Genomic DNA, 50,701 nt, shown 5'->3' on the forward strand with positions numbered 1-50,701 from the left:
GGGGATGCGGTTCAACTGGTCATAGATGAACAGCTTCAGCAGCACCGCGGGATGATCGCCGGGACGGCCCGTCCGCGCTGGCGCGAAACGCGCGAACCCGAGGCCTTGCAAGTCCAGTTCGTTGACGAAGAGGTCGACAACCCTGACCATGCTGTCCGCGTCGATCCGGTCGTCCAACCGATGGGGAAACAGGGAAGCCTGATCGCGCTCGTGTCCTCGATGAACCCTGCCATCTCGACCTCCCAAAACCACGGCAAAGTCTGACACAGAAGAGAGTTCCCACACTCCCGCGGCCACAGACTGCCGGTCGGCCTCGACCCATGTTGCGCGAACGCATTCCCCGAAGCGGTCACTCGACTGATGCCGCAGCGGAATCTTTTCCAAGGCTGTGGCGATATTGCTTTCACTCTGCCACTTCGTAGGTCCAGACGCGAAAGGATTTCAGGACATGGGGGCCGAATGAATTGATCAGGGGAACGTCGGTTGCGTCACGCCCCCGCGCCACCACGATCCGGCCGATCCGCGGCTTGTTGTTGCGGGGATCGAAAGTGTGCCACGCCCCATCAAGCCAGACTTCCATCCATGCACTGAAATCCATCGGATCGACCACCGGCACACCGATATCGCCCAGATGTCCGTTGACGTAGCGGGCGGGAATATTCAGGCACCTGCAAAACGTCACCGCAAGATGCGCAAAATCGCGGCACACGCCGATGCGCTCCTGCCAGGCCTCGAATGCCGTCCGTGTGGCGCGGGCCTGCATATAGTCAAACTGGATATGTCCGTTCACATAGTCGCAGATCGCCTGAACCCGACCCCAGCCGGGTGCGACTGCACCGAAGAGATCCCAGGCCGTCTGGCTGAGCCGGTCCGTTTCGCAATAGCGGCTGCCCATCAGGTAGACGAGGCAATGGTCAGGAAGATCGATCACCGGAACCTCCCGCGCTTCGGGCAGGACACGGTCAGGCAGACCGCTGTCGGCGATGGTTGCATCGCCCCAGATCGTCAGATCCCCGGCGGGCGCGGTCAGCCTGCGACAGCGGTTCCCATAGAGGTCGAGATAGGTCGAATTCGCCAGCCCGGCAGGGGTCGTGAAAAAGGTCTCGGGCGTGCGCAGATCTGCCGCGCGATCTTCGTGCACTGCGAGAAGGCAGACCAACGGCGTGGGCTGTGGGCAGGTGAGTGCGATTTCGTAGCCATAGCGTATCAGCATCGGGCCTCCGATTTATGAGCCTGTAACGAGATCCGGGCCCTGGGCAGAGGGAACGGAGGGATGGGATATGAAGTTGCGAGAGGACGTCCCCCACGCCCGGAAACACTATGCCGACTGTAGAGGCGACTGTGGTGACTGCGCCTTCGGAACTATGGTCGCGATCACGGGCAGGTTCCAACGAGGTTGTGCGTCGGCGGCGCGGCGGTCAAGAATATTCGTGAATCCTTCGATCGGCGGGGTCGGCAATTGGAGCTTGCATGTCGAAATCCGATGCTGACGACACCTACATGCACCCTATCGTGGAGAAAAAGTCCCGTCTCACGGCGCTGCTTGCTTCCAGGATTCGCCATCCTGACCCGGCGCCAGGTCAGGATTTCCGACTTTGTTCCGCAGCATAGCTATCCGCCTCTGGTTGCGGGCGCGAATCCGCGCGATAATGCATGGATATCCAGCAGGCTGCTCCCGTACAGATGGCTGGAAGTGCGGCTGCTCGTGGAGCCTTGCCCATCCCGATCCGCAGAATGCTTTTGGGCAGAGGGTGGAGCGCCACTGCGCATATTCATCCAGCAGACGACGTATTTTCCGATCGAGAACTGCACCCGCTTCGAGATGATGGCAATTTCGTTCTCCATTGCGGCTTCTGCGGCGATATGACCATGCTACATCCTCGGCTCCGGAAACTGCGGCGAGGAGGGCGAAGCAGGTGGTTCGCCGACAGCGCATCGCAGGTGGCAATGCATTGTTGGTTGAAACCCCACCTATGCCCGCTAACCGGAAGGGGCCTGAACAGACCGCTGACGTAATGGCCTTTTTCCAGGGCCGGAGAACTCTCCCTCACATTGTCGGAGAGAAGATGTATAGGCACAGATGACAGATCAAACAGGTCGGCCCAGTTCCGTGCCTCCCCGCAATGCGCGCGCCTGGCTCAGCGCCCTCGCGCGCTACCGCGAACCGACGATGGCGCGCAGCCTCTTTGAGTTGGCGGTAACGCTGGTGCCGTTCGTCGCGCTTTGGGTGCTGGCTTGGGCGGCGCTTTCAGTGAGTGCCTGGCTGGCGCTGGCCCTGGCGCTTCTGAACGGTGCGTTCCTCGTCAGGATCTTCGTGATTCAGCATGACTGCGGGCATGGCTCGTTTCTGTTGAACAGAAATGCACAGGACTGGCTCGGTCGCAGCCTTGGCGTTCTGACCCTGACACCCTATGCCGTTTGGAAGCGCACCCACTCGATCCATCACGCGCATCATGGTGACCTTGATCACCGCGGAATCGGTGATGTGCTGACCCTGACCACAGGAGAATACCGGGCCCGCCCGGCTTTCGGCCGCCTCATGTATCGTATGTATCGCCATCCGATTGTGCTGTTCCTGCTGGGGCCCAGCTACCTGTTCATGCTGCAAAACCGGCTGCCGTTCGGCTTGATGAAATCGGGCTGGCGATACTGGACCTCGGCCATGGGCACCAATGCGATGATCGCAATCGCACTGGCCCTGATGATATGGTTCGGCGGCCTGATGCCGGTTCTGATGATCTTCCTGCCCACCTCTATCGTGGCGGCGACAATCGGGGTCTGGCTGTTCTACGTTCAGCACCAGTTCGAAGAGACCCACTGGTCCCGCGGAGAGCACTGGCAACTCCATCATGCGGCGCTCGAGGGCAGTTCACATTATGTGCTGCCGCAACCGCTGCGCTGGCTGTCCGGCAATATCGGCATCCACCACGTCCATCACCTGTATTCCCGGATTCCATTCTACCGGCTGCCAGAGGTCCTCCGGGATCACCGCGAATTGGCCGAGGCTCAACGCCTCACCATCAGCGAGAGCATTGCCGCGATTCGGCTGCATCTCTGGGACGAGGCTGAGGGCAGGCTGGTGTCCTTTGCCGAGGTTCGAGCGAAGTCCGGGCTGAGGCCATGACCTGCGACGAGGCCAATATCCAGTCGCCGTCCGTAGTGAACAGGGACTGAATGCGCAGCACCAATCCCGGGCCAGCGGGTGCATATCGTAGCTTACGCGGCCTGACGGCGGGAAAGGGCAATGAGATCTTCAGGAACGAAGCCCGCAGTGCGGGCCGCGGCGATGAACGCGCGCCGCGCGGTTCCGACCGATCCTATGCAGTGCATGGCCGCATCAACATGACGAAGCGCCCGTTCGCGAGCGTCATCCGACACTGGCCACTTTCTGGCCAGCCAGTATTTTGCCTGCTCTATGGTATTGATTTTTTGGACGTCGCCATCTGGCGACATGACAAAGGACAGGGGTTCCCCCCAGTGGATTTCTATCAAGTCAACTCTTTCAGGGAGAAGAGAACCGGCACATTCGCAATATGCGAACGGTTCAGGGAGACGAGCGGGTCCGGACTGCGCCGATCCCACCCGTGGCGTCAGGGCGCCTGGGCTCAGGCGAGCGTGAGGTTCGTCGCCGATTCACGGCCATTGCGGTCGCGCTCGATGTCGAACGAGACGGCCTGACCGTCATCAAGGCCGCGCAGTCCGGCGCGCTCCAGGGCGGTCGCATGAACGAAGACGTCCTTGGACCCCCCTTCGGGAGCGATGAAGCCGAAGCCTTTGGTGGAGTTGAACCATTTCACGGTGCCATTGGCCATCGTGATATTCCTTTTCAAGATGCTGCCCACACAACGTAGCAGCCCGGCAAAGCTGAAGATCGAATGCTGAGCCGAAAGGAACAGGTCCGAAAAAAACATATGCTCGTTACATATAGGGCAAGGAGCATGAAATTGCGAGGGGTATTTGGGCAGCCCCGACAATTAACCCCAGCCCACCGCGCAGGCAGGGCAGTTTTGCCGACCGCGTCAGCCGCCGGGCTCTTCCTTCAGGCGCTTTTCCGGGCCTGCGTCAGCGCCCGCATTCTCTTCGGCCGTCGGCTTGGACGCCGACTTTCTTCCCCAGACGGGTTTCCGGTATGATCGTGGCGCCGCTTTCTGGCTGAGAAATTCGGCCAGGTTGAAAGGCTCTTTAGGCGTGGAGTATCCCATATATCTTCTCCTGATTTGCGAAGCAAAGCGGCGGAGCGGGCTCCGCCGCCTTACCTTCCCGGCTACTCTTTCTTGATGGGTGCGGACGAGCTGCATCTTAGCGTCGCCTTGTCCCACCAATTCACACGGGAACCTTGGCCGCCATGGCGAGGCGGTTTTCTATTCCTGGATCAGCTTGTGCAGCCGAACATAAGGCAGCATCGCACCGCCACCGGAGGACTCGATCTCCATGGCTTTTTCCTCTCGTGCTGAACAAAAGTTCGGCTCTATATTTTTGCTGACGTTGCCGACGGAGCCCGCAGGTATTGCTGCGCAGTATCTGTTCGATTTGTGCATCAAATTCTCCTTCATTTTAAGTGCGCGACTTGCTTCTGGCGACGCCCGAACAAGCAATGGCCGCGTGTCAGCGGCGCGACTTACTCTTCGGCGGAGGGTTCGCAGACAGATCCTCCTCTTTTGCCAAACGAGCCGCACGAAGTGACAGAGTCAATTCATGGCGTTTTCGGGTTTCCGCTTCGACAATATCTCGTGCGGCAACGGTGGTGCGGTCCATGATGCTTTCTCTCGGCGATGAGCGAAGGACCTCTTGCTTCTTTTTCATGTCAGCCAAATCAATCTCCACCTCATGCCATTTCTGCAGATCAGACCAGAAATAACCGCACCGGCAGAAGCCGATGTTAAAATAAAAGAAATCCACAGAGATTTCTCGCCAAGGAGATAAATCACATACTCGCCCGGCCTCTAATCCAGGAAAATTCTGATTTTGTTGATTTAAGTGGAAATCCCAGAAAATCAAGACATGACGAAAATTTAATCCTTACATCTAGCCATGAACCGCTCTAACTGCATGATATAATGCGAACTTGTGGGCTGCCCTTCGCGTCAGCCGTAGTGCTTCTCACTTGAAGGGATTGCTATTAAGGTCCTTTTCCATCATTCTCATGCCAGAGGTTGATCTGGCGTCGAGGAAGCTCCGCTACGCGCCGCTGTCTTGATATCCAATAATTGCCGACGCTTCGCCATCAAGTGAATGCGATGGCTGGTTCGTCCCCCTTCAGCATCTTCGCATCCCGCGAGGACTGAGTGTTCACGTCCGCACTTCGCGGTCGATAAATCAAAGGATAATTTTATGGCCAAGGGAAACAAACGCGGAAATCGTGAGCCGAAGAAACCGAAACAGGTCAGGATCGCCCCGGTTGCGGCGCCTTTATTCGAAAAAGGAACACTCGCGCCCGCGGCGATGCCGAAGAAGAGAAAGGGTTGAACGATCGCCTCGGGGCGGCGTTCAGACGTATTCCTGCCGGAATGGCGAATTCCTGGCAGATGGCGGCCAGCAATATTGTGCTGGGTCATCCTTGGGCGGATACGGCACCTGTTCGTGCGGAACTCTTCAGCGCCGAGCGGCTTGAGCAGCACGCGATCTCTCTGGCGTCTGCGCAGCCGGTGGCTGTCAGGACGAAAAGGGTCCGGAGATTGCGCCGTCGGCTGGACGACAATGCAAGGGTGTTGCTTGCGGCGTGGCGCGCCAGCGCCAGCGAAGTGGCGGCCGGGCGCGAAGTGGTGCCCGCCGCGACCTGGCTTCTGGACAATTACCACCTCGTTGAGGCGCAGATACGCGAAGTGCGCACCGATCTGCCTGATGGATACTATCGTCTTTTGCCAAAACTCGCAGATGGACCATTCGCAGGCTACCCACGCGTCTTTGGCCTGACATGGGCATACGTGGCCCATAGCGACAGCCATTTCGATCAGGACACCCTGCGCCGTTACCTCACCGCCTATCAAACGGTGCAGCCGCTGACGATCGGGGAGCTCTGGGCCGTAGCCATCACCCTGCGCATCGTTCTGATCGAGAACCTGCGCCGCCTGGCGGATCAGATGACGATGGGTCGTGCCGACCGGCTGGACGCTGACGGCCTTGCCGATCGCATCTGCGCCCCGGGCGCGGCGCATTCGGCCCTGTTGCCAGAGGTGGAACGTCGGGCAAGGGAACCTCTGTCCGAGGTTTTTGCCGCCCAGCTTGCCCGTCGGCTGCGGGACCGCGATCCGCGCACCAATCCCGCGCCAGGCTGGCTTGAGGAGAGACTGGCGGCCCAGGATACGACCATCGACACTGTCGTCCGTCACGCACAGGAGCGACAAGGTGCCTCGAATGTCACTCTGCGCAATGTCATCACCGCGATGCGCAGAATTTCTGCGACCGACTGGTCCGATCTGTTTGAAAGCGTGAGCTTGGTTGAGGCAGACCTGCGCGCCTATCCGGGCTATGCAGCCATGGATTTTCCCAGCCGCAATCTTTACCGTAGCGGGGTAGAGGATCTCGCGCGCGGCGCGGCGCTAAGCGAGGGAGACGTCGTCGCTTTGGCATGCGGGCGGGCATCGGCAGCGCCTGCGGGGACGATGCAGGCGGATCCGGGCTGGTCGTTGATCGCGGCAGGGAGACCGGCCTTTGAACAAGAGATCGGCTTTCGTCCCCCTGTCCGCCTGCGGGTTCACAGATGGGGCATCGCGGCGGGCTTGGGTGGCTATCTTGGCGCAATTGCGGTTCTGACGCTGGCGTTGCTGTCGCTTTGCGGGATGTCGATCGCGGGCGGAGTTGTGGGCACGCTCTGGCTTCTGGCCATGATGTTGCCGGCCAGCGGTGTTGCGGTGATGTTGGTTGACCGTTTCGTGGGCGCAGGTGTCGGGGCAACCTTGTTGCCGGGCCTCGACCTGCGGGCAGGTGTATCCTCTGAATTTCGCACTGTTGTCGCGGTGCCGGTGCTGGTCTCCGGTGAAGAGGATCTTCGCGCGCAGATCGAGGCGCTGGAGGTTCATCATCTTTCCGGTGCGGGTGGTGATCTGACCTTCATGCTTCTGACGGACAATGTCGACGCCACGCAGGAGGTCATGCCCGGTGATGCGGCACTGCTGGCCCAGGCCGCCGCAGGCATTGCAGAGCTGAACCGCCGCCATCCGCCTGGCCCGGCCGGCCCGCGTTTCCTGCATCTGCACCGCTCCCGGCAGTTCAATGCCTCCGAGGGCGTCTGGATGGGGTGGGAACGCAAACGCGGCAAGCTGCACGAACTGAACCGCCTGCTGCGTGGTGCAACGGATACCGGGTTCCGCGATGCTGATGGACGAGTGCCCGTCGTTCCTGCCCGCGTGCGCTATGTCATCACGCTGGATGCCGATACGCGGATGCCGCGCGACACTGCGGCGCGCCTGATCGGCAAGATTGCTCACCCGCTGAACCGCCCGGCATTCGAACCGGGCTCAGGCCGTGTGACCAGCGGCTATGGTATTCTGCAACCGCGTATCACCCCATCGCTGGAGCCAGGCTCGCCTGCGACGCTCTACCAACAGGCGACCGCCGGGCCTGGCGGGATGGATCCCTATGCATCGGCGGCCTCGGATCTGTGGCAGGATCTGTTCGGCGAAGGGTCCTTCACCGGCAAGGGCATTTATGACATCGACGCCTTCGAGGCGGCGATGAAGGGGCGGGTTCCCGACAATACCCTGCTGAGCCATGACCTGCTTGAGGGCATTTTCGCCCGCGCGGGTCTGGCCTCGGATGTGGAACTGGTCGAGACCTTTCCCGGCCGTTTTGACGTTGCCGCCCGTCGCCAGCATCGCTGGACAAGGGGTGACTGGCAGCTCCTGCGCTGGCTCTTCGCGCCCGGGGTGCCGGTGCTGGGCCGGGTCAAGATGGCCGATACGCTGCGCCGCTCGCTGATCGCACCCTCGATGCTTGCCGCCCTGACACTGGGGTGGTTGCTGCCGGGGGGTGCTGCGCTGAGCGCAACGCTGCTGCTCATGGTCGCGCTGGCAGTGCCGGTGGTCTGGCCGGCGATCCTCGGGCTGATCCCGCGCCGGTCCGGGCTGGATCTTTCCAGGCAACTGCGCCAGTCGGCGGGCGATCTGGTCCTCGCCGGTCTGCGGGTCGGGCTGGCGGTGACCTTCCTGGCCGATACCGCCTGGCGGATGATGGATGCAGTGTTTCGCACCCTCTGGCGGACCTGTTTCTCGCACCGTCATCTGCTGGGATGGACCACGGCGGCACAGGCCTCGCGCCGGACACGCGCCGGGTTGTGGGATATGTCACGCTTCATGGCGGGCGGGATGGTCCTGGGTGTTTTTCTGGTGGCGGGCGCCGTGACGCTGGCCCCGGCTTCAGCCGCACTGGCGCTGCCTTTCGCCGCCCTGTGGCTCTGTGCGCCGTTCATCGCACTGCGGATCAGCCGTCCATTCATCCGCGCGCATCAGGACACCCTCTCTCCCGATGCTGCGCGTGAGCTGCGAGTGATCGCCCGTGCGACCTGGCGCTACTTTGAGACCTTCGTGGCCGCGGGACACAGCCATCTGCCACCGGACAACCATCAGGAAACCCCGGTGCCGCTGACTGCCGCCCGCACCTCGCCCACGAATATGGGCCTCTATCTGCTGTCCTGCGTGGCCGCCCGGAACTTCGGCTGGATCGGAACTGTCGAGGCGACAGAGAGATTGGAGGCGACTCTTGCCACGATGCAGGCACTGCCGAAGCATCGGGGGCACTTCTACAACTGGTATGGGACGGCGGATGGTCGGGTGCTCAACCCGGCCTATGTCTCATCGGTCGACAGCGGAAATCTGGCGGGGCATCTGATCGCTCTGGCAAACGCTTGCGAAAGCTGGGCAAGGGACGAAGGCTGGCCGGACAGCAACACGCAACGCGCGGGCCTTCTCGATACACTTCAACTTGCGCGGCAGTCACGAAGTGGCGGCGGAGTGCCAATGAGCGGCCTCCTGGACGGGTTGGAGGCCGCAATCCTCATGCCCGGGGAAAGCGTTGCCTGGCCGGCCATCCTTCGTCTCGCCATAAAGGCTAAAGGGGCATTGGCGAACGAACCGTTGGCCGATGATCTTGACGGCTGGTTGCAGGCCCTGAGCGATCAATGCGCGCGCAATGCCCACCCCTATGATCCCGCCGCGCTGCCGCCGCGCCTGCAGGCATTGGCAGCGCAGGCACGTGCCATGGCTCTGGCGATGGATTTCGCCTTCCTGTTCGATGCGGACCGCAAACTTCTGTCGATCGGCTGGTCGCGCGACGACAATGTCCTCGACGAGAGTTGCTATGATCTTCTGGCTTCCGAGGCGCGGCTGGCCAGTCTCTTCGCCATTGCCAAGGGTGATGTGCCGGTGCGCCACTGGTTCCGCCTGGGTCGCTCGGCGACGCCCGCGCGCGGCGGATCGGTTCTGGTATCATGGTCCGGCTCGATGTTCGAATATCTGATGCCGTCACTGGTGATGGAGGAGCCTGCGGGCAGCCTGCTTGATCAAACCAACCGGCAGGTGGTGGCGGGGCAGCGCGCCTATGCACACCGGCGTGGGGTCCCCTGGGGCATTTCGGAATCCGGCTTCAACGCCCGTGATCTGGACATGAACTACCAGTATTCCACCTTCGGTATCCCGGGAATGGGGCTTAAGCGCGGCCTTGCGACTGACCTCGTCGTGGCACCCTATGCGACCGGGCTTGCCGCGATGTTCGCCCCGGTCGAGGCGCGCCGAAACTACGCTGCGCTGGAGGCGGCCGGGGGCCGTGGTCGCTACGGATTTTATGAGGCGCTGGATTTCACGCCATCGCGGCTACCCGAAGGCGAAACAGTTGCTGTGGTGCGCAGCTATATGGCGCATCATCAGGGTATGACCATCGTCGCCATCGCGAATGTTCTGCAGTCTGGCCGCATGCGGGCGCATTTCCATGCCGAGCCGATGATCCGCGCGACCGAGCTTGTCTTGCAGGAACGCATCCCGCGCGACATTCCGGCCGTGAAGCCGCTTCCCGAAGCCGTTGCGGTGCCCGACAGCCCGAGCGCGCTGGATATGCAGCGCATGGCGCTGATCGAAGGCGCCCCACAAGGTCCGCCGGTCAGCCACATCCTGTCGAACGGCAATTATGCGGTAATGCTGACCGCAACAGGTGGCGGCTACAGCCGCTGGGGCGATATCGCCCTGACCCGATGGCAGGCGGATGCGACACGCGACACCGGCGGCACACAGATCTGGCTGCGCGATCCGCAAAACGGTCGGCTGCATTCCGTCGCGGGCGGGGGCGGCGACGACCAGCGTCAGGTGCAGTTCTTCGAGGATCGCGCCGGGTTCTCAAGCGGGCGCGGCACACTGTCCACGGTGATGGATGTGCTTGTTTCGGGCGAGGATGACGCCGAAGTGCGCCTTGTTTCGATCAGTTCCACGTCTCGCCGTCCGCGCGAGGTGGAACTGACGTCCTATGCCGAACTGGCCCTGACCACACCGGCGGCGGATGAGGCCCATCCCGCATTCGCCAAAATGTTCGTGCAGACGGAATACCTGCCGGAATTCGGCGCGATCATCGCGACCCGCAGGCCGCGATCCCCCGATGGGACCCCGGTCTGGGCGGCGCATTTTCTGGTGGTGGAGGGCGAGCTCTCCGCTGCGATGGAATTCGAAACCGACCGCGCAGCCTTCATCGGGCGCGACAATGACCTGCCCTCGGCGCAGGCTCTGGCGGCAGGGAACAGGCTGAGGGGCGGGGTTGGAACCGTGCTCGATCCGGTCTTCGCGCTGCGTCAGCGGGTCAGGGTCCCGGCAGGCGGCACCGTGAAGCTCGCGTTCTGGACCGTGGCCGCACCGACACGGGCCGATCTGCTGGACCTGATCGACCGTCACCATGACCGCAACGCCTTCGACCGCGCCAAGACGCTGGCCTGGACCCAGGCACAGGTTCAGTTGCGCCATCTCGCGATCACACCGGTGCAGGCCACCGGGTTCCAGCGCCTCATCGCACCGATCCTGTATCCGGACGGGCGATTCCGCGCCCGGGCCGACCAGATCGCGCAGGGGGCGGGCAGGCAGTCGGCGTTGTGGCCGATGGGGATCTCGGGCGATCTGCCCATTGTGCTCTTGCGCATCGACGATGCCGCCGACATGGCGCAGGTGCATGAGATGCTGCTAGCGCAGGAGTATTGGCGCGGCAAGCGGCTTGCAGTGGATCTGGTGATCCTGAACGTGCATCCGGCGTCCTACGTGCAGGGCCTGCAATCCGGGATCGAGGCGGCGCTGCGCGGCAGCCGCGCCCCTGATGCGGGCAGCGGGCAAGGGAAAACCCATGCGCTGCGCGCCGATCTGATCCCGGCCGAGGCGCGTGCGCTTCTGATGGCCGTTGCGCGCGTGGTGCTGGTCGCACGGCGCGGGGTGCTGGCGGAACAGATCGCGGTCATCCTGTCGGGAGCGGTCGCGGGCAACAGGATGACCGCAGCAGAACCCACCCGCGCCACAGGTGCGCCGCGTGTCGGGGTTTACCCGACGCAGGATCTGGAGTTCTTCAACGGCATTGGCGGCTTTGCCAAAGGCGGACGCGAATATGTGACCGTCCTTGAAGATGGCAAAACCACACCCGCTCCATGGATCAATGTCATCGCCAATGACGGGTTTGGCTTCCACGTCTCTGCCACCGGCAGCACCAGCACCTGGGCCGAGAACAGCCGGGAGAACCGGCTGACGCCCTGGTCGAACGATCCGGTGTCCGATCCGACCGGCGAGGCTTTCTATATCCGCGACGAGGCGACGGGGGAGGTGTTCTCCCCCACCGCCCGGCCCCTGCACCGACCGGGGCGCCACATCGCCCGGCATGGTTTCGGCTACAGCCGGTTCGAACATGAAGCGGCCGGGATAAGATTCGAACTGCTGCAATTCGTGCCGCTGACCGATCCGGTGAAGATCTCGCGGCTGAGCCTGCGCAACCTGTCGGATAGCCCCCGGCGGCTGACGGTCGTCAGCTATGCCGAGCCGGTGATGGGCAACTCGCGCGCCGCCTCCGCCGCGTTCCTTGCCACCGAATGCGATGCCGAAACCGGTGCTCTCTTCGCGCACAACCCGTGGAACATGGCGTTTCCTGACCGGGTGATGTTTGCCGATCTTGTCGGCACGCAGGCCGGGTTCACCGCCGACCGGACAGGGTTCCTGGGCCGGGGCGGTGATCTGACCGCACCTGCGGCACTGATGCGCGGAGCAAGGCTGTCGGGTGTAACCGGTGCGGGGCATGACCCCTGCCTGGCCCTGTCGCGGACGGTCGATCTGGCGCCCGGCGCCAGCATCACCATCGATCATTTCCTCGGCCAGGCCAGCGCGCCCGAGACCGCGCGCGCCCTGATCTCGCACCTGCGCAGCGCGGATCTCGATGCCGTGCTGGCCGAGGTTGAAGCGCATTGGGAGACTGTGCTCGGCGCCGTGCAGGTCGAGACGCCGGACCGCGCGATGGACATCATGGTCAATGGCTGGCTGCAATATCAGACACTGGCCTGCCGCGTTCAGGCGCGTGCCGGCTTCTATCAGGCAAGTGGGGCCTATGGCTTCCGTGACCAGTTGCAGGACGGCATGGCGCTGACCCTGCCGCAGCCCCGCCGCGTTCGCAGCCATTTGTTGCGCGCCGCCGGGCGGCAATTCCCCGAGGGCGACGTGCAGCACTGGTGGTTGCCGCATTCGGGCCAAGGCGTGCGCACGAGAATCTCGGACGATTGCGTCTGGCTGGCCTATGCCGTCGCGGACTATCTTTCGGTGACCGGCGACGGCGCGGTGCTGGAAGAACTGGTGCCCTTCGTCGAGGGCCCCTTACTGGCCCCGGGCCAGCATGACGCCTTCTTCCTGCCCGAACCTTCGGGGACCGAGGCGACGCTCTGGCAGCATTGCGTATTTGGCCTCGACCGGGCCATCGCGCTGACTGGCACACTAGGGCTGCCGCTGATCGGGACCGGCGACTGGAATGACGGCATGAATCGGGTTGGTGAGGCTGGGCGCGGCGAAAGCGTCTGGCTGGGTTGGTTGCAGCTCGACACTCTGAACCGCTTCATCCCCCTGGCCGAGGTCCGCGATCCGGCGCACGCCATGCGCTGGCAGGCACATGCTGCCAGCCTCCGCACGGCACTGGAGGGGGAAGCCTGGGACGGCGAATGGTATCGTCGCGCCACCTTCGACGACGGGACCTGGCTTGGCTCGGCGAGCGGCCAAGCCTGCCGGATCGACTCCATCGCGCAAAGCTGGGCGGTATTGTCGGGTCAGGCCGATCCGGCACGCGCCACGACGGCCATGGCCTCGGTCGAACGGCATCTGATCCGCCCCGATACGGGCATCGCATTGCTGTTCACCCCACCTTTTGACAATGCAGCCTCCGACTTCGGCCCTGATCCCGGCTACATTGCAGGTTATCCCCCCGGTCTGCGTGAAAATGGTGGACAATACAGCCATGCGGCGATGTGGGCGATATTGGCACGGGCGAAGCTGCGCGATGGTGACGGAGCGGCGCGCCTGTTCGCGATGCTGAATCCCATCAACCATGTGCTGACCACCGAAGATGCCGGACGCTACAAGGTCGAACCCTATGTCGTGGCAGCGGATGTCTATTCGGTTGCGCCGCATGAGGGACGGGGCGGCTGGACATGGTATACCGGGTCTGCGGGATGGATGTATCGCGCTGCGGTCGAGGGCATTCTGGGCATCCGACGCGAGGGTGACCACCTGCGGATCGCGCCGTGCTTGCCTGCACATTGGCCTGGCTTCTCCGCAACGGTGCAGGTGGCCGACACCGCCATCGATATCCGGGTGAAGCAGGGAGACATTGCGCCAGACGGTTTCATAAATGTGGAGGATAACGACACACGGGTGCTGTTGGACGGCGCAAAGCACCTGGTTCGGTTGCACATCCCGCTTCACTCCGTGTGATGGTCGACAATTCGGTCCGGGAAGTCGCGCAGAGTCTCTTTACGATGATGCCTGCTGGAAGTTTCCTGCAGTCACGGTGACACTGACGGCCATTTCGATCAGCGCATCACTGCTGCCATAGCTTCTGCACCTCGACCACCTTTGCGCCGATGGCCGTGGGCGCGCCGGTCTTTTCTTTCAGGTAATGCGCGGCAGAAAAATGGTCGGCATGGGGGTGGGTGTCGAGGATCCATTGCACATGATAGCCCCGGTCAGTGACGAAGCGCAGGATCTCGTCGGCGTGTTCCGTTCCGGTCTGACCGGATTTCTCGTCGTAGTCATTGACCGGGTCGATGATCGCACAGTCCTTCGTTGCGGGGTCGGCCACGACATATTGCACCGACCAGGTGCGCGGATCGAAGAGACCGGTCACTTCGGGTTTGCCGGACATCTGAGGTTCCTTTCGTGGAAGAGTTTTGCCCCTTGCCTGGGCATCATGCGCAAGCCAGTTCAGCACTCCGCTTGCGCCACATCCCTAGACCTGCGCGAACCCGGCCATGCCATGTCGAGGTCAAACCAGATCGTCAGCGACTCGCGGCGCTTGAGCGCTTCGTTGTAGCTCGGCCAGTTGCGGGTCTTGTAGGTCGGCGGGAACGGCCTGCTCATGCTGCTCGCCTATCAGCCTGGATTCAATAGATGAATCCCCTCAGATGATTTGTGCAACATGTATAAACGCCCCTTGCGCAAGAGGGTTTCTGAAGCAGTTTTGCACGCTGTCAGGTGCTGACATGTGTCCGGCCTTTGATGCGGCCATCAACATGCCGCGGGCCGGTATTGTGTTCGCAGGTCGGATTCAGTTCAAAGCCGCGTGCTCAAAGGCACTCTGTTGCACACTGGGCGGATTCAACCGGTCGTCGCAACACCCTCGTTGTTATCATGTTCGAGGACATCCTCGAAGGCTTCAGCGGGCGTTCGCCAGCCGAGAGTTTTGCGGGGCCTGGAGTTGAGCGCATGCGCGACCGCGATCATCGTCTTCAGAAGACCCGCGGGCTCGCATCTTTCGGGGGTGGCCTGCCGTCGCGGTTTCCAGGGCTGCTTTCAGCGCGATATCGTCGGCAGGGCCGCAAACAGGATTTTCGCCTCGGCCCCCTGCTCATGGTGAGCACCATCGCCATAAGCAGGGTCTGGGCCATCCGGTGTGTTTACCCGGCCTACGCACTGGGGCCTGTCGCGGCCAGGCTCTTCCAGGCGTCGTATTGCGACAGGAAGACTTCGCCGTTCAGATCGCGCAGGAAATGTGTGGTCTTGAGCCGGTCCATGACCGGGCCTTTCACTTCCGACAGATGAAGGCGGACCTTCTGCGCGGCCAGTTCCGTGGCCAGCGCCTCAAGGGATTCCAGCGCGGAAAAGTCGATCACATTCACCGCCGAACACATCAGCACCACGTCGCGAATGGCGGGGTCCGCGGCGAGGCGATCCAGCACCATCGTCTCGATGGCGCGGGCATTGGCGAAATAGAGGCTCTCGTCCACCCGCAGCATCAACGTGCCGGGCAGGGTTTCGACCTGATGGCGCAGCACGTTGCGGAAATGCTGGCTGCCGGGGACGAGGCCCACCTCGGCCACATGCGGGCGGGCGGTATTGAGGATATGCAGCAGCAGCGACAGCCCGACCCCGGTCGAAACCCCGGCCTCGACCCCGAAAAACAATGTGGCGAGGATTGTCACCAGCACGCTGGCGAAATCGCGGCGGGAATAGGCCCAGGTCCGGCGCAGGATGGCAGGATCGACAAGGCTGAGGACCGCGACGATGATCGTGGCGGCGAGCGTCGCCTGCGGCAGGAAGTAAAGCAGTGGCGTCAACGTCAGTGCGGCCAGTGCCAGCCCGATGGCGGTGAAGGCGCCCGCCGCCGGGGTGGCGGCGCCCGCGTCGTAATTCACCACCGAACGCGCAAAGCCGCCCGTCACCGGAAAGCCACCCGAAAATGCCGCGCCGATATTGGCGGCGCCAAGGCCGATCAACTCCTGATCCGGGTCGATGCGCTGGCGCTTCTTGGCGGCCAGGGTTTGCGCGACCGAAACACTTTCGACAAAGCCGATGATCGAGATCAGCGCGGCGGGCAAGGCAAGCGTTCCGATCAGCCCGGGCGACAGGCCGGGCAGGGTGAAGGGTGGTAATCCTTGCGGGATGTGGCCGACAATGGCGACGCCCTGTTCATGCAGGCCGAACCCCCAGACGGTGACTGTGGTCGCGACAATTGCAAAGACCGGCCCGGCGCGGGTCAGCAGCGTCGCCAGCCCGTCGCTTGCGCCAAGCCGCCTCAAAGCGGGCTTCATCCCCTTGCGCACCCAGACCAAAAAGACGGTCGAAGCCAGTCCTATCACCAGCGTTTGCCAGTTTGTCTCGCCCAGATGCTGCCAGAGCCGATGCAGGATTTCCGGCAACGTGTCGCCACCACCCGCGATGCCGAAGATATGCCGCGCTTGACCGGCGGCGATCAGCAGGCCCGAGGCGATGATGAACCCCGCGATCACCGGATGGGACAGGAAGTTCGCCAGAAAGCCGAAGCGCAAAAGGCCCAGGCCGATCAGCATCGCGCCCGATAGCAGGGCCAGCGTCAGCGCAGCCACAGCATAGCCCGCCGTGCCGCTTTCCGCCACCTGACCGACTGCGGATGCGGTCATCAGCGAAACGACGGCGACGGGCCCGACAGCCAGCGCCCGGCTGGTGCCGAAGATCGCGTATAGCACGATCGGCAGGACAGAGGCATAGATCCCCGCCTCGGGGGGCAGGCCCGCCAGCATCGCATAGGCCAGCGACTGCGGCACCAACATGATGGTGACGATCACCGCCGCCGTCAGATCGGAAGACAGATCCGATTTTGAATAGCGCCGTCCCCAGTCGAGGATCGGCAGATGGCGGGTCAGGGACAGGCGCATGGGGGGCCGCTTTCGGCAATGGCTGGTCGCGCGCGGCTTCAGGCGCGGGCGAGGCGATGAGGCACGGTCAGGGGGCTATGGCGGCGCTACACAGCATCGAGGATCGGGCGCCGGACCGGCAGTAGGCCAGGACCGGACCTGATGCTGTTCGCATCGCCTCGGCCATGGCGGGGGCCTGACGCGCGAAATCGGAAGGTCCGGCCACGGGCAGATACAGGGCAGTCAGCCCGGCCGCCTGAGCGGCTTCGGCGATCTCGGCAAAGCCGGGCTGGCCGCGCTCTTCACCGTCCGGGCGGTTGCAGACCAGGAGGCGGTAGCCAGCCCGGACGATCTCGGGGATATCCGACAGTTCGACCTGTCCGCAGATCCCGAGCTGGGGCGAGAGTTTCTGGATATCCATGCTATTCCGCCCTTTACAATGCGCCGAGCGGCACCTTGAGGAACCGCTTGCCGGTCTCGTCTTCGGGCGGCAGTTCGCCCGCCTTCATATTGACCTGAAGCGAAGGGATGATCAGCGTCGGCATCTTCAACGTGGCATCACGTGCCTCGCGCATGGCGATGAACGCGTCGCGGGTGCGGCCCTGACCAACATGGATATTGTGGTCCTGCTGTTCGCCCACCGTGGTTTCCCAGGCGATGTCGCGGCCGTTCGGGCCATAGTCGTGGCACATGAAAAGCCGGGTCGCGCGCGGCAGCGCCAGCACCTTCTGGATGCTGTCGTAGAGCGTGCCTGCGTCGCCGCCGGGGAAATCGGCGCGGGCCGAGCCGCCATCGGGCATGAACAGCGTATCGCCGACGAAGGCTACATCACCCATCACATGGGTCATGCAGGCCGGAGTATGGCCGGGGGTGTGGATCGCGCAACAGGCCATGCCGCCGATCTGATAGGTATCGCCGTCATTGAACAGCCGGTCGAACTGGCTGCCATCACGCTGGAATTCGGTGCCTTCGTTGAAGACCTTGCCGAAGGTTTCCTGCACCACGCTGATCTGGCTACCGATGCCGATCTTGCCGCCGAGTGCCGCCTGGATATAGGGCGCGCCCGAAAGGTGATCGGCATGGACATGGGTCTCGATCAGCCATTCGACCTTCAGCCCTTGCGCACGCACAAAGGCGATGATGGCATCGGCAGACTCGTAGCTGATGCGACCGGCGGCATAGTCGATATCCATCACGGAATCGACCACCGCGCAGGCATCCGAGCCGGGATCCTTCACCACATAGGAAATCGTGTTGGTCGCCGGATCGAAGAAGGGCGTGACTTCGGGTTTCACGGTGAGGTCGGCTTTACAGGACATGGGAACCTCCGAATATCAGGTGGCCAGATCGGGCGGCCAGATCAGGCGGATTGCGGGGAGCGGGCGGCGAGGGCTTTCAGACCGTGCGCGATGAAGAGACCGAGGATCATTGACGCAACGAAGGCCAGCGCCTCGGAACGGAGCGTGCCCAGTGCGGGCAGAGCGCCGCCGGGACAGAACCCTGCAATCCCCCAGCCGATGCCGAAGAGGCAGGATCCGGCAACCAGCCTCACGTCGATCAGCTTTGTCTCGGGAAGCTGGAATTTCGGCTCGAACCGCGGCGCCTTGCGGGCAAGCACCAGCCGGTATCCCGGTATGGCAACCGCCAGCGCACCACCCATGACAAAGGCGAGGCTGGGATCCCAAGTCCCGGCGATGTCGAAGAAGTTCAGAACCTTGGCCGGGTTGATCATGCCGGAGGTGGCAATGCCGATGCCGAAGATCAGACCGATGAGCAGTGCGGAAAGCAGGCGCATCTCAACCTCCGATCAGGTGACGGGTAACATAGACGGTGAGGAAGGCGGTTGCCATGAAGCTGAGCGTCGCGGTGATAGAGCGGCGTGAAAACCGGGCATTGCCACAGACGCCATGGCCCGAGGTGCAGCCGCCGCCATAACTTACGCCGAGTCCCACCAGCAGCCCCCCGCCGATGATCGCGGTCATCGACACCGGCACGTCCAGCGCGGGCCAGTTGCCGGTGACGAGCAGCACCAGCCCCGGTGCCAGCACCATGCCCAGAAGCAGCGCCGCCCGCAGCGACCAGTCGCGCATATCGCCGCCGCGCATCAGGCCGGACAGGATGCCGGTCGCACCGAAGATGCGACCGTGAAAGGCCATCAGCAGAACGGCTGCCAGCCCGATCAGCATGCCGCCCGCGAAAGAGGTCAGAGGGGTGAAGCTGGTCATTTCTTTTTCAGCGGGCAGGTGGACAGGCCGAACAGCCTATAGGCCGGACAGGTGGCGAAGGCTGCGGTTAGGATAAGTACGGCCGCCACGACCCACAGCACGGGGCCGAGCACCGGCCAGCCGCCGCCATAGAGCCATGCGATCACCGCTGCGACAATTCCGGCCACCAACCGCAGGATACGGTCGGGCTGGCCAAGGTTCTTGATCATTGGGATACCTCGGGACTGTGTTTCGTGGCATGTGGATGCCACGACCGCAACCTCCCGTCGGTGACTTGGTTACAGTTCCGACTCTCGCGTCAGTTTTTCGAGCGCGGGCCGGTCGATCAGCCGAACCTCGCCCCGGGCCTGTTCGATCCATCCCCGGCGTTGAAACTCGGACAGAGTCCGGCTGATCACTTCCCGCGCCGAGCCGAGCTCAGTGGCAAGTTGCTGATGCGTGGCATGGACGGTATCGCCCTCAGCCATGGCCAGAAGTCGCGTGGCAAGCCGCAGGTCGATGCGCTGAAACGCGATATCGTCGATCAGCGACAGGAGATCCGTCACCCGCCGCGACCATGCCCGCATGACGAAGCCGCGGAAATCGGGCGACATTGCCATCATCTCGTCGAAGGTGGCCCGGGGGATGCCGATGGCCTCGATATCGGTTTCCGCCACGCCTTCGGTTGCCAGATCATCATAGGCCAGCATGCAGGCCGAGGTCAGCACGCAACTCTCCCCCGCGCCGACGCGATAGAGAACGACCTCGCGCCCGGTGTCGGAAACCTGGGTGACCCTGACCTTTCCCGAGACCAGCAGAAGCAGATACCCTGCGGGCTGCCCCGGACCGAACAGCCGCGTTCCCGCCGGGAACTGCAGCTTTCGGCTGTCGCGCAAAAGGGATTTGCGCATCGGGACGGGAAGCTGATCCATTTCTTTGAAATATGCAGTCCAATCGTCCATCTGCTCTCCTGCGTTAATAAGGGTTCTAGCAGTAACGACCGAAAATGGGCAGGGCCGATCAGGCTGTACCCGGTGATGGCCTGTCGCTTTGGCGATATATCATGGCAGATTGGCGGTCTTGTCCGCAGCGGGCTCCTGTTCCAGATCGGGAAAGAATAGCACCCGATCGGCGCGATTTTGCCCGGCCCCGGCCCCAGCTCTGTCCCAGATCGCAGGAGAGACCCATGCAATCCGCTGATTTCGTCGCAACCTTGTTCGATGGTCGCGCCAACCCGGCCAAGGTCACCGTGGCCTTCACCATGGCACTGAACGCGCTGCAAAAGGGGCACAGCGCCATGGTGCTGCTGATGGTCGAAGCAGTCGAACTCGGCCAGCCCGATGCGACTGCGGGGATCGACGTGGGCAAGCCCTTCGAGCCGGTCCCGGATCTGCTGGCGAAATTCATCGCGGGCGGTGGCCGGATCGGCATCTGCAAATCTTGCATGATCCATAACGGGTTCAGCGCCGAACAGATGGTGCCGGGCTACGAGATCATCACCGCGCCCGAGGTGATCGACCTGATGATGGCGGCCAGGGGCTCGCTGCAGATCACCTGAACGCATTTTCCGCAACAAGGAACAGATCTCATGAGCAATGCTCCGCAAAGCAATGTCGTGAAGGCCCGTGAAAGCGGCTTTGGCCCCTTCGGGCAGTATATCAATGTGGGCCACCACATTCTTGGCGCGGATGAGCCGGGCACCTATGGCGGGCAGGACACCGGCCCCGATCCGTTTGAACTGGTGGTGGCCGGCCTTGCCGCCTGCACCACGATGACGATCCGCATGGTTGAGGGCCGCAAGAAAATCACGCTTGACGATGTTTCGGTCGAGGTGCGCCATCTGCGCGCGCCGCCAATGAGCATGGGGGCGGATCCGGATCCGGCCGGTGAAAAGCCCCATGCTTTCGAGCGGGTCGTTACCCTGATCGGCGATCTGACGCCCGATGACCGCGCGCTTCTGATCGCGATGGCTGACAAATGCCCGGTTCACAAATTGCCGGAAGGCGAGGCCGAGATCATCACGCGTGAAGCTGCGTGAGGGAACGGGCGGGGCGGGGAATGTCCTCCGCCCCGCCGTGTTTTGCAGGGAGGAGAGTTTTCACAATGACGGAATTTCGAAGCACGCGGCGTGGCCTGTTGGGGCTGGGCGTGGTTGGGGCGCTGGCGCTTGGCCTCGGTGGTCAGGCGCGGGCGGCGAAGCTGGCGACCAGGGCGCGGATCGTGATCATCGGCGCGGGGGCGGGCGGCGCGACGCTTGCCAATCGTCTGGTCGAGCGGCTGGACGGTGCTGCGATCACGCTGATCGATCCGCGCCGCGAACACCTCTATCAGCCGGGGCTGTCTCTGGTCGCGGCGGGGCTGAAACCGGCGGATTATGTTGTCAGCCAGACCACCGACTGGCTGCCGCAAGGCGTGACGCTGATTGCAGAGAGGGCCGCTGCAATCGATCCGCTGGCAAAGACCGTCTCGACGGAAAGCGGCCAGCGGCTGGACTATGATTTCCTGGTGGTCGCGCCCGGCCTTGTACTTGACCATGACGCCATCGACGGCTTTTCGCTGGATATGGTCGGGCAGAACGGCATCGGCGCGCTTTATGCCGGGCCGGAACACGCCGCGAAGACATGGCAGGCCGCGCAGAGGTTCACCGAGGAAGGCGGCGTGGGTCTCTTCACCCGTCCGGCGACCGAGATGAAATGCGCCGGCGCGCCGCTGAAACATACGTTCCTGATCGACGACATCGCCAGTCGTGGCGATGCGAAGGGCAAATACGAAACCCATTACGCCTGCCCACAGCAGGTGCTGTTCTCGGTGCCGATCGTCTCGGAAAAGGTGCGTATGCTGTTCGGTGAGCGCAAGATCACCCCGCATTACGGCCAGACCCTGACCGCCATTGATGCCGGGGCAAAGCGGGCGACCTTTGCCACCGTGACCACCGATCCGGGGACGGGCGCCGTGGTGAACTCCACTACTGAGATGCCCTATGACTATCTGCACGTCATCCCGCCGCAGCGCGCGCCTGAGGTGATCCGCCAATCCGGCCTGTCCTGGGCGGATAAATGGACTGATCAGGGCTGGGTCGAATGCGACATGAATACCCTGCGCCATCTGCGCTATCCCGAGATCTTTGCGCTAGGCGATGTGGCGGGGGTGCCAAAGGGCAAGACCGCCGCATCGGTGAAATGGCAGGTGCCGGTGGTCGAGGATCATTTGATCGCCGCCATTCAGGGCAAGGAAGGCACGGCGGTCTATGACGGCTATACCTCTTGTCCGATGATCACGCGGGTCGGGAAGGCAATGCTGGTCGAGTTCGACTATCACAACAACCTCGTGCCATCCTTCCCCGGTCTGATCGCGCCATTGGAGGAGCTGTGGATCAGTTGGCTGATGAAGGAGGTGGCGCTGAAGGCCACATATAACGCCATGCTGCGCGGCAAGGCCTGAGGGGGAGGGGATCATGCAGGAACTGACATTTTCAACGATGATCGCGGTGTTCGAGGAAATCTTCGGGCGCGGCCTTTTCTGGGGGATGGTGGCCGCTGCCGTTCTGGTGACGGCGGCCTATATCTATGTGCTGATCCGGGATCGGGCGGTGTCCTGGCGCAAATTCCTCTGGGCGCAGGTTGCCATGCCGTTCGGCGCCATAGTAGCGGTGCTGTTCGTGCAGAATGTGACCAGTTCGGGCTTTCGCGACATTGGTGGCCCGATTGATGTGATCGTGCTCTTGCTGGTGGCAGTGGCGGGCGCGGTCGGGGCCGCGATCCTTGTCTATACCGCACAGTCTCTGTTGCGCGGCCGGGCTGCAAAGCCATGAGTGCACCCATCCTTTTGCGGCCCATTGGCCAGATCCGCACCCCGTGGAGAATGCTGGCGGATTGCCTGAGTGGCCCGGGACGGGGTGGGTAGGAAGCGCGTCTGGAAATACTGCCGTAACATGCCGAAGGGCTTCATGCTCTGGCGGCGCCCGAACTGGATCTCCTCTACTGGTTCGACCGCGCGCCGCGCGAAGTGTTCCGCTCGGTCAGCCCGCATGACGGTGTCGAGCGCGGTGTTTTCGCCATGCGCTCTCCGCATCGGCCCAATCCGGTGGCACTGTCGCGGGTGCCTCTGATCGGAGTCGAGGGGCATATCCTTGTCGTCGGTCCCCTCGATTGCCTTGATGGCACGGCGCTACTGGATATCAAACCCGTTTCCTGTGGCGGCAGGTCGGCAAAGGCGCAGCCTGTCAATCGGCGTTGAATGGCGCCGCCCCTGATCGGGGCCCCAAAGTTCGGCCTCTGGCGCCCGGGTGAGCAAGCCGGTAGCGGCGTAGCTTTGCAACCGGCGCGGCCGACGCGGGCCTGCGTTTTGCAGGGCATTCAGGCTCGTGTTTTGATACGCCAACTGTCGTTTCCGGTTTCGACGTCGAGCCATCGCAGCGCTATCGGTTCGAGCCCGATGGCTGAGGATCGGCAGAGTGGACGCCCTGCGGGAAGGCCTTCGGCACAGGCTTTCTGCACTGCGGGCAGCCCTTCCGCCAGCACGGCGCCAAGGATCTTCACCATCTGGCGGTCGCCATCCGCCGACCCCCGCAGCTTGCGGCGGCTCTGCTTGAGGGCGCCGAGCAGACCCCAGTCCTTGAACGGCGCGCAGTTACGCAGAGCCCCGGGTTTGCGAAGCAGAACAGGCAAATAGTGCCAGGGATTGTAGATTGTCCGGTCCCGGCCGAAGTGACGCGGGTGGTCTCCGACCAGTCGGCCCTCCTGCCGGATCTCGATCCGCTCGACATAGGCCGTGATCTCGGCCTGCCGCCCGACAGCCGTTGCGCGACCGAGTATTTGTTGTTGTCGAAGCGCAGGAGACAGATCTTCGACATACGAGACCTTGTTCGCCATTGGTTCGAGAACAATGGTCGAGTGCGCAGGCAACGAATGGAATCCGTCGAAGCGCCCCGCATAGGGGACAAGGTGCGGTCGCCGTCGGGCCTGACCTCGAACCAGCGGCGGTGCATGCCCTCCACCTGGAAGGCCTGCCAGGCGGTTTTGTCCGTCAGCTCGGGATGCTTGCTGCTCCTCGCCGACGCGATGCACTTGTCCAGCAGCCAGGCATTCGGTTCCTCGTAGCTCTTGACCCCGACGCGGGGGCAGAAGAACCGCTGGCGGACCGTGCCAACCTGGCTTTCCACCTAGCTTTCCACCTGGCCCTTCTCCCAGCCCGCGGCTGGGGTGCAGACGACAGGTTCGACCAGATAATGGTCGGCCATCTGCAGGAAACGACGATTGTAGAGACGTTCCTTGCCGGTGAAGATGGTCTCCACCGCCGTCTTCGTCCGGCCTGGCCTCGGACCCGTGGCGGCCAAGCCTCACCGTCGTAGATCCCGCGGGTGCAGGTGCCCTTGAAGAAGACGAAATCCCTTGACTGAGACGTCCCCGTTACCGAAGTTCTGAGTCTGACTGTCGGTCTGTGAGCTGAAGGTTCGGGAGTGACGGTTCTGGATTGAGAGGGGTTTCCGAACTCGCATCGAAACAAGGTCGCACGGCACGACATTGCCGGACCAGCGCCTGACTACAATCGTCAGGACGCCGGGTTCCAGATCCGTGCCGTCGCACCGAACAGCCTCACTGCGGGCGGCATAACCCGCCACCCAAGCCGTGGGATAAACCCGCACGGGAAAGAAAAAGCACCCATATCCAGCCCTTGGCGCAAAGGGGACGGGTAGTCGCCCCCCATGGGAGGGATCGTCGCTCAGCAGCCACCACTGCCATAGCTGACCCGCACCCCGAGCAGCCGCAGCAATGCGGGATCGACCCGCCCGTCGGCCTCGATCCCCATTTCGATCTGGAAACGCCGGACCGCCTCGGCGGTGGCGGCGGTATAGAGCCAGTCGGGGGCCTCGGCGAACTGGCCCGAAAGCGCCAGCGCGCGTTCCACCCGCTCGACGGTGGCGGAATAATCGCCGGGTTCCAGCGTCAGCTCCGGGCGGCGGCGAGCGAGGGCGGCGCAGGTCCCGGGCGCAGCGGGGCGCAGATCAAAGCGCCCGCTAACCGAAAGACCGTCGGCATCCCATTGTTCGATCCCGAAAGCGATGGAGTCGAAGCGCAGAGATTCCAGCCGAAAGCCGCGGAAATCCATCTCGATCCCGGTTTCGTTCCGCGTCAGGTAGAGGTTGCCGCCGTCGCAATTGATCGAGCAATGCGCCCGGCCATCAGGGCCGAGCGCGCAATGGCCGTTGAAGACCGCGGTTGGCGCACCGGGGAAGGTCAGGTCGAAATCGCCGCTTTCGGACCATGTTAATTCGGCAAGGCCACCGGGATGGGGCGGGGCGCCCGGGGACAGCTCCAGGGCGAAACATGCGGCCTGGGCATGGGATACGGCGGGCGCCAGCGCGGCTGCCAGGGTTGCGAGCGCCGCCGTGATCTGAGTCATGCGTTTCATCCCGCGCCCTCCATCAGCACGATCGCGGCCCAGTGATAGGGATGGCTGTAGCCGGGCATCGACGGCGCGCCGCTCGCCGCTTCTCCGCCCTCGGACGGGTCGAGCGCCACCGCCGCGCGTTCCGACGAATCAGGGGGCGGCACCGTGGCGGCCGAAAGGAAATCTCGCTGCGTCAGGGCTAGCGCGCGGGCCAGATCGCCGCCGTCGGTCGCGCCCTTGGCGGCAAAGGCGTTGCGGTAGAAACCGGCCATCACCTCGGCCACCGAACGATCGTTCACCGGCCAGAGCGTCGCCACCACCGCCCGCGCCCCGGCACCCTGCGCAACGGCGGCGAAGCTTTCCAGCTCCGCCCCATCCTCGCCGCCGTTGCCCCCCGGGCCGGTAAGGCCATAGCCGGTCTCGCAGGCCGAAAGCGTCAGCAGGCCCAACTCGCTGAAATCCAGGTCCGAGCCGAAGCCCGCCCGCAGTTCCGCCACCGAGAGCATGGAACCATCTCCCATCAAAAGGAAGGACTCCGCTTCCGTCCGCCCCAGTTTGAAATGTGAGGCAAGATGCAGAATGCCCAGATCCTCGGAAAAGCCGTCGCCGAAGAACAGCGCCGAGGCGAGGCTGTCGCGGGTGAATGCCTCATCCAGCCAGACCCTGGCCTCAAGCCCTGGGCCCTCGGGGCCCGAGATGCGGGCCAGTTCCTCGGCCACGCCCGGCAGCGCGGGCAGGCCGCCAAGCGCACGGGTGACGCCGAAACCGGCGAATTCAGCCAGGTCGGCGTCACGTTCGGCCATCGGGGCGCCGGTGACATGGGACAGGGTGAAATCCTCGATCAGCCAGCGTTCGCCATCATGCAGCGCCGCCGCCGGAACATAGCGCAGCGGCCCGTCGAGCGAGAGGACCAGCCGGTCAATCCCGCCCGCCGCCAGTTCGGCGCGCAACTCCGGCGGCAGCAGAAGGTTGTGCAGAATCCGCGCCGGAGGTCGCGGGTCGCGGCGCGGATCGGTCAGCGCAGCACGGAAGTCCTCTACCGCGCGGGCAAGGCTCCCGGGGTCGAGCCGGTCATCGCCCAGCCGGTCGACGACGAAAGCCTGCTGCGAGACGGGCGTGGTCAGAACGATGCCGATACGGCCATCCAGCACCACATACTGGATGGCGGCGGCGCGGCTGCCTTCGCCCAGGGCGCGCAGGTGGCGCTTGATGGTCTTTCCCGTCATCAGATCGTCGCCCCTGCCGGGGCGGCCGATGGCGCTGGCGGCCTCGACCAGGGCGGTGATCGTGGCCTCGCGCGCCTTGGCGGCGGCACCGAGGCTGGCCTCAAGCGCCTCAAGCTCGGTGGTCTCGGCTGCCGAAAGCGGGGCGTCACGGCGCGCAAGCAGCAGTTCGCGGCGGCGGATCGACTGGCCGGTGACCGTCGGGGTGGCCAAGGACAGCGCCTCGGTCACCGCAGCTTCATTGGCATGGGGCGCCAGGATCTCGGCGGCCCGGGGGCCGAAATCGGCGTCGTTGCCGACGAAGCGGTAGGTCTCGAAATCCTTCAGCAGCATCAGCACATGGTCGGCCTCGGCATGGCGGTCGGCGTCGATGTAAAGCCCGGCCAGCCAGCGGTAATGGTCGCTGACCTGGTCGCGGAAGCACAGTTGCAGCGATTCGGGCAGGCCTGTCAGCCCGGCGCGCAGCGCCTGAAGCCGGTTGACCGCCAGTTCCGCCAGCGTCAGCGCAAGGGCATTCTCGCCGATGGCGAACAATCGTTCCGAAGCGCGCGACCAGCCACAGATCCGGGTCAGGTCGCCCGGAAGCGGCCCGTGCAGCAGGCTGTCGATCCCGGCGCGGGCCAGATCGGTGTTCAGCGCGATCAACTCCAGCTCGACCGCCCGAGCACCATTGCCCGCCGCAGCCTCAAGCGGCGCAAGGCGGCGCGCGGCCCAGGCAAGGCCGGCGCTGCCCTGGCCCAGCGGTTCGGCGATAGCGAAGGTTTCGCGCGCGGCGTCGAGATCGGCGGCGGGTGCTTCGGCGACCCCCTCGCCGCTGCTGTCGCCCGCCATGGCCTCGGCCAGATCCAGGATCTCGGCCGATTGCGCATCGCCCCGGGCTGCGAAAACCTCAAGCGTGGCAAGGATCTCGGGCCATCCGGCGGGTGCACGACCCTCGACCGCACGCGAGGCGAGGCGGCGGAACTGGTCTTCGCGCGGTGCGAAAGCGGGATGAAGCGGCAGCCAAGGGAAGGGACGCGCGGCCTCCTGCGCGCCCTGCCAGTCGCCCCAGAAGGCCAGGACCTGGGCCAGTGCCGCGCTGGCCCAGGCCTCGCGGCGCATCGAGACATAGCCGCTTTCGACATAGCCCGCCTCGACCCGATGCGCGGCCAGGTAGCCCGAGCTGCGCTGTTCGGAGGCCTCTTCGGCGGCACGGTCGCGCAGCCAGTCAAGCGCGGCGCGCATCGGGTCGGGGCCATGCGCGCCCGTGGCGGCCCGGGCGGCCGCATCGGCGCAATCGCCGATTTCGGGATGCAGGCTGTCGGCGCAGAGCGCCCAAGGGGGCGGGTCGGCCCTCGACCCGCCGGGCGGGAAGGGCTGCGCCCGGATCACCTCGTCAAGGCCGATGTCTGCGGGTGCGAGGCCCGCAGGCATCGGGCGGGCGGCCAGGTCGGGCTCGGCCGCCAGGATCTGCGCCAGCAGGATGGCGGCCTCATGCCGGGGACGTGGCGGCGCTTCCGCGTCTGTCCATTCGCTCTGAGCCGCCTCCTGCCATGTCGCCAGATCCATGGCGGCGGCGATCCGCAGCCAGTCCACCGCCCGGCCCGGATCAGGCGCAAGGCCCGAGGCACTCGACAGGTGATCCAGCGCGATGCGATAGGCGGTCTCGATCTGGCGCCAGGGCTCTTCCTCGCCAAGCGCCAGCACCCGGCGCTGCAGAGCGACTTCCATCTCCTGCCCAGCGGGCTGGCCGAAAACGCCTAAGCCGAGGACGAGCCGCATCCTGAGCGCGGCCGCATTGGCCGGATCGGGGCGATGCGGCCCGGTGATCCCGAAGGCGCGGGCATAGTGGCGAAGTGCGGCTTCCGGGTTGGGGTCGCGGCCCGCTCCGGTTTCGGTGGCACGGGCCAGCGCGATCTCGCCTTCGGGCTGGCCGCCCCGGGCGGCGGCCTCATACCAAGGCAGGGCGGCAGCCGGGTCGGGCACTGTGCCAAGCCCGCTTTCGATCATCTGCGCGAGGCGCAACGCAGCCATGGAATTGCCGCCCTCGGCCGAGGCCCGCATATGGCGCAGGGCAAGGCCGGTCAGTCCGGGGCTGCGCGGTTGGCCGGAATGCCCCTCGAGCAGTGCCGAGGCCAGCGCGAGGTCAAGCCCGGGATCGCCCAGGGCAAGGATCGCGTCCGAAGCCTCGGGCCGGACGGCGACGAGCCTGGCCAGATTGGCCAGAAGCGGCACCCCCTCGAACAACACCGTCATGTCGGGGCGGATCAACCCGCTGTCCTGCAAGCCGAACCCGCCGGAGGCCTCGGCCTCGGCCCCGGGATCGAACGGCCGCCAGGGGGCCGAGATCAGTTGGCTGATCGCCTCGCCCAGTCGGCGCGCGACGAAGATGGCGTCTGTACTGTCGTCCTGCCCCGCGATCGCGCCATCCACCGCTCGGGCCACCAGCCCCGGGTCGCGCAGCCACAGGCCCGAGGTCAGCGCCGCGCGCTCCAAATCCGCCCGCAGATCTGCGGGCAGGCCGGGGTGCAGGCTCAGGTGCGACAGGACACCTTGGGGCCGGAACCAGGAATCCCCGGTCAGCCGGGTTTCGACCAGCGGCAGAATCACCCGGGCAGCGAATTCGGCCTCGCCCGGATCGGCCTGACCCGGACGCTCGATCAGCCGGGCGGCGTGGTTGAATAGAGAGTCGGCCTCGGGCAAACGGGGCGGATCGGTCTGATCGGGCAAGGCGGCGGCCAGAAAATCGGCCATCCTCAGCGTCAGTTCCGCGAGTTCGGAAATCTCTCCGGCCCATGTCGGCAGCATATGGACGCCGCTGTCCAGCGCCAGTTGCGACGCGAGATCAAGCCCCGAATGGAGGCCGTGATCGCCGCAAAGCCCGTTGAGCCCGCGCATCACCGCACCGATGTCGCGTTCCTCGGCCAGCGCCTCGACAAGGAACGCGCCGATGCCGCGCGGCACAGCCCCCCGGTCCCAGTAGCTGCAATCGTCGGCCAGTTCCAGCAGCAGGGCGGCGTGCAGCGGAGCGCCCGCGCCGGGCCCGCAGGCCAGGCCGGGAAAGCCATGGGCGGCGAATTCAAGGATGGCGGCAGGCGCGGGCGCACTTCCCTCGCCCAGCACGAGGTCCGGCAGCGGCCCTTCCACCGCCCTGTTCCAGGCTTCGCGGTCGAAATCGCTGAAAACGCCGGAATCGTCGAAGGATTTGCAACCGTTCGCGGCAAGGAAATGCTGTGCGACCCGTTTGTCCGGGCCGTAGAGGCGGCTGTATCCCTGCTGGCCGCGCCAGCGCGATTCAAGGCTTTCCTGCCCGATGATCCTTGCAAGGGCGCAAAATTCCGCGCCGAACCGCCCGGCGGCCTCGCGCAACTTGCCCTCGGCGGCGGGCATATCCGACAGCAGCCTGTCGGTGACAGCGGCCGCATTGTCGAGATCCGAGATCCGCTTGCCGGTCTCGACATAGGGCAGCAGCCCGATCTGTGAGCGCCGGTCGAGTTCAACGACCGATATCTCCTCGAACCCAAGGGCAAGGACAAGTATCTGGTCCGGGCTCCAGGGCATGTCCGCAGAACGGTTGCCCAGATCCGGGGCGGGGCAGCCCGCTTCGGAAAGCACTGCCCGCCAACCGGCGGATGTCACGCCCTGGGCCCGGGCGGGCGCCGAAAGCGGCGCCAGAAGGACAGCCGCAGCAAGGCCGGAACACAGAAAGCGCGAGAGTATCGAAGATGGGATGCTCATGGGCGAAGAGGTCCTGTGGCGAGAGAGGGCCTGAAGGCGATTACTCCGGTCTGTGGCCGCTGTCCGGGTCCTGCCCCAGGTTCCGGCCCCATAATCTGAGCCCGTATCGCAGCTTTGATCAAGGTCGGGACCGACTTGCGATAAATCTTCGTCGGATCGCGCCGGTGGGTCAAGCCGCAAAACCCCTGCCCACCGGGAAGGATCTCCTGCCTTGCCTCCACGCTTAGGCGTATAAGGCGGGGCGGAGTGTTGAGTGCAAGCCCGCTCCACTTTCGCCCAACCGAGTCGAGCGATGCTGGGTCCTGGCCCTGACGGGCTCGGCCGCATCCATGCGTTCGGCGCCACTATGATCGAACGCGAAACCTGGGCCCAACCGGGAAAAGGACGCGCCCGCCGACTTTCACGACAAGGCCGTGAAGGCCCCGCATCGGATGGTTCCACTCGAAAACGCGTTGGCGGATCATGATATAAGTTACAATGCGAATACAATTGTGAGCGCACAGATTTATCATGTGCTGTCGGAGGGGGGGGGACTTTCATAGAACGGAAGTGCTTTGCTGCTCACGGTGCAATAGCCGGGCGCGCGCCCGGGACATGACCCCGACTTCTCATGGCTGGATGTGCCCAAGGCGGGATCGGTCCGACGTCCCGCGGCCGACGAGGAGCAGAAATCGCTCCGGGATCTGGCTTTCACGCTGATCCGCGTCCCGGGTGACGAAAGCAGGGCGAGCGGCCCCTGGGCGCCGGATCTGCCGGAGGAGGCGCTGATCAGGAGGCTGCGCCATATGCTGACGCTGCGGGTCTATGATGCGCGGATGCCGATCGCGCAGCGCCAACAGAAGACCTCGTTCTACATGCAGCATGTCGGGACGGAGGCGATCTCCTGCGCCTTTTCGCAGGTGCTTGATCCGGGCGACATGAATTATCCCTACTTCCGTCAGGCGGGGCTGCTGATCGGGCGCGACCATCCGCTTCTGAAGATGGTCAACCAGATCTATTCCAACACCGACGCCCCGATCAAAGGCCGACAGCTTCCGGTCTGCTACGCCTCGCTGGAGCGCGGCTTCTTCTCGCATTCGGCCAATATGGGCACGCAATGCACCCGGGCGGTGGGCTGGGCAATGGCCTCGGCAATCATGAATGACACGAAGATCGCGGCCTTCCGGATCGGGAACGGTGCCACGGCCGAAGGCGAGTTCCCGACCTCGCTGCTGTTCGCCTCGGCCTATCAGGCGCCGGTGATCATGAGCGTGATCAACAACCAATGGGCGATCTCGACCTTCTAGGGCATTGCGCGGGGGCAGTCCGAGACCTTCGCGGCGCGTGGCCATGGCTACGGCATCCCGTCGCTGCGGGTCGATGGCAACGACTACCTCGCCGTCTATGCGGCGGGGAAATGGGCGGCAGAGCGGGTGCGGCTGAACCATGGCCCGGTGCTGATCGAATATGTGACCTATCGCAGCGGTGCCCATTGCGCCACCGACGACTCTTCGGCCCATCACCCGGCCTTGCAGGCGGCGGCCTGGCCGCTCGGCGACCCGATAGAGCGGTTCAAGACCTTCCTCATCAGCAAGGGCATCTGGTCCCAGGAACACCACGCCCAGGCCGAGGCCGAGATCATGGCCGAAGTCATGGCAGTGCAGAAAGAGGCCGCCGCCATCGGCACCCTGCGCTCGGGCGCGCAATCGCCCGTCAGCTCGATGTTCGAGCATGCCTATGCCGAGATGCCGCAGCATCTGATCCGCCAACGCCAGGAGCTGGGATGCTGAAATGGTGCAGATGAGCATGATCGAGGCTATCTGCGACGCGATGGATGTGGCGATGGCGCGCAACGAGCGTGTCGTGGTCTTCGGCCAGGATGGCGGCTATTTCGTCGGCGTCTTCCGCGCAACCGTTGGCCAGCAACAGAAATACGGCACCCCCCGCTGCTTCGACAGCCCGATCAGCAAGCAGGGCATTGTCGGCACCGCTATCTATGTAATCCGCATGCCCGACATCGGCGAGGGCATCGCCGAGGCCGAACTGCTCGAATGGATGGTCAAGCCCGGCGACAAGGTGCGCGAGGATGACCCCCTTGCCGCCGTGATGACCGACAAGGCGACGGTCGAAATCCCGAGTTCCGTCACCGGGCGCGTCCTCTCGCTGGGCGGCGAGATCGGTACGCTGATCGCGGTCGGGTCGGAACTGATCCGGCTGGAGGTGGCGGGCGAGCGCAATCTGGCCGCAGGCCCGGCGCAACCCGAAGCTGCGCCTGTCGTTGAAACTGTTGCACCAGCACCAGTGGCGGTGCCGGTGAAACCCGCGGAGGCGCCGAAACCGGCCATCAGCCGCCCCGCCTCCTCTGGTGCCCCTCGCCCAGAGGGCGAAAAGCCCCTAGCCTCGCCCGCCGTGCGGGCAAGGGCGCGCGAGGCCGGAATCGACCTGCGCCGCGCCCATGGCACCGGACCCGCTGGGCAAATCACGCATGAGGATCTGGACCGATATTTCGCAGGCGGCGGGGCATCGCCCGGCCCCGCCCTAGGCCGCCCGAATACCGAAGTGACCGAGGTTAAGTTCATCGGCCTGCGCCGCAAGATCGCCGAGCGCATGTCGCTCGCCAATCGCAATGTCCCGCATATCTCCAGCGTCGAGGAAATCGACGTCACCGCGCTGGAGGAGCCGCGCGCGAAACTCAACACCGACAAGAGCCGCACGAAACTGACCGCCCCGCCCTTCCTGATGCACTGCTGAGCCTCCACCTGCCCGAGATCAACGCCAGCCTGCCCACCCAACTGCAACAGCGCAGGCTGAACATCCCAGTGATGGGATCGTTCAACCAGCCCGATGATTATACCATCACCCGCATCACCGAGGCGGCGATCGGCGATACGGTCGTCCGGCTTGGGAAATCCGTGTGGTCACGGCCTTCGCGAGACGGTCGCACCCAAGGCGGCGAAGGGGCTCAGATCAGATTGCGCGGGATCGTTTCCGACCATTCCCGCGCGGCGACCCGGGCCTCGCCCTCAAAGGCGACAAGGCTGCCTTTCAGGTGGAAGAACCCGGCGTCCGACGTCATCTCGGTCACCGTCTCGACACGGGTCAGCCAGCTCTCGCGGCCCATCTCGTAGCTTTGCGTCAGCACATAGCGGGCCGAAAGCGGATCGTCGGGCCGGATCGTCAGCTCGCGCCGCAGGTTATGGGCGAGGGTGGTGTCGATCTCGTCGAAACGCACGATCCCCTCGCCGAACAGCCCGCCCTCGCCTTCGGTCACATAGGTCGCGACCCCGGTCAGATGGTCGAACGACGACCAGCGGCCCACCCGCCCCGGATCGACCTGGGTCATCGGCGTCATCGGCCCATGCGCGGGAGGGGGGAAGGACACCTCGGTCTGGTGCAGCGACAGGTCGCGCACCGGCAGAACGAGCTTTGACCCTTCGGGCCGGATCGTCAGCGTCGCGGCATGGGGCGCGGGCCAGACGGCGGGCCAATATGCCGTGCCCACCGAGACGCGCAGCCGGTGGCCCGGCAGGAAACGGTGACCGCAGGCCGAAAGCGTGACCTTGACCGGATAGCTTTGCCCTGGCGCCAACGGCTCGGGATGTTCGTGGCCATCACGATGCGTCAGGTTCAGCACCTGATAGCTGACGCGCAGCACCTCGCCGGTGGGCAGAACGTCGCAAAGCCGCACGGCGACCTGCGCCACCGGCGCATCCGAGGCGAGGTCGAGCAGCAGTTCCGGCGCACCGAGGATCTCGAAGCCCTCGCCCTGAACCTCCAGGTCGAAGTTCAGCGAACCGCCGTCGTCCAGCCGCTGATCGGTGGGCATCTCGCCCGCGCAGCCGGTGCCCATCCATTCGCCCGCCGCCTGGCCATGGTTCTGCGGCGAGCGGATGTTCAGCGCGGGCCCCGGCGCGGGGGTGTCGGCCAGGCGGCCCGTCGCGGTCAGGTGCAGCCTGCGGGGCCGGATCGCGGGGCTGGGCCATTGCGCCTCGCCCACCCAGCGACCGGGCTGGTCGATGCGTGTGCCCAGGGGCCGGACCGGATCGTTGACATAGGCGCGCAGCTTCGGTTCGGCCATGATGCCGGTGTCGATGCCCTTCAGCCAGTGGTCCCACCAGCGCACCGCCTCTTGCAGAAAGCCGATGGCCGGGCCGGGCACACCGTCATGCGGGTAGATGTGGCCCCAGGGCCCGATGATGCCAAGACTGGGCACCTGAAGGTTTTCCAGAAGGCGGGGCACGGTGTTGGTGTAGCTGTCGGTCCAACCGCCGATCGCCATCACCGGGCACTGGATCGCCGACCAGTCCTCTTGCACCGAGCCGTGCTTCCAATATGCGTCATAGCTTTGATGCGCGGTCCAGAGCGCGGGGAAGAAGGGCAGCCGCTCGATCCGCTCAAGCCAGCGGTCCCGCCAGCCTTCGCCCGCGATCACCGGGTCGAGCGGGCGGCTTTGATATGCCAGCATGATCGAGCCCCACCAGAGGTTGTCGTTCAGCAGGCACCCGCCCATGTAGTGGATGTCGTCGCGGAAGCGGTCGTCGGTCGAATAGGCCGAGATCACCGCCTTCAATGCCGCCGGGCGGCGAGCGGCGACTTGCAGGCAGTTGAAGCCCGACCAGCTTTTGCCCATCATGCCGACATTGCCCGAACACCAGTCCTGCGCGGTGATCCAGTCTATCACCTCAAGCGCATCGTCCTGTTCCTGCAACAGATATTCGTCGGCCAGATGGCCCTCGGAATCGCCCGCGCCACGCATGTCGACCCGCACGGCGGCATAGCCGTTCTGCGCGAAATAGCCGTGCATCGGCTCGTCCCGGCCACGGGTCCCGTCGCGCTTGCGATAGGGGATATATTCCAGCACGGCGGGCACCGGATGGGACCGCGCCCCTTCGGGCAGGAAGATGCGGGCGCTCAGGCGGGTGCCGTCGCGCATCGCGATCCAGGTATGTTCGATCACTTCAATGGTCATCCTGCCCTCCGAAGGGTTTGGAAAGGGCCGGGGGGCGATTGTCCCCCGGCGGAAAATCGTGAGAGGCCGGGCGATCAGCCGCCCTGGCGAGCGGCCATCACGGCATCGAGCCAGTCGCGCCGCAGTTGCGGCACGGCGTCGAGCAACCGGCGAGTATAGGCATCGGCGGGGCTGTCGAAAAGCGCGGCGGTTTCACCCGTCTCGACCACGCGGCCCTGTTTCATCACCATCACCCGGTCGGCCAGGCGCCGGACGACCGACAGGTCGTGGGTGATGAACAGATAGGTCATCCCCAGATCCTGTTGCAGGCGCCGCAGAAGCTTCAGGATCTCTTCCGCGACCAGCGGGTCGAGCGCCGAGGTCACCTCGTCGCAGATCAGGAGTTCAGGCTCGGCGGCAAGGGCGCGGGCGATGCAGACCCGCTGCTTCTGCCCGCCCGACAGGGCCGAGGGCAGGCGCGCCCCGAAATCCGCAGGCAGACCGATGAGGTCCAGAAGCCGCGCGGTTTCATCGCGAAGCGCGCGCCCCTTCAGCCCCCGGAACAGCGCGAGCGGCCGCCCGATCGCCTCGGCCACCGTCTGGCGCGGGTTCAGCGCGACATCGGGCAGTTGATAGACCAGTTGCACCCGGCGCAATTCCTCGCGTCCGCGCGCCCTGAAGCCTGCAGGCAGGTCGGCCGCGCCGAAGCGCACCGATCCGGCCGTTGGCGGCAGCAGCCCCGCGATCAGCCGGGCCAGCGTCGACTTGCCGCTGCCGCTTTCACCGACCACCGCGAGCGTCTCGCCCCGTGCCAGCGACAGAGAGACATCGTGCAGCACCTGGCTTTGACCGTAGAAGGCATCGACATTGGCGACCTCAAGCAACCGCTCGCCGGTCGTGTGATGCACGGCTTCGGCCTGGCCCAGGCTTTCGCGCCGCTCGGCCACCAACTGGCGGGTGTATTCAGCGCGCGGCGCCTCCAGCACCTGTTCGGTGGTGCCAAGCTCGACCTCGCGGCCATGGCGCAAGACCATCAGCCGGTCGGCGATCTGCGCGATCACCGCAAGGTCGTGGGTGATGTAGAGCGCCGCCGTGCCATAGCGCCGGATCACCTCGCGCAAGAGCGCCAGAACCTCGATCTGCGTCGTCACGTCCAGCGCGGTGGTCGGCTCGTCCAGCACGAGGATATCGGGCTTTCCGGCCATGGCCATGGCGATCATCGCGCGTTGCAACTGCCCGCCGGAAACCTGATGCGGATAGCGCGCGCCGAAGGTCTCGGGCGAGGGCAGTTGCAGGGCGGTGAAGAGCTCCACCATCCAGGCGCGGGCCTCGGCCTCGGGCATCAGGCGGTGCTGAAGCGGCACCTCCAGGATCTGGCTGTCCAGCCGCATCGCCGGATTGAACGCCGCCGCCGCGCTTTGCGCGACATAGGCGATGCGGGTGCCGCGCAGTTCCTCGCGCCGGGCCCGGCCGGCACTGCGCAGCTCGGTCCCGACAAGGCGGATCTCGCCGCCGGTGATGCGGCAACCGCCGCGCCCGTAGCCCATGGCGGCAAGGCCGATGGTCGACTTTCCGGCGCCGGATTCGCCGATCAGCCCCAGCACCTCGCCCGGGGCCAGGTCGAGCGAGACGCCGTGAAGCAGCACGGCCCCGCCCGGCGCCTCGACCCGCAGGTCGCGGATTTCCAGCACTTGCACGGGGGATGTGGTCGCGGTTGCCATCATCTGTTCTCTCCCTGCCAGGCGGTGCGACCCGCCAGCGCCTGATCCACCACGAGGTTCACGCCGATGGTGACAAGCGCGATGGCCCCGGCGGGAAACAGCGGGGCATAAAGCCCGTAGAGGATGCCCTGCTGGTTGTCGCGCACCATGCCCCCCCAGTCGGCGAAGGGCGGCTGCACGCCAAGGCCCAGGTAGGACAGCCCCGCGACGAAGAGAAAGGTGAAGCAGAACCGCATACCGAATTCCGCCATCAGCGGCGGCAGGGCATTGGGCAGGATCTCACGCCGGATCATCCACCATGTGCTTTCGCCGCGCAGGCGGGCGACCTCGGCATATTCCATGACGGTGATGCCCTGGGCCACGATCCGCGCCAGGCGGAAGACGCGGGTGCTGTCCAGAAGCGCGATGGTCCCGATCAGCACCGGCAGGCTCGACCCGAGCGCCTGCAACACCACCAGCGCCGAGATCAGGACCGGAACGCTCATCACCACATCGACGAGCCTGGCGCCAACCGCATCCGGCCAGCCGCCACGCAGCGCGGCCAGAAAGCCAAGCGGCACGCCGATCGCGAAAGAGATCACCACCGCCGCCAGCGACACGCCGATCGACATCCGCGCGCCCCAGAACAGCCGCGAAAGCATGTCGCGCCCGTTCTGGTCCAACCCGAAGGGATGGGCCGCCGAAGGCGTGTCGAAGGGCATGCCGACGACCTCTTCCTGGCCATAGGGGGCGATCAGCGGCCCGAACAGAAACAGGAACAGCGTGGCGGCGATGACCAGCGGGCCGAATGCCGCCGAAAGCGGCAGACGCCGCCCGAAGAATGTGAACGCCATGGTCCTATGCCTCTTTCGCGCGGGGGTGGCGCAGTCTGGGGTTCAGGGCGATGGCGGAAATATCGGCTATCATGTTCAGGATCACATAGACAGCGGCGAAGACCATGGCCGCCGACTGCACCATCGGCAGATCGCGCTTGGACACCGCATCGACCATGAACCGGCCCAGGCCGTTGTAGTTGAAGATCGCCTCGACCAGCACCACGCCCGCGATCAGATAGGTGATGTTGAAGGCGACGACGTTGATGATCGGCGCCGCCGCATTCGGCGCCGCATGGCGCAGCACGACGCGGCCGTTCCGCATGCCCTTGAGGAACGCCGTCTCGATATAGGGCTGGTCCATCACCGCCAACACCGTGGTCCGGGTCATCCGCATGATCTGCGCCACGGTCACCAGCACCAGGACCAGCATCGGCAGCGTCGTGGCCGCAAGCCAGGCGCCAAGGCCCATCCCGTCCCAGGTGTCGGCAAGGCTGGGGAACAGGCCCCATTGCACCGACAGGAACAGGATCAGCAAAAGCCCGAGGAAATATTCCGGCAAGGACACGGTCGCCAGCGCCACCACATTCGCCGCCCGGTCGAAGAACGAGCCGCGAAAGGCGGCGCAGGCGATGCCAAGCCCCACCGCCAGCGGCACCGCGATCACCGCCGCATAGGCCGCCAGCGCCATCGTATTGGCAAAGCGCGGCCAGAGCAGATCCGCGACCGGCTGGCGATTGGCCAACGACATGCCCAGATCGCCATGCAAAAAGCCCGAGGCCCAGGACAGATAGCGCGCGACCGGCCCCGCATCGAGCCCAAGCTCGCTGCGCAGCGCCGCCAGCGATTCCGGCGTCGCATTCTGCCCCAGGATCGCGGCCGCCACATCGCCGGGCAGAAGCTCGGTTCCCGCGAAAACCAGCACGGAGACCAGGGCCAGGGTCACCAGCCCCAGCCCCAGGCGCTGAAGGATCAGCTTCGCCATTATGCCTCCAGCCAGACCTTTTCGGCCATCCGTGCGCCCATCAGGTTGAACATCGGATGCGGGGTCACGCCCTGGACCTTCTTCGAGACGCCGTCGAGATAATCGCCGAACATCGGGATCATCACGCCGCCGTCCTCATGGATCATGGCCTGAAGCTCCCAATAGATCTCGCGGCGCTTTTCGTCTTCAAGCAGGGCGCGCGCCTCGGCCAGAAGGCTGTCGAACCGCTCGTTCTTCCAGAAACTGTCGTTCTGCGCCGAGGTCGACTGATAGGCGATGGTCAGCATCTGATCCGCCGTCGGACGCCCGCCCCAATAGGACATGCAGAAGGGCGCCTTCATCCAGACATTGTCCCAATAGCCATCGGCGGGCTCGCGCTTGATCGTCACGTCGATTCCGGCCGCGGCGGCTGCGGTGCGGTAGATCGCCGCCGCATCGACCGCACCGGAAAAGGCCGCATCCGAAGCCTGAAGCGTCACCGCGAGACTGTCGAGCCCGGCCTCCTTCAGGTGGAACTTCGCGCGGTCCGGGTCATAGGGGCGCTGCGGCAGTTCGCTGTTCCAGAAGCGGTCGCTCGAGGGGATCGGCTGGTCGTTTCCGATCCGGCCATTGCCCAGAAGGGCGGTCTGCAAAAGCTGCTCGCGGTCGACCGAATATTTGATGGCCTGGCGCACATTGACATCGCTGAAGGGCGCGAGGGTGCAATTCATCAGGAAGGTGAAATGCTGCCCCCCGGCAGAGCGGACGATTTCGAGGTTCGGGTTGCGGCCAAGCAGGTTCACCGTCTTGAAGTCCAGGCTGTTGATCGCATGGACCTGGCCCGACATCAGCGCACTGGTGCGCGCCGAGATATCGTTGATCACCAGCACCTCGACCGCGTCGACATTGGCGCAGCCCGGTTTCCAGTAATCCTCGTTGCGGATGAAGCGCGCGCGCACGCCCGGCTCGACGCTTTCCAGCCGGAAGGGGCCGGTGCCGATCGGATTGGCCCAGTCGGTGAAGCCCTCCGGCACCACGAGGAAATGGTAATCCGACAGGACATAGGGCAGGTCGGCATTGCCGCTTTCCAGCGTGATGCGGATCTCGCTGTCGGAGACTTTCGTCACCTCCTTGAGCGCCGCGGCCACCGAGCGCGCCGCCGAGGAACTGTCGCCCCGATGCAGGTTCAGAGAATAGATCACATCGTCGGCGGTCAGGGTCTTGCCGTTATGGAAAGTCACGCCCTGGCGGATCTTGAAGGTCCAGTCCACGGCACCCGGCGCGGCTTCCCAGGATTCGAACAGCTCGGGTTGCGCCAGATTGTCGGCGTCGATCTCCACCAGACCGTTCATCACCATATAGGCCTGGTTGACCGGCACCCAGTCATTGAGCTTGCGCAGGTCGAAATCATCGGTGGTCGAGCCGCCGCCAATGCCCATGCGCAACACGCCGCCGCGCTTCGGGCCCTCTTGCGCCGCCAGTCCGCGCGGCAACAGGCTCAATGCGCCAAGGCCCGCAGCGCCGGTAATAAGGCCACGGCGCCCGATCTGAAAACGGGGGGTATCTTTCATCATGTTCCTTTCCTGCCGGATGCTCCGGCGATCCTCGGGGATCGTCTGACCGGTCTTCTGCGGACCGTTGCTCTCGGTAAGGAACCCTGTGAATTCCGGGCCGTCAGGGCAAATGACTTTCCGTCATACCCCTGTGACGTTTCGGCCTCATCAAACGGGCCCGGGTGCAAGCACCGCGGTTTCAGCCGGTCAGAGGGCGGGAATTGCTGTCGCATAGCCATTCCGCCAACCGCCGCGTCGTCTGGCGCTGGTGCCGATGGGCCGAGCGCATCAGGTAATATCCGCCCGGCCCCATCAGGCGCTGAGGATGGGCCAGCGCCAGCCTGCCCGAATCGATCAGGTCCTGAACCAGCCAGGTCCACCCCATGGCGACCCCGATCCCCTGCATCGCCGCCTCGATGGCCAGGCGGTAGCTGCCCATCTTCCAGCGCATGGTGGTGTCCGGCAGGTTGACCCCGGCGGCATAAAGCCAGTTGCCCCAGTCGGTCCATTCCTTGAAGGTTTCCTCCATGGTCAACAGCAGCGGGTTTTCCCGCTCGACCAGCGGCGGCTGTCCGGGGGCCATGACGGGGACCATCTCTTCGGGGCCAAGCGGCTCCATCACGAAATCGGCGGTCCTGGCCGGACGGTGATAGATCGCAAGATCGTATTCATCAGGGCGAAGCTGGCCGATATTCTCATCGACCCTCAACTTCAGCTCAAGCCAGGGCAGGTCCTGACGCAGCCGGTTCAGGCGCGGCAGCACCCATAGATCCGCCACGCCCTGAGAGCAGGCAAGCACCACCCGCCCCCGGTCGCGCGTGCCCTGCACCCCGTCCCCCAGCACCGAAAGCGCATCCATCGCCCGCCCGACCTGCAAGGCGTATTCCTCGCCGATCGCATTCAGCGCCACGCCCGAGGCGGTGCGCTCGAATAGGGCCGCGCCGACGTGATCCTCCAGCCGTGCGATCTGTCGGCTGACCCCGCTTTGCGTCAGCCCGAGCATTTCGGCCGCTGCCGAGATCGAGCCACAGCGCGCCACGATCTGGAAAGCGGTCAGGACATTGATCGGCGGCACTCTCGGACCGGGCATGGCGTGAACCTTCCTTCATGCGGGGGCCGCCGGAGCCGGGAGGCATCGGTGGCGGATCGCCTGCCCATGAAATTTCATCATGCCCCCATTCACAAGGCGGAGCTTACAATTCCCCGGCGAAAATCTCCCATTCCGGCGCGCGGGACAAGCGCCTCCGGCCACGGGGTGCGCCGCATAACACTTTGGGGAGATGTGAATTTTGGGCGCGGAGGAGTGCGAACCAAGGGGTCGCCGGATGTTGTCGGTCTTTCGGGGGCCATCTTCTATCTGCTGGTCTATGCATCGCTGCAGTCGCGCTACCTGCCCCTTGAGGACTGGCGCTATACCGCGTTGAATGTCACCGGCGGTCTATTGCTGACCACCTCGCTGTTCTGGAGCTTCAACCTGGGCTCGCTGGGCTCGCAAGTCGCCTGGCTGATCTTTACCGTGGTGGGCCAAGGCGAAGCCCAGCCCGATCAGCGCCCGCGCCAGCGTGACGAAGCCGCCCGACGCCCAGGCCAGCGTGTTCGGCACCGGCGCGACTTAGGTGTAAAGCGCGAACATCGCACTGGCCCCCAGCACGGCGGTCAGCAGCCCCAACACCGCCGTCCCGCCAAAGGCCTCACGCCAGCCGATGCTCTGGCCGACCCATTTCCCCAGAGGCACGCCGCCGACATTTGCAATGGTCAGGCCCATGAACATGGTAACGACCGCGCTGGCCTGTTTGTCCTTCGGCGCCAGGCTCGCCGCGGCCAACGAGCCGAGGCCGAGGAACACGCCATGGTTCAGGCTGGTGACGACGCGTGAGGCGAGCAGCGTCCAGTAATCCGGCGCCACCGCCGACATCAGGCTCCCAGCGTGAAGATCGCCATCAGCGCCGTGCGCTTGCCGAACTGCGCGAACAGCAGCATCATCACCGGCGCACCCACCATCATCCCGGATGTAGCGTGACACCGAACATTTCAGGGCGTGACAGCTCAGGGCGTGACAGCAAAGATTGCGGCAGTGCGATTTCTGGTGGACAGCTATTTCAAGGGGGTATTGAAGGCCGGTTTCAGCGGCGGTGGCGTGGACACCCTGAGGACCTAATTTCCCTCTCTTCCCCGTGAAGCTGGTGGCCAGGCCTGCGCTTGTCAGGGCGTGGGTGACGCTTTCGAGGTGCCATTCGCGGTTCAACTCGGGACGCAGCGCCGACGCCGATGTCGCCGCGATCGATCAGCAAGATGCGAAAGCCGCGCCCGGCCAGTTCCCGCGCGCTGGCGCAGCCGACCGCTCCGGCACCGATGACGATCACGTCGAATTCCGCCTGGTCGAGGGTCGCAAGGGGCTGGGGCATGGCGGGTTACTCCGCGCCCATGCGGCGCGCGGTTTCGGTCGCGGCGGCAAGGGCGGCGGCGACGGCACGACCGAACCCTGCCGCCTCGGCGGTATCGAGACCGGCCGCCGTGGTGCCGCGATAGTCGCGATAGGCGGCGAGCAGCTTGGGCGCTTCGGCGATCCGCCCGGCCAGAAGCTGCGCCCCGCCGCAGACGGCGGCTTCGGCGGCGCGCCATGCGATCTCCTCGGACATGCCATGCGCGCGCATGAAATCCGCCATCGCCACCGCCATCAACGCCGGATAGGCCGCGCCCGATCCCGGCAGGGCGGTCATCAGGTCGATGTCGGTTTCTGCGGCAAGCTCGTCCGTGGTGCCGATGGCCGAGAGCAGGCGCCGGACCACACCGCGATCCGCATCCGTCACCGCCGCATCGGCCCAGAAGGGCGAATAGGAGGCGCCGATTTCGGCCGCCGCATTGGGCATGGCGCGCACGATCCGCCCCCCGCATGACGCAAGCCTTCCCGCCCCGACACCGGCCATGAAGGACAGGACCAGCCGCCCCCCTGCCCGCAGGGACAGCCCCGCCCAATCCTCGGGGCGCACCGACACGACGACCGTATCGCACCGGGCGACCAGATCGGCGACATCGCTTGCCCAGGCCACCCCCGCGTAACCGTGATAATCGGGACGCGGTCCGCTTCGGTTCAAAAGCACCAGATCATGCGGCGCAAGGAGACCGCGCGACAGCAGCCCCGCGCCAAGTGCCGATCCCAGCCAGCCGGTCGCTCCGATAATTCCTACAGTCGTCATTTCGCTCCCCGCGGCCTTGCGCGGCCAGTTGGTGCCCCTGGCTGGAATGACGAGTGGCCCCCCGGCGTTTCACCGCCGCCAGCAGCGTCATTGCACGCCTGCGCGATGCTGAAGGCGGCAGGCCCGAACGTCAACGTTTCGCATCGGATGGCCACGGGTTGCGATGGAGATCGGCTGGGCGCGAGGTCGGACGCCGCAGGCCGACACTCCGAAGCTTATCCCCCCGCCGCGACAATGCGGATCCGAGCCTCCGGCACCGCCTGGCCATGTGCGTCAAAGCCCTCGTAGCGCGCGAACCGCCGGGTGTGGCGGGCCATCTCCGAATAGCCCGCAGCGTTGATCTGGCCCAGGGAGGCCGATTTCATGAAATCAGCCACCCCGAGCGGCGAGTGATAGCGCGCGGCCCCGCCGGTCGGCAGCACCGCATTGGGCCCCATCACATAATTGGCGATGGACCCGGCGGTCAGCGGCCCCAGCAGGATCTCCGAGGCGTTGCGGATCGCCCCCAGGTGGTCGAAGGGCGCCCGGGACAGGATCTGAAGATGTTCGGGCGCGTGGTCGTTGACGAACCGGGCGGCCTCTTCGGGCGAGGGGGCCAGCACGACACCGCCCGCCTTCCCGCCCAGGACCACGCCGACCCAGGCGGCGCGGTCCGGCGCCAACTCGCGCAGCAGGCGGGGCAGGATGGCCAGGATCTCATCGGCATGGTCGGGCAGCCATGTGACCAGAAAGGCGGAACTGTCGGGGCCGTGCTCGGCCTCGATCAACAGATCGCGGGCCGCGGTTTCGGCATCGACGCTGCCATCCGAGAGGACGATGCTCTCGCTCGGCCCGGCGGGCAGCCGCGAGAAGATGCGCTCGCGCAGCAGCTCTTTCGCGGCCAGGACCCAGGGGCTGCCCGGCCCCTCGAAACGGCCGGTTCGGGGCACGGTGGCGGTGCCAAAGGCGGCCGCCGCGACGGCGACCGCGCCGCCCGCCTTGTAGACCCGTTCGACCCCGGCAAGGCGCGCGGCGACCAGCGTCGCCGGATCGACCCGCCCGTCGGGTCCGGGCGGGGTCAGCAGGATCAGGTCGCGCACGCCTGCCACCACGGCGGGGATGCAGGCCATCAGCGTCATCGACGGGAAAGAGCCCTTGCCGCGCGGCGTATAGATTGCGGCGTCATCGACGGGGGTGAAACGCTCGCCCACCAGCACGCCCGGCCGAATTTCGGTCATCCTGATTTCAGGCGGCCGCTGGGTTTCATGAAAGCGGCGGATGTTGTCGGCGGCATATTCCAGCGTCTCGATCATCGCGGCATCGATCCGGTCGAAGGCCGCGTCGAACTCGGCCTTGCCCGCCATGAGATCCGCGCCCGTCAGGTCGGCGCCGTCGAAGGCGCGGGCGAAACGGATCAGCGCCGCGTCGCCCTCGTCGCGGACGGCCTCGACAATCGGGCGAACCTTCTTGACATAGGGACCGAGATCCTGTCCCGGACGCCTCAGCAATGCGGCGCGGCCGTCAGCGGTCATCCGGGCAAGTTCGTGCAGCGCCACCCCCGCTGCAGGCGAGTGGGATCGGGTCATCGCGGATTCCTTCGTTTCGGATCAGGCGTTTCGGATCAAGCCCGTTCCTGGGCCATGACTTTGAGCGTTTCCTCGCGGATCTCGTGCAGCACGCGGCGCTTGAGATCGCCGAAGGCGGGTTCGGTCACCACATCGTAGGCGCGCGGACGCGGGAAGGTGACGGCGATGTCGGTCTTGATCCGCCCGGGACGCGAGGCCATCACGATCACCCGGTCGGCCAGAAACAGCGCCTCGTCCACGTCATGGGTCACGAAGACCACGGTGGTCCGCTGCTCTTCCCACACCTTCAGCAGCAGTTCCTGCATCATGCCGCGGGTCTGGGCGTCGAGCGCGCCGAACGGCTCGTCCATCAGCAGGACCGAGGGGCGATAGACCAGCGCGCGGGCAATGGCGACGCGCTGGCGCATCCCGCCCGAAAGCTGCCTGGGCAGCGCCTTCTCGAATCCCGCCAGGCCGACGATCTGGATGAAATGCGCGACCAGCTCGCGCCGTTCGGCACGGCTCAGGCGGCTTTTCTCAAGCGCGAAGTCGATATTGCGCTCGACCGTCATCCATTCGAACAGCGAATAGCCCTGGAAGACGAAGCCTCGGTCGCGCCCCGGGCCGGTGATCGGCACCCCGTCGAGAAGCACGCGCCCCGCCGTCGGCGCCGTCAGCCCGCCAAGGATCGACAGAAGCGTCGATTTCCCGCAGCCCGAGGTGCCGACGACCGAGACGAATTCGTTGGCCGCGACGGTCAGGTCGATCCGGTCCAGAACGGTCAGCGGCGCACCGGCCTCGGTGTCGAAGGCCATCGACAGGCCGCTGATGGCAAGTTTCGGTGTCATCTTTGCCCCTCGGCCCAGCCGAACATGCGGCGGCCGCCCAGCTTGAACAGATAGTCGGTCAAAAGCCCCAGCAGCCCGATGAAGATCGTCCCGAAGATGATCGTCTCGGTCGACAGGTAGCGTTGCGCATCCATGATGCGGCGGCCCAGCCCGTCCTGCGCGGCGACCAGTTCGGCCACCACCAGATAGGTCCATGTCCAGCCGATGGTGATGCGGAACGTGTCCCAGATCATCGGCATCGAGGCCGGAAGGACGATCCGCCACAAGACTTCGGTGTTCGAGAAGCCCAGCGTCTGCGCCGCCCGGATCAGCGTCATGTCCACCGACTTGGTGTTGTTCATGATCATCAGCACCTGCTGGAAGAAGGTCCCGATGAAGAGGATGAGAATCTTCTGCCCGTCCCCGATCCCCGCCCAGAGGATCGACAGCGGGATCAGCGCCACCACCGGCATGTAGCGCACGGTCGAGATCAGCGGCTCGAACGCGCCTTCGAACAGCCGGTAGTTTCCCATCAGGATGCCCAGCGGCAGCGCCACCGCCGTCGCCGCCGCCCAGCCGATCAGGATGCGCCAGATCGATACCGTCGCGTCGCGCCACAGGATGCCGGTTTCGATCTGTCGCCAGCCCTCGGCCAGGATCGCTTGCGGCGCGGGCAGGAACAACGGACGCACCAGCCCCAGATGGGTGACCAGCCACCACAGGAACAGGATCGCCAGCGGCAGCGCGATGCCCGCGCCGACATAAAGTCGGCGCGGAACCGGGGCCCTCAACTGCAAGAGGGACGGCCTGAGGGACCCACGTTTCATTCGGCGGCGGCCGCTTTGACCACCGACAGGTCCAGCGCATCGGTCACTGCGGGATAGGAGGGCACGTCGGTCGGGTTGGTCTCGACCATGATCGAGCCGATCGACTCGTAGGCCTCCTGGAACGGCCCGGAAAGCGCCTCGACATTCTCTTCGAGATTGTAGAGGTGGACGCCCGCGAAGGCGACGGTGAACTGCTCCATGTCGCTGCCCACGGCCTCGGCGATGATCCGGCCGCCTTCCTCGGGATTCTCGCGGATGAAGTTGATCGCGGCGTCCCAGGCGCGGGCGACCCCGACCAGCGTGTCGCGGTTTTCCTCGATGAACGCCGTCTCGGCCAGAAGCAGGTCCGAGATCAGGCCCGGCGCGGCGGAGGCGTCGTAGATCACCGAATAGCCCTCGCCCGCGGCAAGGGCGGCCGAGATATAGGGCTCATAGCTGACGGCGGCATCGACACGGCCCGCGATGGCCGCGAGCCCCGCCTCGGAGGCCCCCATCGGCACGACGTTGATATCCGAGATCGACATTCCCGCCTCGCGCAGGGCGTAGTTGATGAGCAGGTCGCTGGTCGCGCCAAGTTCGAAGGCCACGCTCTTGCCCGCCAGATCGGCGATGGAATCGATGCCCTCGGCCGCGATCACGGCATCGGCTTCGAATGCGGCGTCCAGGATCAGGAAACCCTTCAGTTCCGCGCCCGCGTTCAGCAGGTTGATGAGCGTGTTGGTCGCCGCCGCCTGCACGTCGACATTGCCCGAGACCAATGCGGCGTTCACGTCCTGATCCCAGTTGAAGTTGATGAGCTGGACCTCGATCCCTTCGGCATCGAAAAAGCCCTTCTCTTCGGCGACCCACAGCGGGCCATAGCCCAGCCAGGGCTGAAGACCGATGCGCAGGGGCTCGGCCTGGGCGGCAAAGCCGAAGGTGGTCGCCAGAAGCAACGCCAGCGTGGCGCGTCGCGCGGGTATCGTCATTTTCATGTCTCCTGTTGGGGGTGGTCTTTGCGGACGGGAGGAAAGGTTGCCAGCCTGCGCAGCAGGTTGAGCGTGATGCGCCCGACATCATTGGATTTTCCCGGAAAGGGCAAGGCCCCGCACCAGGCGACGGAACTTGCCGAGAAGATCAGGTTGCCGCCCGGCAGCGGACGGATCGTCATCTCGGCGCAGGCACGCAGCCGCGCCTCGTCCGCGCCCCCCTCATACCAGCGGGCGGGATCGTGATAGAAACTGTCGTCGAAGCCATGCGCCCGCGCCAGGACCACGGTGTCGGGCGGCGTGCCAAGATGCGGGTCGGTCGCGTCGACCTCATATCCCGCCGCCCCGCCCAGCACGATCCCCTCATGGCCGAAACTGTCGCCGGGCACCCCCTCGAACAGCCAGGCGAAACGCGGGTCGCGGCTTTCCTCGCTGCGGGTATAGGGCTGCGCCGTGCCGAAACCCATGAGCGAGATCGCCACGCCCACCAGCGAATATTCGCCCTTGCCGCGCCCGCGCAGATAGCCGCCCGGCTCGTTCGTCAGGGCCAGGTGAAGCTCGGACACAGGCGCGTCCCATGTCCGTCCGGCCTCCAGGGGCGAGCGGCGCAGCTCCATCAGATCGTCGCGGAAGGCGACGGTGGCGGCAAAGCCGTTGCCGCCCAGGTAGGCGATGCTGCCGCCCCGGACCGCGAAGCCGCGCAGCGCCGCCTCCATGCCGACCGACATGTATTCCGGGTGGCTGCCGGTGACGACCGCCGCGTAACCCTCCAGCGCCGCCGCCCCCTCGCGGTCGAGGTCATGGTCGGTGACAAGATCGATCTCGATCCCGTTCGCGCGGGCGAAGCGCAGGAAATGCAGGTCCACCGGCAGGTTGTGCGGATCGCCGCAGAGGGGATAGCGGTAGTCGGGTCGCAACGTGGCCTTGGGCTTTCGCCACGAACAGATCGATACGCCGCTGGTGTCGTTGTGATAGTCGTAAAGTGAACGCAGCCCGTTGCGTTCGGCGAACCTTTGGCCGCGATCCTCGCAGAGCCATGGGAAAAGATGCGGCGGCAGCGCCTCGTCGGCATAGGCGAGATAGGTCGCGGTCGGGACCAGGAACAGCAGCGGCGCGCGCCGTTCCCGCCCACGCAGAAAGAAGGGGATGCGTTCCTCCGCCTCGCCGGAGCGGATCACGAAGGCATAGATTCCGGGTGGCGCCTCGGGCGGCACGTCGACGCGAAAGGTCGCGGGCCAGTCGAGCGGCCCCATATCGTCGTCATGCAGGTGCAGCGCGTCATATTGATCGGGGGCAAGCCGGGGATCGAAGGTGCTGCCGTCCCAGCGGGGCGAGGGCAGGCAGAAGGTCGGCAGGTTGACCCAGTTGAGCGGCAGCGGATCGGCATGGTCCGACAGCATCGGCCCCTCCGGCAGGATGGTCGGGAACCGCCAGAGATGGTCTTGATCGCCGACCGAGACCGCGATCCGCCCGATCCGCGCGTTCAGGGTCGCGCCATCGGCATTGCCGCCGCTTTGCGCACCGATCGTCAGCCCGGCCGCGCCGTCCGGCCGCGCCGCCAGCCGGACCCTAGCACCGGCAGGGCGCAAGGGATCGTGGCCGCGCAGCGTGACCGTCACCTCTGCCGCCTCGAATTCGAGCGTGATGTCATGCCAGGCGCCCGCGTCCGGCGTCAGGATCGGCAGATCCTCCCGCCCCTCAACCGCGGCGACCAGGCAGCCGTCGTCGAGCCACAGGCCGAAGCCCGCCAGCGCCAGCACAGGGCGACGGCCGGGATTGCGGCGCGGCTGGAACTCGACCGCCACCCGCCGCAAGGCGCCGCGATCCGCCAAGTTGATATGCAGGAACGACCCATGCAGGAATGCCTGCGCGGCGGGGGGCTGCAGCGTGGCGACGACCCAGCCCATCCGCGCCGGCTCGGGCAGGTCCAGCCGCTCGACACCAAGGCAGCGCGCATCGGCGACGGCCGAAAGATGCAGCGCGGCGGATTCTCCGGCCCGCAGAGACCAAGGCGCGACATAGCCCGCCGCCCGCATCGCACCATGATCGACGGCGCGCCTCATCCGCGCGCGCCGACCCTGCGCGACAACCCTGAAACCGCGCCGGACAGGATTTCCGTTGCAAGCATTCCATACCCCCGCTTTGATGCCCATCAGACTATATTGCGCATATTAGGGGGTATATACCCCCAACGGGGTATGAGATGCCGAACGAGTTCAGCGCATTGGCGGATACCATCGCCGCCCTCAGGTCCGACCGCTTCCTGCCAGCGCTGGCGCGCTATCTCGGGCATTGCGCGGCCTTCGACAATATCGTGGTCATCGTCTTCGACGGCGCCAAGACGCCCAGCGTCCTTCTGCGGCAGGTCAGCGGGCCGGATGTGTTCCGCTTCATCGATGCGCTTTACCTGCCCGGCGCCTATGTGCTGGACCCGATCTACCATGTCCACACCGACCGGGGCGGGCCGGGGCTTTACCGGCTGGACGACGTGGCGTCCGACAACTTCCGCCGCAGCCACTACTACGAATGGTATTACGGGCGCATCGGCATCATCGACGAGATAACGGTGCTTCTGCCGGTCGGGGATTCGGTGACGATCACCATTTCCATGGGGCGCGATGAATCCTCGGGCCAGATGTTCACCACCCGCACCAAGGAGGCGCTGGAACGGCGCGCACCGGTCATCATGGCGCTGCTTCTGGCCCACTGGCGTGCCGCACCGCATGGAGGGGCGGCCATCACCTCGGGCCAGCCCATCGCCGACCGCCTGCGCGAGGCGCTGGGGCGGCGGCACAATGTCCATCTGTCGGCCCGGCAGGCCGATGTGGCGCTGCTGATCCTGCGCGGCCATTCGACGCTGTCGATCGGAATGCGGCTTGAAATCAGCCTGTTGACCGGCGTGGAATAAGGACCCCGCTTCTGGGGTGATCGGCGTCCAAAAGGGACCCCACCGACCGGGGGTTGGGTCCATTGTGCCTTCGATAATTATCGGAGGCCGAGCACGGGATGCTGAT

General features: G+C 65.2%; 40 protein-coding genes and 5 pseudogenes. 12 read left to right on the plus strand and 33 right to left on the minus strand.

Annotated features, from left to right (window positions below; genetic code table 11):
* A pseudogene (locus tag ABNX41_RS17310) lies at positions 1 to 233 on the minus strand (transposase); the annotation flags it as partial.
* A gap of 170 nt (positions 234 to 403) precedes the next feature.
* A complete protein-coding gene (locus ABNX41_RS17315) occupies positions 404 to 1,213 on the minus strand; it encodes a transglutaminase-like domain-containing protein (RefSeq protein WP_438670958.1) in 810 nt (269 codons plus the stop codon).
* Between the two features lie 867 nt (positions 1,214 to 2,080).
* On the opposite strand from ABNX41_RS17315, the gene ABNX41_RS17320 reads away from it, so the two are divergent.
* Positions 2,081 to 3,124 (plus strand): fatty acid desaturase, encoded by a 1,044-nt coding sequence (locus ABNX41_RS17320; protein ID WP_438670959.1) that lies wholly within the window; start codon positions 2,081 to 2,083, stop codon positions 3,122 to 3,124.
* A gap of 92 nt (positions 3,125 to 3,216) precedes the next feature.
* On the opposite strand, the gene ABNX41_RS17325 is transcribed toward ABNX41_RS17320, so the two are convergent.
* From ABNX41_RS17325 to ABNX41_RS17345, 5 genes are all read right to left on the minus strand, one after another.
* Positions 3,217 to 3,489, minus strand: a complete 273-nt coding sequence (locus ABNX41_RS17325; protein WP_438670994.1) for a DUF982 domain-containing protein — start codon at positions 3,487 to 3,489, stop codon at positions 3,217 to 3,219.
* Positions 3,490 to 3,605: 116 nt separating this feature from the next.
* Positions 3,606 to 3,812 carry a cold-shock protein gene (locus tag ABNX41_RS17330; RefSeq protein WP_438670960.1) on the minus strand — a complete coding sequence of 69 codons (207 nt, stop codon included), beginning with the start codon at positions 3,810 to 3,812 and terminating at the stop codon, positions 3,606 to 3,608.
* Between the two features lie 207 nt (positions 3,813 to 4,019).
* A complete protein-coding gene (locus tag ABNX41_RS17335; RefSeq protein WP_438670961.1) occupies positions 4,020 to 4,202 on the minus strand; it encodes a hypothetical protein in 183 nt (60 codons plus the stop codon).
* A gap of 159 nt (positions 4,203 to 4,361) precedes the next feature.
* Positions 4,362 to 4,538: a hypothetical protein gene (locus ABNX41_RS17340; RefSeq protein WP_438670962.1), complete on the minus strand. Its 177-nt coding sequence runs from the start codon at positions 4,536 to 4,538 to the stop codon at positions 4,362 to 4,364.
* A 67-nt stretch (positions 4,539 to 4,605) separates the two neighbouring features.
* Entirely contained in the window at positions 4,606 to 4,899 is a 294-nt protein-coding gene (locus ABNX41_RS17345; RefSeq protein ID WP_438670963.1) for a hypothetical protein, read from the minus strand.
* Positions 4,900 to 5,331: 432 nt separating this feature from the next.
* Here ABNX41_RS17345 and ABNX41_RS17350 point away from each other — a divergent pair, with 432 nt between their 5' ends.
* Entirely contained in the window at positions 5,332 to 5,466 is a 135-nt protein-coding gene (locus ABNX41_RS17350) for a hypothetical protein (protein ID WP_438670964.1), read from the plus strand.
* A 59-nt stretch (positions 5,467 to 5,525) separates the two neighbouring features.
* Complete coding sequence (locus tag ABNX41_RS17355; protein WP_438670995.1) at positions 5,526 to 13,916, plus strand: glycoside hydrolase family 94 protein; 8,391 nt, start codon at positions 5,526 to 5,528, stop codon at positions 13,914 to 13,916.
* 106 nt (positions 13,917 to 14,022) lie between these two features.
* Here the strand turns inward: ABNX41_RS17355 and ABNX41_RS17360 are convergent, their stop codons facing one another.
* The 9 genes and pseudogenes from ABNX41_RS17360 to ABNX41_RS17400 form a co-directional block, all read right to left on the minus strand.
* Positions 14,023 to 14,346: an MBL fold metallo-hydrolase gene (locus ABNX41_RS17360; protein WP_438670965.1), complete on the minus strand. Its 324-nt coding sequence runs from the start codon at positions 14,344 to 14,346 to the stop codon at positions 14,023 to 14,025.
* Positions 14,347 to 14,429: 83 nt separating this feature from the next.
* Positions 14,430 to 14,561, minus strand: a pseudogene (locus tag ABNX41_RS17365) (IS5/IS1182 family transposase); the annotation flags it as partial.
* A 545-nt stretch (positions 14,562 to 15,106) separates the two neighbouring features.
* Complete coding sequence (locus ABNX41_RS17370) at positions 15,107 to 16,834, minus strand: SulP family inorganic anion transporter (protein WP_438670966.1); 1,728 nt, start codon at positions 16,832 to 16,834, stop codon at positions 15,107 to 15,109.
* Between the two features lie 67 nt (positions 16,835 to 16,901).
* A complete protein-coding gene (locus ABNX41_RS17375; RefSeq protein WP_438670967.1) occupies positions 16,902 to 17,234 on the minus strand; it encodes a protein tyrosine phosphatase family protein in 333 nt (110 codons plus the stop codon).
* A 13-nt stretch (positions 17,235 to 17,247) separates the two neighbouring features.
* Positions 17,248 to 18,132 carry an MBL fold metallo-hydrolase gene (locus ABNX41_RS17380; RefSeq protein WP_438670968.1) on the minus strand — a complete coding sequence of 295 codons (885 nt, stop codon included), beginning with the start codon at positions 18,130 to 18,132 and terminating at the stop codon, positions 17,248 to 17,250.
* A 41-nt stretch (positions 18,133 to 18,173) separates the two neighbouring features.
* Entirely contained in the window at positions 18,174 to 18,608 is a 435-nt protein-coding gene (locus tag ABNX41_RS17385) for a DUF6691 family protein (RefSeq protein WP_438670969.1), read from the minus strand.
* 1 nt (position 18,609) lies between these two features.
* On the minus strand, positions 18,610 to 19,038 hold the full coding sequence (locus tag ABNX41_RS17390) for a YeeE/YedE family protein (RefSeq protein ID WP_438670970.1): 429 nt from the start codon (positions 19,036 to 19,038) through the stop codon (positions 18,610 to 18,612).
* Positions 19,035 to 19,247 (minus strand): YgaP family membrane protein, encoded by a 213-nt coding sequence (locus ABNX41_RS17395; protein WP_438670971.1) that lies wholly within the window; start codon positions 19,245 to 19,247, stop codon positions 19,035 to 19,037. Before ABNX41_RS17395 ends, ABNX41_RS17390 begins: the two co-directional genes overlap by 4 nt.
* A gap of 69 nt (positions 19,248 to 19,316) precedes the next feature.
* Entirely contained in the window at positions 19,317 to 19,979 is a 663-nt protein-coding gene (locus ABNX41_RS17400) for a Crp/Fnr family transcriptional regulator (RefSeq protein ID WP_438670972.1), read from the minus strand.
* Between the two features lie 224 nt (positions 19,980 to 20,203).
* On the opposite strand from ABNX41_RS17400, the gene ABNX41_RS17405 reads away from it, so the two are divergent.
* From ABNX41_RS17405 to ABNX41_RS17425, 5 genes are all read left to right on the plus strand, one after another.
* Positions 20,204 to 20,575: a DsrE family protein gene (locus ABNX41_RS17405; RefSeq protein WP_438670973.1), complete on the plus strand. Its 372-nt coding sequence runs from the start codon at positions 20,204 to 20,206 to the stop codon at positions 20,573 to 20,575.
* Positions 20,576 to 20,605: 30 nt separating this feature from the next.
* Positions 20,606 to 21,055, plus strand: coding sequence for an OsmC family protein (locus ABNX41_RS17410; RefSeq protein ID WP_438670974.1), 450 nt, complete (start codon positions 20,606 to 20,608; stop codon positions 21,053 to 21,055).
* A 65-nt stretch (positions 21,056 to 21,120) separates the two neighbouring features.
* A complete protein-coding gene (locus tag ABNX41_RS17415) occupies positions 21,121 to 22,458 on the plus strand; it encodes an NAD(P)/FAD-dependent oxidoreductase (protein ID WP_438670975.1) in 1,338 nt (445 codons plus the stop codon).
* A 13-nt stretch (positions 22,459 to 22,471) separates the two neighbouring features.
* A complete protein-coding gene (locus ABNX41_RS17420; protein WP_438670976.1) occupies positions 22,472 to 22,828 on the plus strand; it encodes a DUF5368 domain-containing protein in 357 nt (118 codons plus the stop codon).
* Between the two features lie 155 nt (positions 22,829 to 22,983).
* Entirely contained in the window at positions 22,984 to 23,253 is a 270-nt protein-coding gene (locus ABNX41_RS17425; RefSeq protein WP_438670996.1) for a TrmO family methyltransferase domain-containing protein, read from the plus strand.
* A gap of 208 nt (positions 23,254 to 23,461) precedes the next feature.
* Here ABNX41_RS17425 and ABNX41_RS17430 read toward each other — a convergent pair.
* From ABNX41_RS17430 to ABNX41_RS17440, 3 genes and pseudogenes are all read right to left on the minus strand, one after another.
* Positions 23,462 to 24,417 (minus strand): annotated as a pseudogene (locus ABNX41_RS17430) (Mu transposase domain-containing protein); the annotation flags it as partial.
* A 321-nt stretch (positions 24,418 to 24,738) separates the two neighbouring features.
* Positions 24,739 to 25,428, minus strand: a complete 690-nt coding sequence (locus tag ABNX41_RS17435) for a peptidoglycan-binding domain-containing protein (protein ID WP_438670977.1) — start codon at positions 25,426 to 25,428, stop codon at positions 24,739 to 24,741.
* Positions 25,425 to 30,347, minus strand: a complete 4,923-nt coding sequence (locus ABNX41_RS17440; RefSeq protein ID WP_438670978.1) for a CHAT domain-containing protein — start codon at positions 30,345 to 30,347, stop codon at positions 25,425 to 25,427. Before ABNX41_RS17440 ends, ABNX41_RS17435 begins: the two co-directional genes overlap by 4 nt.
* Positions 30,348 to 30,961: 614 nt before the next feature.
* On the opposite strand from ABNX41_RS17440, the pseudogene ABNX41_RS17445 reads away from it, so the two are divergent.
* Together ABNX41_RS17445 and ABNX41_RS17450 are read left to right on the plus strand one after the other, a co-directional pair.
* Positions 30,962 to 32,116, plus strand: a pseudogene (locus tag ABNX41_RS17445) (thiamine pyrophosphate-dependent dehydrogenase E1 component subunit alpha).
* 1 nt (position 32,117) lies between these two features.
* Positions 32,118 to 33,077 carry a biotin/lipoyl-containing protein gene (locus ABNX41_RS17450; RefSeq protein ID WP_438670979.1) on the plus strand — a complete coding sequence of 320 codons (960 nt, stop codon included), beginning with the start codon at positions 32,118 to 32,120 and terminating at the stop codon, positions 33,075 to 33,077.
* A gap of 211 nt (positions 33,078 to 33,288) precedes the next feature.
* Here the strand turns inward: ABNX41_RS17450 and ABNX41_RS17455 are convergent, their stop codons facing one another.
* The 6 genes from ABNX41_RS17455 to ABNX41_RS17480 all read right to left on the minus strand — a co-directional run bounded on the left by ABNX41_RS17455 (position 33,289) and on the right by ABNX41_RS17480 (position 41,414).
* The gene (locus tag ABNX41_RS17455; protein ID WP_438670980.1) at positions 33,289 to 35,295 is read right to left on the minus strand and encodes a CocE/NonD family hydrolase; all 2,007 of its coding nucleotides are present in this window, start codon (positions 35,293 to 35,295) and stop codon (positions 33,289 to 33,291) included.
* A gap of 74 nt (positions 35,296 to 35,369) precedes the next feature.
* The gene (locus ABNX41_RS17460; protein WP_438670981.1) at positions 35,370 to 36,998 is read right to left on the minus strand and encodes an ABC transporter ATP-binding protein; all 1,629 of its coding nucleotides are present in this window, start codon (positions 36,996 to 36,998) and stop codon (positions 35,370 to 35,372) included.
* Positions 36,995 to 37,828 carry an ABC transporter permease gene (locus ABNX41_RS17465; RefSeq protein ID WP_438670982.1) on the minus strand — a complete coding sequence of 278 codons (834 nt, stop codon included), beginning with the start codon at positions 37,826 to 37,828 and terminating at the stop codon, positions 36,995 to 36,997. Before ABNX41_RS17465 ends, ABNX41_RS17460 begins: the two co-directional genes overlap by 4 nt.
* A gap of 4 nt (positions 37,829 to 37,832) precedes the next feature.
* Positions 37,833 to 38,792, minus strand: a complete 960-nt coding sequence (locus ABNX41_RS17470; RefSeq protein ID WP_438670983.1) for an ABC transporter permease — start codon at positions 38,790 to 38,792, stop codon at positions 37,833 to 37,835.
* The gene (locus tag ABNX41_RS17475; protein WP_438670984.1) at positions 38,792 to 40,345 is read right to left on the minus strand and encodes an ABC transporter substrate-binding protein; all 1,554 of its coding nucleotides are present in this window, start codon (positions 40,343 to 40,345) and stop codon (positions 38,792 to 38,794) included. Before ABNX41_RS17475 ends, ABNX41_RS17470 begins: the two co-directional genes overlap by 1 nt.
* A gap of 178 nt (positions 40,346 to 40,523) precedes the next feature.
* On the minus strand, positions 40,524 to 41,414 hold the full coding sequence (locus ABNX41_RS17480) for a LysR family transcriptional regulator (RefSeq protein ID WP_438670985.1): 891 nt from the start codon (positions 41,412 to 41,414) through the stop codon (positions 40,524 to 40,526).
* 66 nt (positions 41,415 to 41,480) lie between these two features.
* On the opposite strand from ABNX41_RS17480, the pseudogene ABNX41_RS17485 reads away from it, so the two are divergent.
* A pseudogene (locus ABNX41_RS17485) lies at positions 41,481 to 41,789 on the plus strand (CBU_0592 family membrane protein); the annotation flags it as partial.
* Positions 41,790 to 41,936: 147 nt separating this feature from the next.
* On the opposite strand, the gene ABNX41_RS17490 reads toward ABNX41_RS17485, so the two are convergent.
* The 8 genes from ABNX41_RS17490 to ABNX41_RS17525 all read right to left on the minus strand — a co-directional run bounded on the left by ABNX41_RS17490 (position 41,937) and on the right by ABNX41_RS17525 (position 49,750).
* Positions 41,937 to 42,239 carry an MFS transporter gene (locus ABNX41_RS17490; RefSeq protein WP_438670997.1) on the minus strand — a complete coding sequence of 101 codons (303 nt, stop codon included), beginning with the start codon at positions 42,237 to 42,239 and terminating at the stop codon, positions 41,937 to 41,939.
* 208 nt (positions 42,240 to 42,447) lie between these two features.
* Positions 42,448 to 42,729, minus strand: a complete 282-nt coding sequence (locus ABNX41_RS17495) for an FAD-dependent oxidoreductase (protein WP_438670986.1) — start codon at positions 42,727 to 42,729, stop codon at positions 42,448 to 42,450.
* A 6-nt stretch (positions 42,730 to 42,735) separates the two neighbouring features.
* Positions 42,736 to 43,521 (minus strand): pyrroline-5-carboxylate reductase family protein, encoded by a 786-nt coding sequence (locus tag ABNX41_RS17500; RefSeq protein ID WP_438670987.1) that lies wholly within the window; start codon positions 43,519 to 43,521, stop codon positions 42,736 to 42,738.
* 215 nt (positions 43,522 to 43,736) lie between these two features.
* Positions 43,737 to 45,086, minus strand: a complete 1,350-nt coding sequence (gene hisD / locus ABNX41_RS17505; RefSeq protein ID WP_438670988.1) for a histidinol dehydrogenase — start codon at positions 45,084 to 45,086, stop codon at positions 43,737 to 43,739.
* 35 nt (positions 45,087 to 45,121) lie between these two features.
* Entirely contained in the window at positions 45,122 to 45,913 is a 792-nt protein-coding gene (locus ABNX41_RS17510; protein ID WP_438670989.1) for an ABC transporter ATP-binding protein, read from the minus strand.
* A complete protein-coding gene (locus ABNX41_RS17515; protein WP_438670990.1) occupies positions 45,910 to 46,689 on the minus strand; it encodes an ABC transporter permease in 780 nt (259 codons plus the stop codon). The genes ABNX41_RS17510 and ABNX41_RS17515 overlap by 4 nt, the downstream gene beginning before the upstream one ends.
* A gap of 26 nt (positions 46,690 to 46,715) precedes the next feature.
* Positions 46,716 to 47,687 carry an ABC transporter substrate-binding protein gene (locus ABNX41_RS17520; RefSeq protein WP_438670991.1) on the minus strand — a complete coding sequence of 324 codons (972 nt, stop codon included), beginning with the start codon at positions 47,685 to 47,687 and terminating at the stop codon, positions 46,716 to 46,718.
* Positions 47,688 to 47,689: 2 nt separating this feature from the next.
* Positions 47,690 to 49,750, minus strand: coding sequence for a N,N-dimethylformamidase beta subunit family domain-containing protein (locus ABNX41_RS17525; protein ID WP_438670992.1), 2,061 nt, complete (start codon positions 49,748 to 49,750; stop codon positions 47,690 to 47,692).
* 140 nt (positions 49,751 to 49,890) lie between these two features.
* Here ABNX41_RS17525 and ABNX41_RS17530 point away from each other — a divergent pair, with 140 nt between their 5' ends.
* Positions 49,891 to 50,595 (plus strand): hypothetical protein, encoded by a 705-nt coding sequence (locus ABNX41_RS17530; RefSeq protein WP_438670993.1) that lies wholly within the window; start codon positions 49,891 to 49,893, stop codon positions 50,593 to 50,595.
* The last annotated feature ends 106 nt before the right edge of the window (positions 50,596 to 50,701 follow it).

This window comes from Pseudogemmobacter sonorensis (assembly GCF_042762395.1).
Lineage (GTDB): Bacteria > Pseudomonadota > Alphaproteobacteria > Rhodobacterales > Rhodobacteraceae > Pseudogemmobacter > Pseudogemmobacter sonorensis.

Coding starts and splice junctions, on each gene's coding strand:
- ABNX41_RS17315 (WP_438670958.1), bottom strand. CDS start 1,213: ATGCTGATACGCTATGGCTACGAAATCGCACTCACCTGCCCACAGCCC.
- ABNX41_RS17320 (WP_438670959.1), top strand. CDS start 2,081: ATGACAGATCAAACAGGTCGGCCCAGTTCCGTGCCTCCCCGCAATGCG.
- ABNX41_RS17330 (WP_438670960.1), bottom strand. CDS start 3,812: ATGGCCAATGGCACCGTGAAATGGTTCAACTCCACCAAAGGCTTCGGC.
- ABNX41_RS17335 (WP_438670961.1), bottom strand. CDS start 4,202: ATGGGATACTCCACGCCTAAAGAGCCTTTCAACCTGGCCGAATTTCTC.
- ABNX41_RS17340 (WP_438670962.1), bottom strand. CDS start 4,538: ATGCACAAATCGAACAGATACTGCGCAGCAATACCTGCGGGCTCCGTC.
- ABNX41_RS17350 (WP_438670964.1), top strand. CDS start 5,332: ATGGCCAAGGGAAACAAACGCGGAAATCGTGAGCCGAAGAAACCGAAA.
- ABNX41_RS17355 (WP_438670995.1), top strand. CDS start 5,526: ATGGCGGCCAGCAATATTGTGCTGGGTCATCCTTGGGCGGATACGGCA.
- ABNX41_RS17360 (WP_438670965.1), bottom strand. CDS start 14,346: ATGTCCGGCAAACCCGAAGTGACCGGTCTCTTCGATCCGCGCACCTGG.
- ABNX41_RS17370 (WP_438670966.1), bottom strand. CDS start 16,834: ATGCGCCTGTCCCTGACCCGCCATCTGCCGATCCTCGACTGGGGACGG.
- ABNX41_RS17375 (WP_438670967.1), bottom strand. CDS start 17,234: ATGGATATCCAGAAACTCTCGCCCCAGCTCGGGATCTGCGGACAGGTC.
- ABNX41_RS17380 (WP_438670968.1), bottom strand. CDS start 18,132: ATGTCCTGTAAAGCCGACCTCACCGTGAAACCCGAAGTCACGCCCTTC.
- ABNX41_RS17385 (WP_438670969.1), bottom strand. CDS start 18,608: ATGCGCCTGCTTTCCGCACTGCTCATCGGTCTGATCTTCGGCATCGGC.
- ABNX41_RS17390 (WP_438670970.1), bottom strand. CDS start 19,038: ATGACCAGCTTCACCCCTCTGACCTCTTTCGCGGGCGGCATGCTGATC.
- ABNX41_RS17395 (WP_438670971.1), bottom strand. CDS start 19,247: ATGATCAAGAACCTTGGCCAGCCCGACCGTATCCTGCGGTTGGTGGCC.
- ABNX41_RS17400 (WP_438670972.1), bottom strand. CDS start 19,979: ATGGACGATTGGACTGCATATTTCAAAGAAATGGATCAGCTTCCCGTC.
- ABNX41_RS17405 (WP_438670973.1), top strand. CDS start 20,204: ATGCAATCCGCTGATTTCGTCGCAACCTTGTTCGATGGTCGCGCCAAC.
- ABNX41_RS17410 (WP_438670974.1), top strand. CDS start 20,606: ATGAGCAATGCTCCGCAAAGCAATGTCGTGAAGGCCCGTGAAAGCGGC.
- ABNX41_RS17415 (WP_438670975.1), top strand. CDS start 21,121: ATGACGGAATTTCGAAGCACGCGGCGTGGCCTGTTGGGGCTGGGCGTG.
- ABNX41_RS17420 (WP_438670976.1), top strand. CDS start 22,472: ATGCAGGAACTGACATTTTCAACGATGATCGCGGTGTTCGAGGAAATC.
- ABNX41_RS17435 (WP_438670977.1), bottom strand. CDS start 25,428: ATGAAACGCATGACTCAGATCACGGCGGCGCTCGCAACCCTGGCAGCC.
- ABNX41_RS17440 (WP_438670978.1), bottom strand. CDS start 30,347: ATGAGCATCCCATCTTCGATACTCTCGCGCTTTCTGTGTTCCGGCCTT.
- ABNX41_RS17450 (WP_438670979.1), top strand. CDS start 32,118: ATGGTGCAGATGAGCATGATCGAGGCTATCTGCGACGCGATGGATGTG.
- ABNX41_RS17455 (WP_438670980.1), bottom strand. CDS start 35,295: ATGACCATTGAAGTGATCGAACATACCTGGATCGCGATGCGCGACGGC.
- ABNX41_RS17460 (WP_438670981.1), bottom strand. CDS start 36,998: ATGATGGCAACCGCGACCACATCCCCCGTGCAAGTGCTGGAAATCCGC.
- ABNX41_RS17465 (WP_438670982.1), bottom strand. CDS start 37,828: ATGGCGTTCACATTCTTCGGGCGGCGTCTGCCGCTTTCGGCGGCATTC.
- ABNX41_RS17470 (WP_438670983.1), bottom strand. CDS start 38,792: ATGGCGAAGCTGATCCTTCAGCGCCTGGGGCTGGGGCTGGTGACCCTG.
- ABNX41_RS17475 (WP_438670984.1), bottom strand. CDS start 40,345: ATGATGAAAGATACCCCCCGTTTTCAGATCGGGCGCCGTGGCCTTATT.
- ABNX41_RS17480 (WP_438670985.1), bottom strand. CDS start 41,414: ATGCCCGGTCCGAGAGTGCCGCCGATCAATGTCCTGACCGCTTTCCAG.
- ABNX41_RS17490 (WP_438670997.1), bottom strand. CDS start 42,239: ATGTCGGCGGTGGCGCCGGATTACTGGACGCTGCTCGCCTCACGCGTC.
- ABNX41_RS17495 (WP_438670986.1), bottom strand. CDS start 42,729: ATGCCCCAGCCCCTTGCGACCCTCGACCAGGCGGAATTCGACGTGATC.
- ABNX41_RS17500 (WP_438670987.1), bottom strand. CDS start 43,521: ATGACGACTGTAGGAATTATCGGAGCGACCGGCTGGCTGGGATCGGCA.
- hisD (WP_438670988.1), bottom strand. CDS start 45,086: ATGACCCGATCCCACTCGCCTGCAGCGGGGGTGGCGCTGCACGAACTT.
- ABNX41_RS17510 (WP_438670989.1), bottom strand. CDS start 45,913: ATGACACCGAAACTTGCCATCAGCGGCCTGTCGATGGCCTTCGACACC.
- ABNX41_RS17520 (WP_438670991.1), bottom strand. CDS start 47,687: ATGACGATACCCGCGCGACGCGCCACGCTGGCGTTGCTTCTGGCGACC.
- ABNX41_RS17525 (WP_438670992.1), bottom strand. CDS start 49,750: ATGAGGCGCGCCGTCGATCATGGTGCGATGCGGGCGGCGGGCTATGTC.
- ABNX41_RS17530 (WP_438670993.1), top strand. CDS start 49,891: ATGCCGAACGAGTTCAGCGCATTGGCGGATACCATCGCCGCCCTCAGG.